53 protein-coding genes, 1 tRNA gene and 4 pseudogenes are annotated in these 55,337 nt (G+C 60.1%); 34 read left to right on the top strand and 24 right to left on the bottom strand.

Features of this window, described 5'->3' with window-relative positions:
* Nucleotides 1-46: 46 nt before the first annotated feature.
* The 3 genes from E5X34_RS27805 to E5X34_RS27795 form a co-directional block, all read right to left on the bottom strand.
* On the bottom strand, nt 47-787 hold the full coding sequence (locus E5X34_RS27805) for a metallophosphoesterase family protein (protein ID WP_292571533.1): 741 nt from the start codon (nt 785-787) through the stop codon (nt 47-49).
* Between the two features lie 381 nt (nt 788-1,168).
* Entirely contained in the window at nt 1,169-1,585 is a 417-nt protein-coding gene (locus E5X34_RS27800; RefSeq protein WP_292571531.1) for a hypothetical protein, read from the bottom strand.
* A gap of 22 nt (nt 1,586-1,607) precedes the next feature.
* Nucleotides 1,608-2,315: a helix-turn-helix domain-containing protein gene (locus tag E5X34_RS27795; protein ID WP_292571529.1), complete on the bottom strand. Its 708-nt coding sequence runs from the start codon at nt 2,313-2,315 to the stop codon at nt 1,608-1,610.
* 305 nt (nt 2,316-2,620) lie between these two features.
* Between E5X34_RS27795 and E5X34_RS27790 the strand changes: the two genes are divergently transcribed.
* A tRNA-Ser gene (locus E5X34_RS27790) sits at nt 2,621-2,710 on the top strand.
* 554 nt (nt 2,711-3,264) lie between these two features.
* On the opposite strand, the pseudogene E5X34_RS27785 reads toward E5X34_RS27790, so the two are convergent.
* Nucleotides 3,265-4,360 (bottom strand): annotated as a pseudogene (locus E5X34_RS27785) (IS5 family transposase).
* Nucleotides 4,361-4,462: 102 nt separating this feature from the next.
* Between E5X34_RS27785 and E5X34_RS27780 the strand changes: the two are divergent.
* From E5X34_RS27780 to E5X34_RS27765, 4 genes are all read left to right on the top strand, one after another.
* Nucleotides 4,463-5,068 (top strand): SIS domain-containing protein, encoded by a 606-nt coding sequence (locus E5X34_RS27780; RefSeq protein WP_292571527.1) that lies wholly within the window; start codon nt 4,463-4,465, stop codon nt 5,066-5,068.
* Nucleotides 5,065-5,985 (top strand): ROK family protein, encoded by a 921-nt coding sequence (locus E5X34_RS27775; protein WP_292571525.1) that lies wholly within the window; start codon nt 5,065-5,067, stop codon nt 5,983-5,985. Before E5X34_RS27780 ends, E5X34_RS27775 begins: the two co-directional genes overlap by 4 nt.
* Before the next feature lie 460 nt (nt 5,986-6,445).
* Nucleotides 6,446-6,874: a hypothetical protein gene (locus E5X34_RS27770; protein ID WP_292571523.1), complete on the top strand. Its 429-nt coding sequence runs from the start codon at nt 6,446-6,448 to the stop codon at nt 6,872-6,874.
* Nucleotides 6,875-6,887: 13 nt separating this feature from the next.
* The gene (locus E5X34_RS27765; protein ID WP_292571520.1) at nt 6,888-7,844 is read left to right on the top strand and encodes a tetratricopeptide repeat protein; all 957 of its coding nucleotides are present in this window, start codon (nt 6,888-6,890) and stop codon (nt 7,842-7,844) included.
* 1,059 nt (nt 7,845-8,903) lie between these two features.
* Here E5X34_RS27765 and E5X34_RS27760 read toward each other — a convergent pair.
* Together E5X34_RS27760 and E5X34_RS27755 are read right to left on the bottom strand one after the other, a co-directional pair.
* Nucleotides 8,904-9,314: an MAPEG family protein gene (locus E5X34_RS27760; RefSeq protein ID WP_292571518.1), complete on the bottom strand. Its 411-nt coding sequence runs from the start codon at nt 9,312-9,314 to the stop codon at nt 8,904-8,906.
* Between the two features lie 341 nt (nt 9,315-9,655).
* The gene (locus tag E5X34_RS27755) at nt 9,656-10,357 is read right to left on the bottom strand and encodes a TetR/AcrR family transcriptional regulator (protein WP_292571516.1); all 702 of its coding nucleotides are present in this window, start codon (nt 10,355-10,357) and stop codon (nt 9,656-9,658) included.
* 323 nt (nt 10,358-10,680) lie between these two features.
* On the opposite strand from E5X34_RS27755, the gene E5X34_RS27750 reads away from it, so the two are divergent.
* From E5X34_RS27750 to E5X34_RS27725, 6 genes are all read left to right on the top strand, one after another.
* Complete coding sequence (locus E5X34_RS27750; RefSeq protein ID WP_292571514.1) at nt 10,681-11,346, top strand: carboxymuconolactone decarboxylase family protein; 666 nt, start codon at nt 10,681-10,683, stop codon at nt 11,344-11,346.
* A gap of 38 nt (nt 11,347-11,384) precedes the next feature.
* Nucleotides 11,385-11,828 (top strand): DUF3224 domain-containing protein, encoded by a 444-nt coding sequence (locus tag E5X34_RS27745; protein WP_292571511.1) that lies wholly within the window; start codon nt 11,385-11,387, stop codon nt 11,826-11,828.
* A 183-nt stretch (nt 11,829-12,011) separates the two neighbouring features.
* Entirely contained in the window at nt 12,012-12,752 is a 741-nt protein-coding gene (locus E5X34_RS27740; RefSeq protein ID WP_292571509.1) for a DUF4336 domain-containing protein, read from the top strand.
* Between the two features lie 177 nt (nt 12,753-12,929).
* Nucleotides 12,930-13,901 (top strand): NAD(P)-dependent oxidoreductase, encoded by a 972-nt coding sequence (locus E5X34_RS27735; protein ID WP_366664916.1) that lies wholly within the window; start codon nt 12,930-12,932, stop codon nt 13,899-13,901.
* Nucleotides 13,902-14,000: 99 nt separating this feature from the next.
* Nucleotides 14,001-14,537, top strand: a complete 537-nt coding sequence (locus E5X34_RS27730; protein ID WP_292571505.1) for a hypothetical protein — start codon at nt 14,001-14,003, stop codon at nt 14,535-14,537.
* 364 nt (nt 14,538-14,901) lie between these two features.
* A complete protein-coding gene (locus E5X34_RS27725; protein ID WP_292571538.1) occupies nt 14,902-15,174 on the top strand; it encodes a hypothetical protein in 273 nt (90 codons plus the stop codon).
* On the opposite strand, the gene E5X34_RS27720 is transcribed toward E5X34_RS27725, so the two are convergent.
* A complete protein-coding gene (locus tag E5X34_RS27720) occupies nt 15,061-15,423 on the bottom strand; it encodes a LysR family transcriptional regulator (protein WP_292571503.1) in 363 nt (120 codons plus the stop codon). The genes E5X34_RS27725 and E5X34_RS27720 overlap by 114 nt on opposite strands.
* 523 nt (nt 15,424-15,946) lie before the next feature.
* Here E5X34_RS27720 and E5X34_RS27715 point away from each other — a divergent pair.
* A pseudogene (locus tag E5X34_RS27715) lies at nt 15,947-16,292 on the top strand (MucR family transcriptional regulator); the annotation flags it as partial.
* A gap of 240 nt (nt 16,293-16,532) precedes the next feature.
* Here the strand turns inward: E5X34_RS27715 and E5X34_RS27710 are convergent.
* From E5X34_RS27710 to E5X34_RS27690, 5 genes and pseudogenes are all read right to left on the bottom strand, one after another.
* The gene (locus tag E5X34_RS27710) at nt 16,533-17,459 is read right to left on the bottom strand and encodes an alanine--tRNA ligase-related protein (RefSeq protein ID WP_292571501.1); all 927 of its coding nucleotides are present in this window, start codon (nt 17,457-17,459) and stop codon (nt 16,533-16,535) included.
* Nucleotides 17,460-17,968: 509 nt separating this feature from the next.
* Nucleotides 17,969-18,385, bottom strand: a complete 417-nt coding sequence (locus tag E5X34_RS27705) for a carboxymuconolactone decarboxylase family protein (protein ID WP_292571499.1) — start codon at nt 18,383-18,385, stop codon at nt 17,969-17,971.
* 67 nt (nt 18,386-18,452) lie between these two features.
* Complete coding sequence (locus tag E5X34_RS27700; RefSeq protein ID WP_292571495.1) at nt 18,453-19,019, bottom strand: carboxymuconolactone decarboxylase family protein; 567 nt, start codon at nt 19,017-19,019, stop codon at nt 18,453-18,455.
* Nucleotides 19,020-19,075: 56 nt separating this feature from the next.
* Nucleotides 19,076-20,605, bottom strand: a pseudogene (locus tag E5X34_RS27695) (MDR family MFS transporter); the annotation flags it as partial.
* Nucleotides 20,606-20,790: 185 nt separating this feature from the next.
* Entirely contained in the window at nt 20,791-21,933 is a 1,143-nt protein-coding gene (locus E5X34_RS27690) for an HlyD family secretion protein (RefSeq protein WP_292571491.1), read from the bottom strand.
* A 120-nt stretch (nt 21,934-22,053) separates the two neighbouring features.
* On the opposite strand from E5X34_RS27690, the gene E5X34_RS27685 reads away from it, so the two are divergent.
* Nucleotides 22,054-22,965: a LysR family transcriptional regulator gene (locus E5X34_RS27685; RefSeq protein WP_292571488.1), complete on the top strand. Its 912-nt coding sequence runs from the start codon at nt 22,054-22,056 to the stop codon at nt 22,963-22,965.
* 23 nt (nt 22,966-22,988) lie between these two features.
* Here E5X34_RS27685 and E5X34_RS27680 read toward each other — a convergent pair whose 3' ends face one another.
* Nucleotides 22,989-23,753 carry a sulfite exporter TauE/SafE family protein gene (locus E5X34_RS27680; protein ID WP_292571485.1) on the bottom strand — a complete coding sequence of 255 codons (765 nt, stop codon included), beginning with the start codon at nt 23,751-23,753 and terminating at the stop codon, nt 22,989-22,991.
* Nucleotides 23,754-23,833: 80 nt separating this feature from the next.
* Here E5X34_RS27680 and E5X34_RS27675 point away from each other — a divergent pair.
* From E5X34_RS27675 to E5X34_RS27655, 5 genes and pseudogenes are all read left to right on the top strand, one after another.
* Nucleotides 23,834-24,742, top strand: a pseudogene (locus tag E5X34_RS27675) (LysR family transcriptional regulator).
* Nucleotides 24,743-24,921: 179 nt separating this feature from the next.
* Nucleotides 24,922-25,161, top strand: coding sequence for a DUF680 domain-containing protein (locus E5X34_RS27670; protein WP_292571482.1), 240 nt, complete (start codon nt 24,922-24,924; stop codon nt 25,159-25,161).
* Between the two features lie 88 nt (nt 25,162-25,249).
* Complete coding sequence (locus E5X34_RS32940; protein WP_366664914.1) at nt 25,250-25,591, top strand: DUF1127 domain-containing protein; 342 nt, start codon at nt 25,250-25,252, stop codon at nt 25,589-25,591.
* Nucleotides 25,592-25,773: 182 nt separating this feature from the next.
* On the top strand, nt 25,774-26,067 hold the full coding sequence (locus tag E5X34_RS27660) for a muconolactone Delta-isomerase family protein (protein WP_292571480.1): 294 nt from the start codon (nt 25,774-25,776) through the stop codon (nt 26,065-26,067).
* Between the two features lie 275 nt (nt 26,068-26,342).
* On the top strand, nt 26,343-27,248 hold the full coding sequence (locus E5X34_RS27655) for a LysR family transcriptional regulator (protein ID WP_292571477.1): 906 nt from the start codon (nt 26,343-26,345) through the stop codon (nt 27,246-27,248).
* Here E5X34_RS27655 and E5X34_RS27650 read toward each other — a convergent pair.
* The 5 genes from E5X34_RS27650 to E5X34_RS27630 all read right to left on the bottom strand — a co-directional run bounded on the left by E5X34_RS27650 (nt 27,232) and on the right by E5X34_RS27630 (nt 32,830).
* Complete coding sequence (locus E5X34_RS27650) at nt 27,232-27,936, bottom strand: peroxiredoxin-like family protein (RefSeq protein ID WP_292571474.1); 705 nt, start codon at nt 27,934-27,936, stop codon at nt 27,232-27,234. The two genes, E5X34_RS27655 and E5X34_RS27650, sit on opposite strands and share 17 nt — an antisense overlap.
* Before the next feature lie 141 nt (nt 27,937-28,077).
* On the bottom strand, nt 28,078-29,424 hold the full coding sequence (locus E5X34_RS27645) for an NAD(P)/FAD-dependent oxidoreductase (RefSeq protein WP_292571471.1): 1,347 nt from the start codon (nt 29,422-29,424) through the stop codon (nt 28,078-28,080).
* 19 nt (nt 29,425-29,443) lie between these two features.
* A complete protein-coding gene (locus tag E5X34_RS27640) occupies nt 29,444-30,838 on the bottom strand; it encodes an NAD(P)/FAD-dependent oxidoreductase (RefSeq protein WP_292571468.1) in 1,395 nt (464 codons plus the stop codon).
* 35 nt (nt 30,839-30,873) lie between these two features.
* Entirely contained in the window at nt 30,874-32,025 is a 1,152-nt protein-coding gene (locus E5X34_RS27635; RefSeq protein ID WP_292571465.1) for a patatin-like phospholipase family protein, read from the bottom strand.
* A gap of 22 nt (nt 32,026-32,047) precedes the next feature.
* Nucleotides 32,048-32,830 (bottom strand): 3-hydroxybutyrate dehydrogenase, encoded by a 783-nt coding sequence (locus tag E5X34_RS27630; protein ID WP_292571461.1) that lies wholly within the window; start codon nt 32,828-32,830, stop codon nt 32,048-32,050.
* 255 nt (nt 32,831-33,085) lie between these two features.
* Here E5X34_RS27630 and E5X34_RS27625 point away from each other — a divergent pair, with 255 nt between their 5' ends.
* The gene (locus tag E5X34_RS27625) at nt 33,086-33,997 is read left to right on the top strand and encodes a LysR family transcriptional regulator (protein WP_292571458.1); all 912 of its coding nucleotides are present in this window, start codon (nt 33,086-33,088) and stop codon (nt 33,995-33,997) included.
* 57 nt (nt 33,998-34,054) lie between these two features.
* Here the strand turns inward: E5X34_RS27625 and E5X34_RS27620 are convergent, their stop codons facing one another.
* From E5X34_RS27620 to E5X34_RS27595, 6 genes are all read right to left on the bottom strand, one after another.
* Entirely contained in the window at nt 34,055-34,519 is a 465-nt protein-coding gene (locus E5X34_RS27620) for a DUF302 domain-containing protein (RefSeq protein ID WP_292571455.1), read from the bottom strand.
* A 42-nt stretch (nt 34,520-34,561) separates the two neighbouring features.
* Nucleotides 34,562-35,764 carry an MFS transporter gene (locus tag E5X34_RS27615; protein WP_292571452.1) on the bottom strand — a complete coding sequence of 401 codons (1,203 nt, stop codon included), beginning with the start codon at nt 35,762-35,764 and terminating at the stop codon, nt 34,562-34,564.
* An 89-nt stretch (nt 35,765-35,853) separates the two neighbouring features.
* Nucleotides 35,854-36,336 carry a cupin gene (locus E5X34_RS27610; protein ID WP_292571449.1) on the bottom strand — a complete coding sequence of 161 codons (483 nt, stop codon included), beginning with the start codon at nt 36,334-36,336 and terminating at the stop codon, nt 35,854-35,856.
* 192 nt (nt 36,337-36,528) lie between these two features.
* Nucleotides 36,529-37,443 carry a LysR family transcriptional regulator gene (locus E5X34_RS27605; RefSeq protein WP_292571446.1) on the bottom strand — a complete coding sequence of 305 codons (915 nt, stop codon included), beginning with the start codon at nt 37,441-37,443 and terminating at the stop codon, nt 36,529-36,531.
* A 171-nt stretch (nt 37,444-37,614) separates the two neighbouring features.
* Nucleotides 37,615-37,890: a hypothetical protein gene (locus tag E5X34_RS27600; protein ID WP_292571442.1), complete on the bottom strand. Its 276-nt coding sequence runs from the start codon at nt 37,888-37,890 to the stop codon at nt 37,615-37,617.
* A 187-nt stretch (nt 37,891-38,077) separates the two neighbouring features.
* Entirely contained in the window at nt 38,078-38,356 is a 279-nt protein-coding gene (locus E5X34_RS27595; RefSeq protein WP_292571439.1) for a hypothetical protein, read from the bottom strand.
* Between the two features lie 201 nt (nt 38,357-38,557).
* Here E5X34_RS27595 and E5X34_RS27590 point away from each other — a divergent pair, with 201 nt between their 5' ends.
* From E5X34_RS27590 to E5X34_RS27520, 15 genes are all read left to right on the top strand, one after another.
* Nucleotides 38,558-39,415 (top strand): hypothetical protein, encoded by an 858-nt coding sequence (locus tag E5X34_RS27590; protein WP_292571436.1) that lies wholly within the window; start codon nt 38,558-38,560, stop codon nt 39,413-39,415.
* Between the two features lie 232 nt (nt 39,416-39,647).
* Entirely contained in the window at nt 39,648-39,917 is a 270-nt protein-coding gene (locus tag E5X34_RS27585) for a DUF2282 domain-containing protein (RefSeq protein ID WP_095819763.1), read from the top strand.
* A 43-nt stretch (nt 39,918-39,960) separates the two neighbouring features.
* Nucleotides 39,961-40,995: a DUF692 domain-containing protein gene (locus tag E5X34_RS27580; RefSeq protein WP_292571434.1), complete on the top strand. Its 1,035-nt coding sequence runs from the start codon at nt 39,961-39,963 to the stop codon at nt 40,993-40,995.
* Nucleotides 40,982-41,767, top strand: a complete 786-nt coding sequence (locus tag E5X34_RS27575; protein ID WP_292571431.1) for a DNA-binding domain-containing protein — start codon at nt 40,982-40,984, stop codon at nt 41,765-41,767. The genes E5X34_RS27580 and E5X34_RS27575 overlap by 14 nt, the downstream gene beginning before the upstream one ends.
* Before the next feature lie 11 nt (nt 41,768-41,778).
* Nucleotides 41,779-42,255 carry a DoxX family protein gene (locus tag E5X34_RS27570; RefSeq protein ID WP_292571428.1) on the top strand — a complete coding sequence of 159 codons (477 nt, stop codon included), beginning with the start codon at nt 41,779-41,781 and terminating at the stop codon, nt 42,253-42,255.
* Nucleotides 42,256-42,281: 26 nt separating this feature from the next.
* A complete protein-coding gene (locus E5X34_RS27565; protein ID WP_292571425.1) occupies nt 42,282-42,989 on the top strand; it encodes an NAD(P)H-dependent oxidoreductase in 708 nt (235 codons plus the stop codon).
* A 646-nt stretch (nt 42,990-43,635) separates the two neighbouring features.
* Nucleotides 43,636-44,580, top strand: a complete 945-nt coding sequence (locus E5X34_RS27560; protein WP_292571422.1) for a MurR/RpiR family transcriptional regulator — start codon at nt 43,636-43,638, stop codon at nt 44,578-44,580.
* Nucleotides 44,581-44,913: 333 nt separating this feature from the next.
* Nucleotides 44,914-46,140: an extracellular solute-binding protein gene (locus tag E5X34_RS27555; RefSeq protein ID WP_292571419.1), complete on the top strand. Its 1,227-nt coding sequence runs from the start codon at nt 44,914-44,916 to the stop codon at nt 46,138-46,140.
* A gap of 111 nt (nt 46,141-46,251) precedes the next feature.
* Nucleotides 46,252-48,147 carry an ABC transporter permease subunit gene (locus tag E5X34_RS27550; protein WP_292571416.1) on the top strand — a complete coding sequence of 632 codons (1,896 nt, stop codon included), beginning with the start codon at nt 46,252-46,254 and terminating at the stop codon, nt 48,145-48,147.
* Between the two features lie 14 nt (nt 48,148-48,161).
* Nucleotides 48,162-49,211, top strand: a complete 1,050-nt coding sequence (locus E5X34_RS27545) for an ABC transporter ATP-binding protein (RefSeq protein WP_292571413.1) — start codon at nt 48,162-48,164, stop codon at nt 49,209-49,211.
* The gene (locus E5X34_RS27540; protein WP_292571410.1) at nt 49,201-50,358 is read left to right on the top strand and encodes an amidohydrolase/deacetylase family metallohydrolase; all 1,158 of its coding nucleotides are present in this window, start codon (nt 49,201-49,203) and stop codon (nt 50,356-50,358) included. Before E5X34_RS27545 ends, E5X34_RS27540 begins: the two co-directional genes overlap by 11 nt.
* A gap of 12 nt (nt 50,359-50,370) precedes the next feature.
* Nucleotides 50,371-51,843 (top strand): aldehyde dehydrogenase family protein, encoded by a 1,473-nt coding sequence (locus E5X34_RS27535; RefSeq protein ID WP_292571407.1) that lies wholly within the window; start codon nt 50,371-50,373, stop codon nt 51,841-51,843.
* Entirely contained in the window at nt 51,840-52,397 is a 558-nt protein-coding gene (locus E5X34_RS27530; protein ID WP_292571404.1) for a hypothetical protein, read from the top strand. Before E5X34_RS27535 ends, E5X34_RS27530 begins: the two co-directional genes overlap by 4 nt.
* A complete protein-coding gene (locus tag E5X34_RS27525) occupies nt 52,394-54,022 on the top strand; it encodes a GMC family oxidoreductase (protein ID WP_292571400.1) in 1,629 nt (542 codons plus the stop codon). The genes E5X34_RS27530 and E5X34_RS27525 overlap by 4 nt, the downstream gene beginning before the upstream one ends.
* Nucleotides 54,023-54,156: 134 nt before the next feature.
* Nucleotides 54,157-55,236, top strand: a complete 1,080-nt coding sequence (locus E5X34_RS27520; protein WP_292571397.1) for a DSD1 family PLP-dependent enzyme — start codon at nt 54,157-54,159, stop codon at nt 55,234-55,236.
* The last annotated feature ends 101 nt before the right edge of the window (nt 55,237-55,337 follow it).

Below are 55,337 nucleotides of genomic sequence, written 5' to 3'. Positions count from 1 at the left end.
CAAGGAGATAGAGCGGTTCGCCGTTTCCGTGAAACGGTGAAACGCTCTAGCGGCCGATCTTCAAGCGCATGCCGAGCCACCCGGGCAAGCCTGACGCCTGAATCTTGCGAGCGGTTTCTTCATGATCGTAAGGAACGCGCACCATCGTCACCTCGCGCCGTTCCGTGTCGAGAAGCGCGAAGCAGGCGGCCGGGTTGCCATCACGCGGCTGGCCGACCGCCCCGACGACGACAAGATGCCGCCTAAGCTCGGACAAGGGCGCCCCCACATTGTCCAGCGGCCGAAAATGAACCGGCCGGCTGCCGGGCAAAGCGTAGTAGATGGCTGGAATGTGGGTATGGCCACAGAAGATGAAGCGGGCATCGCTTGACGACAGGCAGCGTTCTGCCGCGTCGATGTCGCGTATGTACAACCATTTTTCCGGCCGTTCCGCGCTGGCGTGAACATAGAGCCGGTCGCCGGATCGTGAAGAGAGCGGCAGCTGCGCAAGAAAATCGAGCTGTGCCCGGGCGAGCCGTTCGCGGGTCCACTCGATGGCGATGCGCGCGTTCTCCGTCATGTCGGTCCGGCCCAACGCCGCCGCTTCATCGTGGTTGCCCTTGATGCAGAACGCGCCGCCCTCCACCAGACCGGCGGCCTTCTCGACCACATAGACAGGATCGGGCCCGTAGCCGACCAGATCGCCAAGCAGAACCAGCTGGTCCGGCGCCTGCTTCCGAACGACCTCGAGGACTGCGTCGAACGCCTCACGGTTGGCATGGATGTCAGACAGGATCGCGACGCGCATTCAACCTTGTCCCGGGAAGCGCGCAACATAGCAAGGCGACGGCTGCAAGGAATTTGATCCGGCTCAATAACCGTGCGTGGTCTTACGGCGGAGCTCCCCCCGCCAACGCGACCACCTTGTCGACGTCCACGACATTGCCTGCAGATCGGCTGTGCCACCTCTCACACACGCTGAAACGAAGCTGCACGCTCAGGCGCGAACGGCACCCGCGGGTCAGCCCGCGCACGTCACGCGAACGCGCGGCATGCCGTCGCTAAGGCGGCCTTCGGGGCCATCCACGGCCAAAAGCCTTTGCAACGCCATTATGGCTGTCGGTAGCTAATCAAGTTGTTCGGTTTGGTAGCACATCATTTGTCCGCTTCTGTTTTGCGTCGAAGCGGTTCACGCAGCTTGCCCGGTGGGGCAGGTTTGCTGGATTGTGGCGCCTTGTGAGCTTATGTCGCAATGCGTCTGGGCCCGTGGAAGATTGCGAGCGTACCATCCGGGTATTGCCTGACCTTGACCGTGGCTTTGACGAAGTGGTCGGATCGGACTTTGCGGCAGCTGCAATCTGAGCCGCGCGAAGGCGACGGTATTGTCGCGGGCAACGACGCGCTCTTCCTGGATGCACAGGATCTCGGCCAGAACCGCCGGATCGGCAGCGACGAAGGCGCTGTCCTGGACCGCGGCCGGCCTAGCGAAGCGGGCGTTGTGAGCCGGCAGATAGGTCTGTGCGATGAAGCGGTTGGCGGCCTCGATATCGACAATGCCGGCCAGCGCCAGCTCCTTTGGCAGCCGATCCTGCAAGGTGGAGAACATCCGCTCCGAGCGGCCCCTAGCTTCAGGCGAATAAGCCGGGATATGCTCGATTCCCAGTTGCCGCAGCGCCCGCCCGACCTGCGTCAGCCTTGTCGACCGCCTCGCCGGCCTTGAGCGTCACGAAGTAATGGCTGCCGCGATCGGTGTAGAGGCTCGATGGCAGGCCTCGGACGGTAAAGGTCTCCATAAGCCCCTGAAAGCTCGACGCCGTGCCTTCCTCGGCAACCAGGAAGGCCGAATAGAGCTTGCTCGTGGCATCGTCCATCGTCACGATCAGGTCCAACTCCGGCTGACCCGCCAGCCAGGCATGCCGGCTGCCGTCCTGGTGCAGCATCATCCCTTCGCATGGCTTCCTTTCCCGCTTGCGCCGATGCGCCCCGCGTCGCTTGGCCCGCTTGACCAGCCCGGCCGCATGAAGCTGCGTCTTGATAAAGGTATAACCCCAGCTGAAGTCGTGATCGCGTATCAGGTGCTCGTGAAAATGCTTCACGTTCCAACCGAGGTAACGGTTCCGGTAAAGCTCCAGCATCTCCTCGATCGCCTCCGCAGGCACCCGGCGCGTCGAAAGCTTGCCCAAACGCCGGTCCCTTAAGCCTTCCTCCCCAGCCTCTTCATAGCGGTCCCGGTACCGGCGGAACTGACGTTCCGACATCCCTAGCAGCTCACCCGCCTCCATCATCGAAAGATCGCCGCCATCCCAGCGGCTCAAAACGTCCCGAAACTTCTGCATTCTCCGGTCCTGTAGCCATGCTGTCCGTCCCATCCCCAGCCTCCATTCGCTGGCGATAAAACCGGACAACTCGTGTGCTACCTAACCCGGACAACTCATGTGCTTACGACAGCAACGCCATTATGGCTTGGCATTCGCTTTCGGATCGACTAGATGAGCCCCGCGCCTGTTTGCCTAGACGGCTAGCGGGTGCGGGGAAGGGTTGCCCGCCGGTTGAAGGCACACCACATATCCGTCAAGGACTTCCCATGGGAGCATCTCCCCAACCCGCGCGGCAAAACCGGCCGGCGCGAGATGTCAAGGACGGAGAGGTGGCCGAGTGGTTGAAGGCGCACGCCTGGAAAGTGTGTTTACGGGAAACCGTAACGCGGGTTCGAATCCCGCTCTCTCCGCCAGCTATCTTCCATAAAAACCGTTTGTTTTCAGAAACTTCGTTCCGGGCCTTGATCGCCAGAAACTGAAGGATGATAGCGCTCCCCGATCCCGAGGTCATATCGCGGATCGCCAAACGATCCTGTCGGTACGCCCAGACTGTAATCCACCCGCAAAGTCGCGGCATAACTAAGGTCACCGATTCTCGCAACGTGCAGCGATTCTCTCCGTTTGGCGAAGACACCCTTCGGCTGTCGCGGCCCCCAGTTTCTATTCACTTCGAGTTCGTTTGCAGCGCGGGTTGTGCCCTGCTGGCCGAAGGAAGCGATGGGCGCTGGCGAGGAGCCTTGGCCATAGTGCAGCGCAAGAGAACGTTGCAGAGGCGAGGGGCACAAATTTCGAAAGCTTCAAGAACCTGGGGAGACTAGATAACCTCTAACAGGCTGCGGAAAAACCGAAGCCGTGGGGCCGTTTTGCGTTTGGTTGATGTGAGATCGGCTTATGCGAGGGTCATTTTAGCGGCTCTTTCGGCCGGTTTTGCCGCGATCGGCCGGTTTGAGGTGGATTGCGGGCGCATTTAGGCCGTGGCCATCAGCTTTGGCAGCCGGACCAGGTTGTAGGCGGCGACGGTCAGGGCGAACGCCAATCCACCTTCTCGGTCCCTCGATGGCGTGTTTTGCGAAGGCTTGCGATGGTCTTGATCCAGCCGAAGACCTCTTCGATCCGCTTACGAATGCGCAGGCTGACGGCATAGCCGGGATGCCTCGTCGTGCGCGCATCGAGAGCGCTTCGACGCAGGATGCCGTTCTTGTCGACATGCTCATGCTTGGCGATGTGCGGGGTGACCTTGCGCTTGCGCAGGCGGCGACAAACTCGCGCGCGTCGTAGGCCTTGTCCGCGCCGAGCGTGATCCGCCGCTTGGCGCCCAATCGATCCACCAACGCCAGTGCCGCTTCCCGCTCGGCTGTCCCGGTCGCCGGCGTCAGCGTCGCGCCGATCACCAAACCGTTGCGGTTCTCCATCAGGACATGACCCATGAAAGCGATGCGCGAGGGTTGGCCGGTGGCCTTGCGGTACAGCTTGGCATCGGGATCGGTCGTGGAAGCATGTGTCTTGTTGGAACGCTTCTCGCCGTGAAAGTCGCGCTCCCCATTGCGACCCGGGCTAGGTGGTTCGCCACTACCGTCCTTGGGACGGAAGCTCTTGATCGAAGCCCACGCCTCGATCAGTGTCCCATCCACTGAGAAGTGCTCATCCGACAGCAGATTACGCCTGCGCGCCTGCGCCACCACCGCGGCCAGGAACTTGCTTGCCACATCGCCCGATAGAAGCCTCTCCCGGTTCTTGGTGAAAACCGTGGCGTCCCAGATCTCGGCATCCATCGACAGGCCGACGAACCAGCGCAACAGCAGGTTATAGCCTAACTGCTCCATCAACTGCCGTTCCGACCGGATCGAGTAAAATGCCTGCAGCAGCAAAGCCCGAAGCAGCTTCTCCGGCGCGATCGAGGGACGACCAACCTTCGAATAAAGTCCCTCAAAATCCGACGACAACACTTCAAGCGCCTCGTCGGCTATTGCCCGGATGGCTCGAAGCGGATGATCCGATGGAACCCGAGCCTCGCAGCTCACATAGGAAAAAAGCCCTTCCGTCCCATCATCTCCACCGCGCATCTCATCCTCCAATCTCTCCGGCGGAATCGAATCACGGACTGGCCCCAGACGAAAGAGTTTTTCCGCAGCCTGCTAAAGCTCCATAGTGGCAAGGAGGCGACCGTGAGCAGCAAAAGCTACCTCAACACACTGGCCGCGATACACAGGGTTTGCGCCCATGTGCAAGGTCGCGCGGATGAGGCGGCAGTCAACGAAATCCAGGTTCTGGCGGGCGATTTGCAGGGTGCGATCGAGGCGCCGCCACGGATCGTGTCCCTGGTCTCGGAGCGCGCACTGGCTGCTCCAAATCCGCGGTTCGCCTTGATCGGCTCAGGGCCTGACGCCGCGACCGCGCTTACTGGCGCACTGATTCTCAAGGAAGCCTCCAAGGTCGCCGCCGAAGGGTATATCGGCGGCGCCTTCCGACACGGGCCGCTGGAACTGGCGGGCCCCGGGCTCACCGCATTCCTCTTCGGATCGGGCACGGAAGAGGACCTGACCCTTCGTCAACTCGCGCAGGATCTATCCAGGACCGGCAGCACGGTCGTCGCGATCGCACCGCGCCGCTACGACGGAGCGGAACAGATCGCCGTGCCGCCACATCCGGTCTGCAGCCGTATGGCGCATGCCATGATCGCCGTGCAGCATCTCAGCGTCAGTCTGGCCCGGCAAGCCGGCTTCGTGCCGGGGGAATTCCGTTACGGCCAGAAGATCACGGCGCTGCTGTGAGAGACGTTTTCGTAGGTGTCGACCTTGGCGGAACAGGGAGTCGGTTCGTCGCCAGGGGGCCACAGGGCGTCATTAGGACGAGCGTTCTGAAGACCGCAGAACTCGGTGCGGGAAGCCGCGAGACGAGGCTGGAGCGATTGGTCGGCACGATCCATCGTCTCGTGCCTCTTGGGGACACCTTGGCCGGTATTGGAATCGGCGCGACCGGACCCGTCGACCGCGGCGCCGGAGTGATCCATAACTTCGACACCCTGCCCAAATTCTCGGAGATCAGGCTGGTCGCTGAAGTGGAGACCCGACTCAAAGTCCCGGTAATCATCGAAAATGATGCTGTGGTTGCCGCCATTGGGGAGCATCGGCTCGGGGCTGGCGAAGGCGCTTCGCGCATGCTCATGGTGACGCTGGGCACCGGCATCGGCGCGGCGTTTCTCGTCAACGGCGAACCATTCCGTGGGCCGAACGGAATGCATCCCGAAACAGGACATATCCCCATCGTGAGCGGCATCGGCCGATGCTATTGCGGCGCCGAAGGTTGCTGGGAGCAGGTAGCATCCCGCTCGGCACTCCAGGCCATGCTCCGACAGCATCTACCATCCGACGTGCCGGCCAAAGAAGTGATCCCTCTTGCAGCCGCATCGGTGGGCCGGAATCCCTTCATACGGGAAGCATTCGATACTTACGGAAGCCTCGTGGGGCGAGGTCTGTCGATTCTCCACACGCATTATTTGCCGAGCGTCACCGTGCTTGGCGGCAGCGCTGCCGCTTATCTTCACCTCTTCGAGGAGAAGCTGCACAGGGCCATTGAGAGAACTCCAGCGTTCGCTGTGGCGTCGGCAATACATGTTGCACGCCTTGGCGATGAAGCCGGCGCAATAGGCGCCGCTTTAGTGGCACAAGACCAATTCGCAAAGCGCTAAACTATCACGTCGCTGGATCAAGATCCCTGGGCAGTTGGAGGGGTCTTCTGGCGTCACACGGTTTTGGGGCTGCTTTTCATATCAGAGCGCTAAACGTCGGTCGAAACGCAAGCATGGCAGCAGCACCGAACCGGAACCTCTCAGAAGTCAACGTCGGCCAGAGTGACGCCACACCGAAGGCGCAATGTCCGCAAGGGAGCCGTTTCCGGATAGTCGGCTTTCGGTCAGGATATGTAGCAAGCCGACGTTCAGCTACCGACCCCGTCATCGCCGTCCAACAATTGGGCCAAAATCATATAGATTTCAGCGGCAGAGCGACTTTCGAACCCTGATCACGCTTGCTTGCGGATCAATTGGCCACACTGCGATGTGGTCGCCTAACACAAAATTGATCTCCATCTTGGATTGACTTCAAGTAGGCGCAGCAAATTCCTTCTAACCACGAGAGATGGAGGAAGGAATGGCTGATGAGGTCAATCCAAATAACCCTGCTCCTGGGGCTGTAGCCGAAGTTGCGATGACCGATGGTACAGCGGAGGGGCCCATTACTATCGATCAGTTTTGGGATCGAAACCCGTTAATTATTCCCTGGATGGAACCATATCTCCCGATAAACCGTATGTGGAAAGCTGCCATGTTTATAGCATGTAACTGCTTTTTGTCCGTAATTATAATTTGCATATTCTCAAATATATTGCTATTATCAGAAAAACTTCTTTTTGCTCCGGCTATTATTTTGATCGGCTTCGATTCCTATCTTTTAGCCACGTTTAATACCCGAATGGCCCGTGCACAGAGGAAATTCATCAGAGCCAAGCTGAATGAGAGACCCTTTGCCGAAAGGGTTCGGATCGGAGTGCAGGGAATCAAAGAATGGTTGAATCCTTAGATCGGAGGCTACCATGCGAAGGTTATCAAAGTTGCTTTGTTTCGTTTCTGGCGTTCTAGCGGCCGGGGTCGTCCATGCCGGGCAGGCGGAAGAGGCCTATAAAAGAGGGGACTACGCAACGGCCGTGGAGTTGTGGAGCGTCATGGCTAACACCGGTGATGCCGAGGCAGAGGACAACCTTGGGACCGCCTACGCCGAAGGCCACGGTGTCACACAGGATTACGGTCAAGCTGCCGCTTGGTACCGCAAAGCGGCGGACCAAGGTGATGCCCAGGCAGAGCACAATCTCGGCTCTATTTATGACCGTGGGTTAGGCGTGAAGCAGGACTTTGCCGAAGCTGCAATTTGGTTTCGCAAAGCCGCCGATCAAGGACTAGCGGTCGCTCAAACCAATCTCGGGTTGCTGTACAGAGATGGAAGAGGCGTCCCGCAGGACTACATACAATCTGCCGCATGGCTCCGTAAGGCCGCAGATCAAGGAACGGCCATTGCCCAATATTTTCTAGGTTTGGCTTATGCCAAGGGGCAAGGTGTCACCCAGGACTATCTTGAGGCAATCGCATGGTATCGCAAAGCCGCAGAGCAAGGGAATGTCTTCGCCGAGCATGATCTTGGTGTGGCCTATGCGGAGGGGCTTGGCGTTACGCTCGACTACGCCCAAGCCGTCTCTTGGTTCCAGAAGGCGGCGGACCAGGGGAATGCAGGTGCTGAGTACGACCTTGGGGTTTCGTATTACAAGGGGCTAGGGGTTCCTTTAGACTATGTGCAGGCCGTAGCCTGGCTGCGGAAGTCTGCCGATCAAGGGTACGCTAAAGCGGAGAATAGCCTGGGAGTAGCATACCTCGATGGCCATGGCGTGAAGCAGGATACTGCCCAAGGTTTCACCCTGATCCGCAAGGCTGCCGATCAAGGGGACCCTACTGCCAAGGCGAATCTAATCAAGTTGGAGCCACCGCCAAAAAAGGCTTAACACCCATCATTTCTTTGATGGGTTGAGGGAGGGTTTGATGCTGAGGCGTACAGCGGCTGTCGCTTTCGCGGCGGCTATCGGGGGCTGGGCCCTCATCTATTCCCTCGGTCAGGTGGTAACCATCAATCGGGTCTGCTCGCAGGGCAGGCTCGTAGTCATCCGTGAAATGTTCGCAGACCGAAGCACGCCACGTGAAACGCTCAGCATTTGCGATACCGAATCCCCGCAAACGGCCCGCGCTAGCCTGCCATACGAACTTTCGAAAAGCTTCCCCGGTTGCTTGGTGTGGCGTGGAACGGAAAGCGGCGGACACGCTATGATTCGAAAGAGCAATGCCGTTTGCGCGGTCCCGGGTAGCACAGACTTCATATGCGACGACGCTAAGGCACGCCACTTCACAGAAAGCTATTCAATCGCAGACTCGGTTTACGCAGTGAAACCATGTTCGAACGACACCCTGCGAAAATTTGGCCTTGGTTCCTGAGCCGCGACAAACGTGTTTGGGGAACAGCTAGGGCACGTCCGCTCTTTGCACGCCATCACGATCCACTTAACGACCTATATGGGGCGCAAACCGGTCATTCGCGGCTGTGTAACAAACTGCGTAACAAGTGACAAAAAAAAATTCAACGAATTCAATGGTTTATGGCCCAATTCGAAAGACGCTCGGTCCGCCAAACCATTCACTGCGGCAATCTAATCCCGCTACCAGGCTGATTCCTACGCGCCCGGGGATATTAGTCTGCACGATTCTCTCCTCTGACCAACACCACCGACTAGCATCGTCTCCTTAGCCGCCATCACTAATGGCTGGATGAGGGGCCGAGAACCTACAGTCCGCCGCCTTTGGGTTAACGGTTGGGGGAAAGTGCTTCACCGTCCGCTTGACCAAGGTTCGAGCGGCAAGGCAGCGTTTGATGCTTGGCTCCCGGATTCCGAACTTCAAGGTTCCTGTCCTGCCAGAGCTCCGCCAGCCGCAGCACCTGGGCGCTAATGTGCGTTAGCGTTTGACATTGCGGGTAGGAACATTTGTGTCTGCCGCAGTCCATGACAAACCAGCTAAATAGCGGGTCCTACAAAAAGCGCTAGCCATATGAGCTTGGCAAGTGCACCGAACATCAGAACTGACGCGGCGATCGCCTGGATGCCGAAGCCCAGATACCTCTTCTGCGGACTGAGTGAATATCCCACGAAATAAGCGACACGCCCCGCGATCCAGACGGCGCCGATCGCCACTGCCAAGGCGGCACTGCAGTAGAGGGCGAATAGCCAAAGTGATGGCAAGAAAATCGGCATCCATTCGACCGTATTGAGGTGCGCCCTGATCTTGCGTTCGGTTGCCGGGTCGCCTGCCATCGTTGGAGCTCCCAACCCTGACCTGATCCTCGCGCGTGAAACGACGCCAGCCATCATGAAGCACATCATGGCTGACAACAGTGTCACGATCCCAACGCCGGCATAGATGTTCATCGTTCCTCGATATGCTCAAACGCCCGGAGCGACCTGGGCCCGAACGAGCTGGCTGTTGTGTCGGGTAGCACGATAACAGACCTACGGTCTATTAAAAAGACCATCAGTCTCGAATGCCCTTCGGCAGCTTGAACCTGCGCCTGTCGATGCTCCTAAGGCCTGAGCGACTATTGGACCGTGCTACTCCCAATTCGCATGTGGCCGCACGCGACTGTCAGATCAAGCAGGCTTCGGTAGTTGAAAATTCTTCGCGTGAAGGACCAGTGCTGTTCGTAGTGCTGCGGACCCCCAGCCAGCAAACAGCACACGACAGCGGCGCAGCCAATCCTCCTGGGCCACGCCTACTTCAACGGATTGAGCGCCCTCACAAGTTTTTTTGCGAAGTCGGGCTGTCCAATCGAAAACGTATCGTCAGGCAAGCCCAGCATGCGACCTATCGTTAGGGCGTGAAACCTGAGCCGCTTCTCAAGCACGGCGGCAGCCGCATCTCTGCGGCGCCTCGTTTGAGCCGCCATGGCTTCATCCAGGATGTATTTGGTAGCTGCCCCCATTTGCAGGATGAGGTCGCCTACGCCTTCGGCATCGAAGGTATCGAAGGTGCCTTCGTTCACTCCCTCGGCGATTATCACGGCCAGCACCGGACGCATGCGATCGGCCCAAGCATCGATAATGCCTTGATATAGCATTTTGCTCTCGGGGCGAAGCAAGGCGCCGAAAACGGAACGCGTGACGTCTACGTTGCTAAGGCGGATCTCAGCGCCCTTATCGAGAATTTTCTGAAGTCGCGATTTTTGGTCGATACCCGCCTCGTTGAGAATGGGCTCGAGCGCCTGGTAAGTCTGCTCCGTCACTGTTTCAAAAAGAGCTAGCAGCAACGCTTCCTTGGACTGGAAGTGATGATAGAACATGCCTTTTGACAGACCGGCCAGTTCAATCACCTCATTGAGGCTGGTGTTGTCATAGCCACGCTCAAGGAAAATTTTGAACGCAGCGTCGAGAATCTCGGCTCGACGCAGTTCCGGGTGTCTGATTACCCGGGGCATTGACACCTCCGGCAGTGGCAATTTGTGACCATGACCTGCTCCCCTTTCCGCCAATGTAAGCCGACCGACCGAAACGCAATCGCTATCTTTCGGTGCATTTGGATTTGGACAGATATGCGGTTGATCCGTAATGAGCAATGTCGCCGTAAAAGTTTGTCCCAACCGATTCCGACGGGCCTCGCCTGCTTGGCCAAAAACTCGAACGCGCCAACACCTGGGGCTTGCGGTTCGTCGCTGCTACCGCCGATTCCAAAAATTGCGGAACGAAAAGACCGTCAGTCTGTTTATCAAACTCATGGTCTGAACGACACTCGGAGCTTGATATGGCACTTCCATCAGAAGATAGAGTTACACGCTTGGATCCGGTTTTCGGCGCCATGGGCATCGAGGCAGGCCGCGCAATATGGTCCGACTCTAAGCTGAATCCGCGAGAGAAGGCGACTTTGCTGATCGCCGCCGACGTGCGCGTCCCCGAACTCGGGTTGCCATTTGAACTTCATATCTCAATGGCGCTCAAGGGCGCCGATATGTCAGTAGAACATCTCAGGGAGGTTCTTCGGCAGATCGCGCCATATGCGGGGCTTAATATCACTTCGATGGCATTCGAACGAATGATCGAAGTCGCTCAGAAGGCTGGCTACGATACTGACAGTAGTGCCCGAAGGCGACCAGGTCCAATCGGCGAAGTTCCCTACAGCGAACCAGAACTGGCCCGTCTGCGCTCAGCAAATGCTCGCCTCGCAAATTCGCTCTCGCGCATATCGGCCGAGCTGTGGCATCGCGAAAACCTGAGCCATCGCGAGAGAGCCTTGGCGATGCTCGCCATCGACATTGTCGGCGGGACCCTGGGCTCACCATTTGACCGGCACGTCGCGATCGCGAGAAGAGTGGGGTTGGCCAAGGAGGAATTGAGCGAGATGATCGAAATCCTCTCAGAATTCTCCTTCCCACGCGCATGGCAAGCAGCTGAAGCCCTTCAGCGCATTTAAGCCAACCCAATCCAACTCCGGTTTATAAGGATTCCCCAATGTCACAGCCTAAGAGCGCCGACCATAAGACCATTCAGAGTGTTGTCGAGGTGGTCAAATATAATCGCAACGTGATCGATCAAAAGGCTGACAGCGAGCTGTCGGTTGTGGAGACGTTGCTTGAGGAACGCTTCACGGGTGGGCTCGAGGCGATCGGGACTGCTAAACACGTGCGATTGGAGCGAATGGACGGCTCCGGCACCTTGATCTGCTACGAACGGATCGATGGAACCTTGGACGGTCGCAAGGGGTCCTTCCTGCTTGATGCCTCGGGCTTCATGGATGCACGGGCCTATATACACGGCCGATGGGAGATCATTCCTGACACTGGAACGGGAGTGCTTGAGCGCGTGCGAGGATATGCGAGCTTTATGGCAAAACGAGATGAACAAGCAAAGAGCGGCTGGACGGCCCAGACCACGCTTGCATACTGGTTTGAATAGATGCGCCGCGGTGACGGCGCTCTTCGGCATATCGTGAACCGACATCATTGATCCATCGAGAACCGTTTCAGGCGCCGCGCCGGGGCTAAGCGACAGGCTCATCCTGGAACTCCTGTTGCAGGCCGCTGGTCTTTTATGTGGATCATTGGACTGAAATTAAATGCGCTCTCCTGGGAGGTGGCAATGAGACCCGGATACCGCCTCTATGAGCCGCTGTTCGTTCTGAAGCCGATCGCGCCGGATGTCTGGGTGGCGGATGGCGGTGAGATTCGCATGCATCTGGGCATTCTACGCCTGCCGTTTCCGACTAGGATGATCGTCGTGAGGCTCCCAGATGGAGGGCTCTGGGTCCATTCACCAATCGCCGCGGCGCCGCGATTGATTGCCCAGGTCAGGGAACTTGGCGCCGTCACGCATCTGGTGGCGCCAAACAACCTCCATTACACGTGGATTTCAGCTTGGTCGCATGAGTTCGGCCAGGCTCGCGTATGGGCCGCTCCAGGAATGAGTGCAAATTCATCGACAAGGCTGCCCAAGCATGAGCTTTTGTCAGACACAGAACCACCGCCGGAGTGGCAAGGATCATTCAAACAGCAGCGAATTTCGGGTGGTCCCCTCACGGAGGTGGACTTCTTTCACAGGAAAAGCCGCACTTTGATACTCACCGATGCGATAGAGAATCTCGATCTGAAACGGTTTAGGTCAGTCATCTATCGCTTCGTGACATGGGCGGCGGGCTCGAATGAGCCTGATGGCATGTTACCCTGGGAGCTACGCAAACACTTCCAGACAAACCGATGCTACAACCGGGCGGCTATCGACCGAATGATCCAGTGGCAGCCCGAACGTATCCTGCTCGCTCACGGCCGTTGTTACTATCAGGACGGAGCCGAGGAGCTAAAGCGAGCTTTTCGCTGGCTTTAATCGGCTCAGACACCGCCCGGCTGATCGGCTGTTGTCATTCCAGTCCGAGTGCCCCCCGCTCTGCACCTTGGCGCCTGTAGCTCGACCAGAAAACCAGCCTCTAGACGTTGAACAAGACCAACGGTCTCCTATATAGACCATCGGTTTGAAATTCGTATGCCGTGAAGCATATGAGGGATGGCTCGCGGGCGGAATGGCCGCGGCTTTGCCCTAAGCTCAGGAGGCAGTATGCGAATCGCAGTCACTGGAGCGACGGGAGTGATCGGCCGACGCACGGTTCCCCTTCTGCTCGCGACAGGACACCAAGTCACTGCTGTAGTTAGATCGCATTCTAGGCGACGACAGCTATTGCCTGCCGAAGTCCAGGCAATCAATGCGAGCCTGTTCGACATCGACCAGCTCACGACCACTTTCGGAGGACATGACGTCGTCATTAATCTCGCCACGCACATTCCATCTTCCATGTTTTCAATGATGTTTCGCTCTGGATGGAAACAGAATGACCGCATTCGAAGTGTCGGCTCTCGCACTGTCGCGGATGCCGCTGCCGCTGCCGGTGTCAACGTGCTGATCCAGGAATCGGTCGCACTTGCATATCCATCATCAGGTGCCAGTTGGATAGACGAATCGGTTCCGTTACAGCCACCAGCTAATGCCAGAAGTGTGCTCGATGCCGAGGCGTCCGTCGCGAACTTCGCAGCCGGAGCCGGTCGAGGCGTTGCTTTGCGTTTTGCTGCGTTCTACGGCCCGGATGCCGACCAGACGAAGATGATGGCACGTTCAGTCCGCGCGGGATGGGCGCCGCTGCCTGGTGCTCGCGACAGCTATATCTCGTCGATTTCACATGATGATGCCGCCCGTGCAGTCGTTGCCTCCCTGGAAGCACCGTCGGGCGCATACAATGTGTCAGATGACCACCCCGTCACGCGGGACGAGTTTTTCGCGGTAGTCGCGAAAACATTGCGGGTGAAGCCCCCGCGCATGCTTCCTGCATGGACAGCTCGATTGATGGGTATTGTTGGCGAAGCCCTGATCCGATCAACAAGAGTCAGCAATGGCAAGCTCAAGGCTGCCACTGGTTGGATACCGGCTACCCCCAGCGTAGCCGAAGGACTCCCTGCTGCGGTCGAGGCTGCCCTGAAAGGCTAGGAGAACGAGCGCGCTGCCGTGGTCTCCGCGCAGTAGGGACCTTCAGCTAGGCACCTCAAGCGGGAATATACCAGACCGCCTTTAGATCGGAGTTCGGCGATGAACGAGACCGCAGCAGAAGTAATCATCCTGACCGTCAACGCCCTAAGCGCCGGTGCGCTGGTTTTCATCGCTCGCGTCGTTCGGCCGCTGATGAACCAGATGAGCGCCCCCGAGTTCAAAATCTGGCTTACGCGCCTGATCCGAAGCGCGATTACGGAGCCGCTCTTGGTGACTGTTGGCACCCTGCCGATTGTTGGAGCGGTGCTGTACTTCTATCTCTTTGGCATCAACCACGGCTGGTTCGCCGCAGGACTAATCGCATGGCTTGTCGGTTCGGCGGCCTCCAAAATAATCAATCAGCCGATTTACAACTGGGTAGGCGACCCGAGGAACACGGATCCTGGAGAACTTCTGAAGCGACGAGCGTGTCTGGGCATAGGCAACAACTTGCGTGCGCTGATCAATATGATTTCCGTGTTGCTGATGGTCGCCCAGTTTGGCCCGGTCGAGACAGCCATCGCGACACTCGCAAGCGCCATTTTCTCGGTCCCTTTGATTTGGTTTGCCGGCCGCTACATTGCTCATGGGGGCTGACAATGTCCCACTTCCAGCGGTTGGCCGAGCCTCCGTTATAGGGTGAATTTTTCGGGATTGGCACGCTTCACTGATTATGAGTGCGCACAGTTGATTGCAACGCCTCTTCTCCAGACAGTGATCAGGTCGCGATCCAGCACATCACCGATGTGGCGGGGTCGGTGCGGCACAGATCCCGGCGCTCTGTAGCGCGGGCCCGCCAATGAATGAGCGCAGCCGTGCGATCGACTGCGCGAGGAGAGTCTGCTGGTGACGGCGGCAAACAGTTGATAGTTGTAGAGACTGAAATGGCGAACGCGGATGATCGAGCGCTGGCATTCGACAACGGCTTCGGCCTAGCGTGGCCCATCAAGGATGGTGGCTTTTGATCGCGCAGGCTCCACAATTTGAAGTAGCAGCAGTCGCAATTGCGCAATTCGCAGGGCAGTTCGATGTAAATTATGAACTTATCTTCTCGGCGGCGCTATTTATCTCGGTAGTCCCGATGGTCATTCTGAGCCTGCTCCAACGCTTCTACACGGCGTCAGTTGGGCTTCCGGCAGCAAAGAGCGAAGGAATCCCGGCATTCATTCCACCAGGGCCTGCGACCGTTGATCTCGGTCGCGAGGCGACACGCAAAAATGTGCCACCAGTGTGAGTCACTTCGTTCAGTGACGAAATGGGCCGAGACCGGCTGTTCACAATAGGCCTGAAGCTCAGCGAGCGCATCGGCAATTCCGTCGAAGCTTGTCTCCAGGGGAGCGGCAAGCGCAGCACCGGCGTCGCTTGGCGTGATGGACCGGCTTGTGCGGTTCAACAGTCGCACGCCCAGTTGTGCTTCAAGCTTGCGAAGCCGATGGCTGAGAGCCGAGGTGGTGAGGCCAAGTTCGATTGCCGCCTGGCTCATATTTCGCCGCCGAACGATCATCCTGAATACGTTGAGATCCGCCAAAACGTTGCGATCAAAGACGCTTAGTCCGCCAGGGCATTGCTAAATGATGAGGTGGTCGGCGTCCTGTTTGGAGCTGCAAAAGTGGTCATCGGCTGAATGATCGGGCTGAATGTCTGAAATGGGGCCGAAAACAGTTGGTCCGCTTCGGGTGGACGGCTGGGGAGAGCGACGCCGCATGTGGTGATCGGGTCGGCACGAGCCATTTGTTACTCGGACTGCAGCACTGGGCCGGGTTGATCCTGCCCGATGATCGCGATGCGCCTTAGCTCACCTCGAGCAAGCTCGTAGGGAGAGGCCGTGGTGCACGAGTTTCGCATCCAGCGGCCCAGCGGCAAGGTCTTTCGTTGGGTCAGGAACATCGACTTCCCGTCCGAATCGGGTCCCGAATGTCTCGGCGACTGAGACCAACATGCGACTAGCTAGTGGGATGCTTGGACTAGTCGTTGGATCGCTGTCAGGACTTGGTAAGCCGAATAGCGTTGAGCCACCAAAACAGGTTCCCGCCGCTATCCAGAAAGGTCCGTAACACCGGACTACATCATCTGCCTGGAAGACGGGAAGAAATTCAAATCGCTGAAACGTCATCTCGGGCTACACTACGGGCTCACGCCAAACGAACACCGCGAAAAGTGGAGATGAAGCCAGATTAACCAATGGTTGCGCCGAACTACACGGCGCAGAGATCCACCCTCGCGAAGGCGGCGGGGCTCGGACGCAAAACACAACTTGCGCCTACCCTTAAGGCGCCTGCCAAACGAAGCCCAGGGCTTCATGAAGGCGGCTGTCGATGGGTTAAAATTCGAGCACGCCGTGAGGTCAGTTAACCAAGCGAGACTGCGGGCCAAACGACACTAATTGCGAGCGATCTTCGGCGACCTTTACACTCTACGCTGAGCGTCGCCGATACCAGAAAAGTGCGTCCTCGATAGTGGGGCTCGCGATGTGGCGGTCTACCGCTACCATCGTTCCCCACATTCGTTTTTGACGCCATTGGGAGTCGGCCCCTCGGCAAGGTGGCCTTTGGGGTCAAAAGGTAGATCATCGCGCAGCCTCTTTTCAATTTTTCACCCGCGATCCAATTGGCGCATTTCTGCGACATCGATACCGTGCGTGTCGAACCACCATTCCGGACTCTTGTCGGCATACCGGTCGCGAAGCCGCACGTATTTGGCGCGCAGCCGCTTCTGGCGTTCGACCTCTTCCTCAAAGAAAGGGTGATCCAGGATGCCGCCCATTACGCAAATGCGGCGAAGCAGCTTTCGCAGAACGTATCCCTGCTCCTTGTTGCCAGGTCGATATCCGCTTTCAATCACTTTCATAGCTGTATCGCGCAACGTGGTGAGTGCGTTGTCTGCCGGGATGCCGTTGACGATCACGTCGAGGCGCTCAAGGCCGAAGCCGGCGTCGATGCAGGTCCCGAGCGGATTAACGATGTTTCCGATCTCGACCGCACCCTTGTGGAACTCCGTGCAGTATCCACTGATACTGCCATCGCTCCACGTGCATTCCGAATCCGGGATAATCGGCACGCGCCCGCGATAGAGCGGGCTCCATTCGGTTAGTCGGTCCGGATGAATGGTCACGTGATCTGGAACCAGCCCGAGCGTTTCCAGAAACTCGAGCCAGAAATCTATTGCTTCGCCGACGGTCATCTCCCTGAAGGAGAAAAGGCCGAGCATGGTGAAATGGAGAAAGTGGGTTCCGTCTCCGATCTCGTCGAGGTCGCCCATGCGCAAGCAAGCCTGGCTGTTGGCGACGGTTCCAATATAGGAGGGATCCGAGAAGAACGATTTGTACTGCTGCATTCCAGCGCTGCAGAAAAGCGTGGTTTCGTCGTGCGGCTGTACGGATTCAAAACGTGTGAAATTGATGCCCTTTGAAAGGCAGAAGTCTTGATATCGCCGGATCAGGCGTCCCGCGGTGACATAGGCAACCTCCTTAGCTGTTCGTGCGCCTTCTCGAAAAATAGCAACGCCTATCTCGATAGGCAAGCCGAGGACAGCGTCCCCTTGCCTAATCCTCGGATAAGCTGGGCGGCCGTTCTGACATCGCCCTGATCTTCAAATCAATCCTGCTGCAACGGGCTGCCAGATCCGCCAAGGTCAACCTTTGGGCTGAAGCCCCGATATGGCCGCAACGGTGCGATCGCCACCGCTTCGTGCATCCCTGCCGCAAATAGAGGCAGCCGCTGAAGGCTGCGGTCACGTCTACGCTCGAGGGGGCTTCCGTGAGAAGACATGCGCCGCAGATGACACCGCAATGCCAGATCTGACGGACCAAGCCGTCCATGTATAGCCGGCGCACTGCTTCCGCCTCCGCCTCAGCCCGCTTCGCGTGTATTCGCTCTCGTGGAAAGCCTCGGTTCGGCGGCGGGTCAGGATTATGAATTGCATTCTTATCTCCCTCCTTTCTTCTTCGCTATTTGCTGGCACAGCAGGTTGGAGAAACAACAGCGCCGCTCTCGCAGCGCTGGTGCCGATTACCTCCATGGAGCGAACGCTTAAGGGCGAAGCGCTTGCGGTTCATCCGCATCATCGACGGCGCCATTGAGTATGTCCTTCACGTGGACCAGCGCATTTCGAACCGCGGCCCCTCCGGCGTAGAAAGTAAGTTGCAGGATCGCTTCGACGATCTCCTCGCGCGTTGCGCCCGCCCTGAGCGCGGCTTGAGTATGCGCCCGCAATTGCGTGACGGTGTGCCCCAGTGTGACGCACGAAGCGATCACCACGAGTTCACGGGTGACGTAATCGAGACCGGGGCGGGTGGTGATGCCGCCAATGGCCCATTCTATAGACATGTCCGTGAAGTCCGGACAAAGGTCTTCCATGTCGCGCACAAGAGCCTCGCGGGCTCCGGCTCCGAACAGCCGCTCGAAATAAGCCAGCCCGCGCTGGCGTAGTTCGGGGTTGGAAATCATGGCTGGTCTCCTTTTTCATTCGAAGAGAAAGTTGGGCAATGATCGCTCATTCGGTCCATGCCGATCTTCATGTACGACTTGACGCGGGCTGTTTTCGCCGTCGCTGCGCGTATCTCACATCGACAGGGACGATCGTGGCGCTGCATGTGCAACCCGTTGAGCGGCCGTCGGAACACGCCTCCCCGGCTGCATGGAGAACCGATCGGAAGCCGATGGAGAGACGATCCCAGAGATTGGTCGTGCCGACGAGCAAGGTCAGCTTGGCGAGTTCGTCGCGATCGAATTGTTCCCGAGCTTGCTGGTGGATGGCATCGGTCACGTGCGTCGTGGACAGCACGGTCAGAGCCTCCGTCCAGGCGAGCGCGGCGCGTTCGCGCGCGCTGAATGGCATTGCCGGATCACGCCAGGCGTGGAGCACGCGAAGCCGCTCTTCCGTTTGGCCATGAAAGCGGGCGTTGCGTATGTGCGAATGGATGCGCCAGGCACAGCCGTTGATCTGGGAGGCACGCATCTTCACCAGCACGATCAGGCTCTGTTCGAAGCCGCAATTCTTGACCGCCTCTTCCAGGGCCCGGACCGCATTCACAGCATCGAAAGCGCTCTCCGCCGTCTGGAAGTCAAATCCTTGTTGCATGATTCTCATCCTCCTCCGGTCGCCGGGTCGTCGGCACTCAACCCGTTTTCGACATCTCAGTGACCGCCGCCAGCCTCGATCTTGCCCGGTTTCCGAAGCATCAGGCTGGCGCCGAGTGCTGCCACCAGGGCTGCCCCAAGCAGGTAGAACGTGTCGCTGAACGCCATGATATAGGCCTGCTTCTGCACAACTCTTGCGATGGCGACGATGGCCTGGTGGGTCGCGGCGGCGCGATCGCTGATGCCATGGACTAGGAAATATCCAGTCAAACGGTCGATGCGCGCGCGGGTGCTTTGCTCGAACAGCGACACCGACTGAACCAGCACGTTCGAGTGGAATTGCTCGCGTTTCGTCAGAAACGTCTGGAGCATGGCTATGCCGGCGGCGCCGCCGAGATTTCGGATCATGTTGAAGAGCGCTGAGGCGGAGCCTGCATTCTCCTGCTCGATCCCGGCGGTAGCGATAGCAGAAAGCGGCACCATGACGAGGGCCTGACCAAAGGCCCTCACGATGTTCGGCCAGAAAAGCTGGTCGGACGCGTAGGTCGCCGTCATCTCGATGTTCATGAAGTTGCTCGCCGCAAACAGCGCAAAGCCGATGGCGACGATCATGCGCAGGTCAAAACGCTGCATCAGCCGGGGCACCAGAGGGATCAGCACCAATTGGGGTAAACCCGTCCAGGCCAGCACCATGCCGATCTGCTCGGCATTATAGCCCTGGATACGGGCAAGGTAGACGGGGAGGATGAACACCGCGCCGTAAAGCGCTATTCCCAGCAGGAAGCTGGCCAGAACGGCGAAACCGAAATTCCAACGCGCGAGCAGCTTGAGGTTGAGCAAGGGCCTTTTGCTTCTCAGCTCGATCCACAGAAAGAGCGAAAGACTGACGGCGGCGATCAGCGACAGCCGCACGATGAAAGGTGAGCCGAACCAGTCGTCCTTGTTTCCTTCCTCAAGCACGGTCTGCAACGCCCCGAGCCCAATCGCCATTGTGGTGATCCCCGCCCAGTCACCCTGACGCAGCAGCGAGAGTTGCATTGGCGTCCTTTCGAGGGCCCCCCACAGCATGGCGACCATAAGCGCGCCGGGAACGAGATTGACGTAGAAGATGTACTGCCAACCCCAGTTCTCGGTGAGATAGCCCCCGATCGTCGGTCCGATCGCCGGAGCAAAGGTCGCCGACAACGCAAACAGCGCGAACCCGATTGGCTGCTTCGCCTTGGGCAGGAGAGTTATGGTGATGGTGAAAGCAACCGGGATCAGGACGCCCCCGCAAAAGCCCTGAAAGGCTCGCAGGACGATCATTTCCTGCAGGTTTTGCGCGAAGGCACAGGCGACGGAAAAAGCAAGAAACAAGATCGCGTTGGCCAGCAGGTAGATACGGATCGAGCAGACTCGTGACAGCCATCCGGTGAGCGGAATGACGACAATTTCCGCGACGAGATAGGCGGTCGATATCCAGCCTCCATCGTCGATACCGGCGCCTATGGCGCCTTGAATGTCGGCGAGCGAAGCATTGACAATCTGGATATTGAGTACCGCCATGAAGGCTCCAAGCGTCGAGCCGATGACCGCGACCCAAGATTTAAGAGATGCCGACTGGCCCTCAAGCTGGACTCGACTCGGGGTCTTTTCGCGTGCGGAGTGGGTGGTTAGAGTTGCAGGCACGGTCGGACTCCTTGATGCTGGGGAACCAACAGGCGAATATGTTGGACGGCGGCCGGCGAGCGGACGGGAGGGGGATCCGCTTAGCAATGCCGATCATCGGCTGACTATGATCGGCGGCCGCCGTCCAATTCGCGCTGTGCGGCGCGAAAGGCAGATTTCGTGTCGATAGTCGGTTCGACCGACATGCCGGCCCGTAGGAATCCGGCGAGCCCGCCGCCCTCGATCGCGATCTTCACCGGAATACGTTGGACTATCTTGGTGAAGTTGCCGGTGGCGTTATCGGGGGGCAGCAGGGCGAATTCCAGCCCGCTTGCCGGCGACAGGCTGTCGACTTTCCCCCTGAGCGCCACACCGGGGAAGCCGTCGACTGCGAGTTCGACCGGCTGTCCGCTGCGCACATGGGCGAGTTGTGTCTCTTTGAAATTCGCCACGACATAGACCGCATCCAGTGGAACCACAGCCATGAGTTGGGTTCCGGCCTGCACGTACTGGCCCACGCGAAGCGAGCGAGCCCCGACTGTGCCGTCGACCGGCGCGGTGATCACGGTGTAGGAGAGGTTGAGCTGCGCCTGGCGCAGCGCTGCGCGGCTGCGGTCCGCTTGTGCGTGGGCCTTACCACGTTCGCTCGCGAGCACGTCGATCGTCTTGCCTGCCGCAGCCAGCGCGGCGCGGTCGCGCTGCAACTGGGCTTCGTTCTCGCCCAGTGCAGCCACAGCCTCCTGTGCCCTCTGGCTGGTGCCATACCCGCTGCTCAGCAAGGTCTTGTACCGATCGTTCTCCTGTCGCGCGAAAGTGAGCTTCGCTTGCGTCGCGGCGACATTCGCCCTTTGCTGTTCTATCACCGAATTCTGCAGGGCGATTTGAGCGTCCAGATTGCGCAGCGCTGCCTCCGCTGCTTCGACGTTGGCTTGCGCCTGGTCTAGCAAGGCCCTGGCATCGCGATCGTCGATGCGGGCGAGGACCTGCCCTGCCCTGACGCGCGTGTTGTCCTCCACGAGCACCTCGGCGATATAGCCAGAGGTCTTCGGCGCCACAATCGTATAGTCGGCCTTGAGATAAGCATCGTCGGTCGATTCGAGGTACTGGCCAACCGTCCAGTAGTCATAGCCATAGGATACCGCGGCGGTGAGGCCAGCCACCAGGCCCATCCCTATTGTAATTCGCTTGATGATCTGCAGCCGTGATCGCGGCACTTCCCCTGCCTCGATCGGATGCTCCAGGATGGCTGGATTGACGGTGACGTTCATCGCGATCTCCTTTTGGCGGGAGCATGGCCGGTTCACCAGAGGAGTATGCGCTAACACGATAGATGTGATAATCGGCGGCCGAATGGAAGGATCATCCATTGACAAGGGACAATCGGTGCGATGGACAGACTCACAAGCTTGATTGTGTTTGGCCGTGTTGTGGAATGCGGCGGATTTTCCGCGGCGGCCCGACGCCTCAACATGTCGACGACGATGGTCAGCAACCACGTCCAGGCGCTGGAAGACAGGCTAGACGTTCGACTTCTCAATCGCACGACCCGCAAGGTAAGTCTGACCGAGATCGGCCAAGCTTACTACCAGCGTTCCTCGCAGATCCTCGCCGACCTCGACGAGGCGGACCGCATCGCCAGGGCGCTCCAGGCAACGCCACAAGGCAAGCTTCGCCTTCACTCGAGCATGAGCGTGGTCCGTTTCCTGGCCCCGGTTATTTCAGAGTTCGTGGATCTTTATCCGACCGTTTCGGTCGATCTGACCGTCAGCGAAAGGATGGTCGACATGGTGGAGGAAGGGTTCGACCTAGCCATGCGTTCGTTGCCACTTCCTGATTCAAGCCTGATCGTGCGGCGACTGACATCGTGGCGCAACATCGTCTGCGGCTCGCCTGCCTATTTCGAACGTCATGGGACGCCGCTTCGTCCCTGTGACCTTGTGCGTTACAACTGCATGCGCCATGCCTCGTACCCTTTCGGTGACGAGTGGCGTTTCGAAGGTCCGGACGGCGAGCCTGCGTCTGTCCGGATCAGTGGCAACCTGATCACCAACAGCCAGGAAACGCTCAGGCGTCTCGCCATCGACGGTCGCGGTCTGTTCATACCGCCACCTTTTATCGTGGCCGACGACCTTGGTTCAGGGCGCCTCATCCGAGTGCTGGAGAACTATTCAGGGGTCGAGTTCGCGATCAACGCGATCTATCCGCATCGTCACCATGTGTCGGCCAAGGTCAGAAGCTTCATCGACCTCCTGGCCGAGCGCTTTGCGGATCACCGCAGATGGATGGAGATGAAGTACTGAGGCGTGTGCGATTGACAGGAATTTCATAGGAAGGGTCTCGCCAGCATTTCCGTGCCGAGGAGAAAGAGAAGGATCAGGAACCAGCGCCGGAAGATTTGGGCGCTGATGCGTTTTCTGATCATCTGACCGACCCACATGCCGGCTAGCGCCGGAATGATGGCAAGCCCAGATGCAACAAATTCGTCGATCCGGAGGGCACCCCGCCATGCAAGGCCGGCCGCTAGGGCAATAGTGGAAATGGTGAAGGAAAGGCCAAGCGCCTGCACGAGATCGTCCTTATCGAGATCGAGCGCGTGAAGGTAGGGCACCGCGGGGATGACCAGGACACCGGTGCCTCCGGTAACCACGCCGGTCGCGACGCCGATGACAGGCGAAAGCCAGGGTTCCAGCCTCGCCGGCACGCGAAGCTGACGAGAGACGAGGGTGTAACCGGTGTAGAGCACAAGGGCTGCCCCCAGCGCGCTCGTCGTGACGGCGGCGCTGCCGCCGGCTAGCAATGATGATCCAGCAATCGTTCCTGCGACCACCGCCAGCATCATCGGCCAGAGCCTGCGTGAAAGGACACCGATGCTTCGGCCCGCCAGAAGCTGCCAGACATTGGTCACGAACGAAGGAGCGATCAGCAGGTTGGCCGCACTCAGCGGCGACGTTAGCGAACCGAGCACCGCCATGGAAACCGTAGGTAGTCCCATGCCGGTGACACCCTTTACGATGCCGGCGAGGAAGAAGGTCGCGGTTGCCGCGACAATGAGCAACGTGGAGTGGTCCATGGCGTTGGCGTAAAGCATTTGGCGACAGACACAATGCGGATGATCCGCTGTCAGGCTTCGGCTGGTCCGAAGGCTGGCTATCGGATACCTTCCCACCCGTGCGTTTCGATCTGACAGACCTTCGCCTGTTCCTGGCCGTCGTGGACGCGGCCAACATTACTCAAGGCGCAGCGGACGTCGGGCTCTCGCTGTCCGCGGCCAGCGAGCGTCTGCGTGACATGGAAGCCGGCGGCGGGGTCAAGCTGCTTGAGCGCGGACGCCGCGGCGTGTTGCTGACGCCAGCCGGTGAAGTGCTGGCACATCACGCCCGCCTTATTCAGCGTCAGATGGCGCAGATGCGCGGCGAACTCGGCAAGCACGCTAGCGCCTTGCGTTCGACCATCCGGCTTTGCGTGAACACCGCCACCTTCACCGAATTTCTGCCGGAACGGCTGGCATCATGGATGGCCGCGCACCCATCAATCGATATCGAACTTAAGGAACGACAGAGCTTCGAGATCGTGAGGCCGTCGCGGCTGGGCTGGTCGAGATCGGCATCCTTTCGTCCGCGGTCGACACCGCCAACCTGCAACTGCGTCCCTTCGCCATTGACCGCCTGGTAGTAGTGCTCTGGCGCGATCACACTTTGGCAGCGCAGACGCGCGTCGCCTTCGCCGATATCGTCGATCAGCACTTTGTTGGCTTGGCGGGTGGTGCGCTGCAGGATCACATCCATGCCCAAGCGGCAAGGATAGGCGTTAGGCTGAAGACGCGGGTGCGCATGCGCACCTTCGAAGGCATCTGCCAGATGGCGGCGGCTGGCGTTGGTCTCGGCATCGTGCCCGAAACAGCAGCGCCGCTGCGCTAAGCCGGCAGGCATCGCGTTCGTTCCCCTTTCCGACGAATGGGCTAGACGGCGTCTGTCAGTCTGTGTGCGCAATGAAGAGGAATTGACGGCGCCTGCGCGGGATCTCCTAGAGCATCTGACAAAGCCGGTCGGCACCAAGAGACGTCGCCTCGGGCAATAGCATCCTGGACCGATTTTGAATCAGCGCGACTGTCCGTAAGCACATTATCCGCTCACGGCGGATGATGTTTCCCAATCTTGGACGGTTATCACGAGCCATCCGAAGATCCATTCTTCCTGGCGAACGGGCGAGAACCTGTTCGTGAGGCAAGACCAGAAACTCAATGTTAGGAGCCTTCCATGAAAAAGATCGCTGTTTACACCGCCGCGCTTTTAGCCGTCAGCAGCAGCGCATTCGCCGAAAACCCGAATGTCGGCCGTTCTGATATCAACGCGATCGCCGAGCGGCAGGTCGATAACGCCCATACCTCCTCGATACGTCACAGCGTGGGCTACGAACTGCTCAATTCAGGCGATAGCCCAGCCACCGGCCAGGACCAAGCGGCCGAGCGGCGTCGGGATCTTTTCGGCAACCACTGACCGCCAGTGTTGGGTTTCGAAACTTCAAAGCGGCGGGATCGTCCGTCGTTTTTGACATCATTGGCTCGTGGCGGAAAGGAGAAATGTCATGGATGCAAGCGCCAACGTAGTCGCCTTCAGGCCCGCACGAACGAGCAACCCACTGCGGCGAACCGAAACGAAGGCAGGAGAAGCTCGGCCAATCCGGGATGTCGTGCCGAGTGCAAACACTTCCCCGCGATGTAAAGTCCAATCTCTGCGAATGTGGCTAACGCGCCTTGCGGCAATCGTCAGCTGGCTCAAGGAGATACTGGAAAGACGGCGCAGCCATCGCGCGCTGATGGAACTTACGGACACCCAGCTTCAAGATATCGGCCTTTCGCGCGTAGCCATTGTCGACCGCCCTGGAGGACAAGTTCACCTGCGCCTCGTCCCGGCCGATGACAGATAGAAGCGCCAGCATGGCGGCTCTCGTTCAACCGTCGGCAGATCCAAAGGTAGGCGCACCGTCAACTGTCTTTTGCACGGATCGTGAGACGTATTCCGCAGGTGAAGAGAAAGATGGCAATGCTGAAACATTCGAGCCCTTGCAACGAATCAAGAAGGGCTCCACCCCAACAGGAGACGACATTCATGCAATACATGGTCTTGACACGCCGGCGAACAGAACACTTCGGCGACGCGCATTACACGCCAGAGAGACTGGAAGCCGAAGCTGAAGGCGTTCGGCAGCTGTACATAGCAGGCGCCGTGCGACAAATCTGGAATCGCGCCGATATGGGAGGTGCCTGCCTTCTCATGGAGGCAGAGACCATGGAAGACGTTCGCTCGGTGCTCAATGCCCTTCCGTTGTTCCAAAGCGGGATGCAGGAAACAGTATCCATCGTGCCTCTACGACCGTATAGAGGTTTTGGGCCGCGCCAATAAATGACATCGCAAGGCACGGGTAGACCGTGATATGGCGCGCGCTATCGGATCGCAACGGCTCCACTCGAATCGGGACTCTGCTGCCACCTTTCGTACGCAATGGACTGGCGGGACAGACGGCCGACTTGGGGCCGCAAGCAGACCGACAGTTTTCAGGGCCGACATGGTGAAAGCGGACGTCAAGCTGGCTGCACTTTGCCGAAAGCGCTGTATTGCGCTAGCTTACGAACAGGCGCCATCGCTGATAAACCATTTCGCTGAGGGGGCGAAGTTCCATGGAGATGCAGCAGGTCCGCTATTTTTTGGCCCTGTCTAACACGTTGAATTTCACCAGGGCGGCCGAGGAGTGCAACGTCACTCAGCCGGCCCTTACGCGCGCGATCAAGACGCTTGAAGAGGAGTTAGGGGGAGAGCTTCTTCGGCGCGAGCGTCAGCATTCGCATCTTACGGAACTCGGGCGCCGCATGCTGCCGTTGCTGCAACAGTGCTATGATGCGGCCACTTCCGCCAAGTCACTGGCCAAGGCTGTGCAAAGCAGTGACGTGGCACCCCTCAACGTCACGATATCCAACAGCATCAACATAGCGTTGCTGGTTTCGCCCTTCACGGAGCTTTTCCGAGCCTACCCGGGTGCGCATCTCAAGATTCACCGTGGCTCGCCGGCTGCAGTGATTGAGGCGCTGAAGGGCGGTGAAGTGGAGCTTGCGATTGCCGGTCCGCTCGGACAGGCCTGGGATCGCCTGGATACATGGCCGCTGTTTCAGGAAGGCATCGAGCTCGCCGTCAATTCGGATCATCCGCTCGCCCGGCGAAACGAGGCAGATGTCGCGCTAGCGCAGCTTGCTGCCGAACCTGTGCTCAGTCGGATCGATTGGGAGACGAGCGAGGAACTCGCGCGCTGCCTTTCCGCCAAGGGGTATACCCCCCGGACCGCGCATGAAGTCGAGACGGACCAGGATCTGCTCGCACTGCTCGAGGCCAATGCCGGAGTGGGCTTTGTCACGCTTACGGCACCGCGATCCCCGACCACCCGCCGGCTCAAACTTCGCGATCTGGACGTCTCGCGGATCGTTTCGGTTTATGCGGTTGCCGGCAGGCATCGCTCGCCTGTCGCGACAACCCTGCTCAACCTTTTGAGGGCCGCCGACTGGTCGTCCTTCGGCGTCAGCGAGCCCGCCTGAGCGCCGCGATCAGGTCGTCAATATCCATGCGACGGCGGTAGTCCGGATCGACAAAGCGATCCCTGATGATCCCGTCCGTTCCGACGATGAAGGTGGCTGGGATGGGCATAAACCAGCTGCTGTTGCCCTGATAGTTGGGGATGTCGAGCCCCAGGCCCATGAGCCTTTCCATTTCGGCGCCAACCCAGATCGCGAGGTTGAGCGACAGCGCGTATCCATTGTCCATGTCGATCAGGAATGGGAACTGTGCGCCGACCAGAGCCTTCATGGCCTTTGCGAATTTGCGACGCTCCGGCATGATCGCAACCACCTGCCCTCCCAGCTCCGCGATCTCGCGGTGCACCTCGACAATCCCGATGGCATTCAAGCGGCAATAAGGACACCAGTGACCGCGCTGGAAGGTGATGACGGCTGGCCCGTTGGCCAGGGTTTCGGCGAGGCTGACGAGCCTGCCCTGATCATCAGGCAACAGGAAACCAGGCATGGCTTCGCCGGGAGCCGGCGCCATCGTGCCGGCGCCCTGCTTCTCAAGGCGGGCCACCAGTCGCTCGACCGCGTCGGCGAATTCCGAGTTTAGGCGGCGAACCGCCGCGGCAACTACTGCCAGCCGTTCATTGAGGGGCGCATCAAGTTCGATGGCTGCCTGGACGGACTGCTCGAATGTCATTGCCTGGTCGTCGGCGGCCATGTCTGCACTTTCACACGTCCCGCATAGCCTACCACCGCAACCCCTCGGCAATCGCCATGTTTTTCTTGCATGGTTTTGATGCCCTGCGTGCATCGACACATGCCAAGCCTCCGCTCTACTTCGCTGGCCCGGGCCGACGCGTTACACCATGTTCCTGATATCCGCTGCAAAAGTCGGGAAAGCGCAGACCATTTCGGACAGCTCTCGCGCCGCGATGCCATGCTTCATCGCGAGCGCAAAGATGTGGATCAGTTCTTCGCCGGCATGGCCGACTAGGTGGGCTCCGAGGATCCTGCCTGTCGTTTCCTCGACTATGATCTTCGACCATGCGACCGGCTCCGCGAAAGTCTTGGCGGAAAGCCAGCCATGCATATCGTTCAGGTGGACGTTGACGACGAAGCCGCGCTCTCTCGCCTGGGCCTCGGTCAAACCGACGGTGGCCACGGCCGGAATGCTGTAGAGAGACGTGGGTATGTGACTGTAGTCGGGCCGATGCTTCGCGCCGTCGACGATGTTGCGGCCGACGATCCCGCCTTCATAGGTCGCCACCGGCGAAAGCTGCGGAGAGTTCCACACGGCATCGCCGCAGACATAGACGTCTGGATTGGAACGCGAGCGTAGATGCTCGTCGATCTCGATGCGGCCTTCGCGATGCACGATGACACCCGCCCCAAGATCGAGCCCCCCGACATTGGCCACGCGCCCCGCGCAATTGACGGCCCGATCCGCGTTGACCGAGCATTCGGCGCCATCTTTCGCGAAGCTCACCCGCAGCCGCCCGTCGGTCTTTTCGATCTTCTTGACCCAGGCCTTGGTATGGATCCTAAGGCCAAGCCGCTCGCTCTCGGCACGGATTTGGGCAACGGCATCCTCGTCCAAGCCTCCGAGGAGCTGCGGCAGCGCCTCGAGGATGGTGACCTCGACGCCGGCGCGCGCATAGACGTGACCCAGCTCGAAGGCAATAACGCCGCCGCCAATGAACACAACGGCGCGAGGCAACGCAGGATCGCTCAGCACATCGTCGGATGTGGTCAGAAATTCTGCCCCCGGGATCGACAGCGGGCGCGGCTTCGAGCCGGTGGCGATGACGATGTTTCTGGCCTCGATCTCTCGGATGCCGACGCGGACGGCATTGCTAGAAATGAATGCGGCCTCTCCTTGGATGACATCGACACCCCGCTTGGCCATCAATCCGGATAGGCGGGATGGAATTTCCCTGATGATATTTTTCTCCCGCTCGATCAAGGCTCGCCAATCGAGCCTCGGCGGTTCGATTTCGATTGCATGATTGCCGGCTCTTCCGATCTCGTCGAGCGCGTGGGCCGCCGCAACCAGCACCTTCTTCGGCGTGCATCCGCGATTGGGACAGGTGCCGCCGAGATCGCGAGCCTCTACCATGGCGACGGAGAGTCCGGCGGCGCGCGTCGCTACCGTGACGCCCATGCCGGCATTGCCGCCGCCCAGGATCACGACATCATACTTTTCCATCGCACCGCCTCCGCCAGCCTCAGTGAAGCTTGATCCGCGGTCTGGCGCGCCTGACGATCATCTCGCCGATCGAAGCAAGCGTTGTCTTGGCGAGGCCGTGAACCGCCTTGAGATGCATCTTGTGCAGCGAGCGATAGACGAGCCTCGCAACAAGACCTTCGATCTTCAGTCCGCCGATCAAGCTGCCGAACGCACCGTAGTCGGCGAGTGAAACCAGCGAGCCGTAGTCGCGGTAGCGATACGCTGGCGCGGCTTGCCCTGCGAGACGCGCCGCGATCACCTTGGCCATGTGGTCTGCCTGCTGATGGGCCGTCTGGGCTCGCGGCGGCAGGGCGTTCTCTTCGCCCGGCAGCAGGCAGTTCGCGCAGTCGCCGATCGCGAACACATTCTCGTCTCCGGCCGTGCGCAAGGTTTCGTCGACGATCAGGCGGTTGATGCGGTCGGTTTCGAGACCATCGAGACTTCTCAGGAATTCCGGCGCCTTGATGCCGGCTGCCCAGACGACCAATTCGGCCGGCACGAAAAGCTTGTCGCCCAGCCGGATGCCGTCTTCGGTCACTTCGGTGACCCTGATCCCGCATCGTATCTGGACGCCCAACTTGATCAGCAAGCGTGCCGTTGCGCTTGCCATCTGCTCCGGCAGCGCTGGCAGGATCCGGGGTCCTGCTTCGACGATGGTGATGCGGATCAGCCTTTCGAAATCGATGTTGTCGAGATTATGCGAGGCAATCTCGCGCATCGACTTGTGCAGTTCCGCCGCCAGTTCGACACCAGTTGCGCCGGCGCCCACGATGACGCAATGGAGTTGGCCCGGCGACAGCTGCTCATATTGCGCGTTGGCGCGCAGGCATGCGTCGATCATCCGCTTGTTGAACCGGGCGGCCTGCTCGGCGGTGTCAAGCGAGATGGCGTGGCGCGCGGCGCCTGGTGTGCCGAAATCATTGCTGACGCTGCCTACGGCCATGACCAGCGTGTCGTAACCCAGGACACGTGGCGGGATGATCTGGCGGCCATCATCGTCGAAACTGGGGGCGACGAAGACCTGGCGCTTGGCACGATCGATGCCGACGACCTCGCCAATGCGGTATCGGTAGCGATGGCGGCTGGCATGGGCGATGTATTCAACCGCGTCGTGCGACGCACTCAAGGCTCCGGATGCCACCTCATGCAAAAGCGGTTTCCAGATATGGGTGCGGTTTCGGTCGACAAGCGTAACGGAAAGCCGCCGGTTGCCGAACTTGCGGCCGAGGCGTGTCGCCAGTTCCAAGCCGCCCGCGCCGCCGCCCACAATGACCACGCGATGCAGCGACTTGTCAGCGTGCGAGGGAGTCTCCGGGATCGTGCGGAAGAGCGCAGCATTGTTGGCGAGCACGGCTTCCGGAATCAACCGCATGCCGGGGGTGATGATCTGCATCGGTGGTCTCCGTGTCTTCCTCGGCGCGTCGCATTTCACTCTTGGGATTCGTGGATCACGATGCCCTGAAGCATGTCGATCTCGCATTCCCAGGGCTTGTCGGTGAGGACGCGCTGCCCATGCTCGTATCCGGCCTGCCAGCGGGTGCGAATGCCCGAGCGGGTGAAGTCGATGTCCTTGGTGTGGTCCTCGCCGTCCAGTCGCGGCGAAAGCAGGCGGACGAGGTGCATGACCGAAGGGCAGCCATAGGAGGCGAATTCCTTGAACATCGGATCCTCGCGACGCTCCTCGGGAACCAGCTTTCCCATTTCGCGCACCACATGCCGCAACCGATGCAGTTGCTCCTGCCGTGCAACGTGGCTCCGGCCGCGGCTGGCGTATTGAAGATCCTTTTGCCGGCCCATGACCTGCCAGATCGATTTCGGCTCGGTTGCGCGGGGCTGCCACATGTTGACCGCGAAGATCAGCGCGTCTCGCCTGGGTCGCGCATCGAGCACCACCTCGATCGGCGTGTTTGAATAGATGCCGCCGTCCCAATAGGGCTCGCCGTCGATGCAGACCGCCGGAAACGCCGGTGGCAAGGCGCCGGACGCCATGATGTGCGCCGCCGACAGGATCATCTCGCGCGTATCGAAGTATTTGAGTTCGCTGGTATTGACGTTGACCGCCCCGACCGTCAGCCGCGTGTGGCGACCGTTGAGGTAGTCGAAGTCGACCAGGTTGTTCAGGGTCCTTTTGAGCGGATCCGTCGTGTAGTAGGAGGCATTCTCGACACCGACCTCGCGGTTCACTCCAAACATGGCGCTTGGGTTCGGTTCGAAGAATCCCGGGATGCCGCGCATCACCGTGCCCATATTGGCAAAGATGTTGCTCGGGACCATCATCCGGAAAAATTCGTCGAATGGACTGCTGCGGCTGACGCTGTCCCAGAATTCCTGAAGCCTGGGCAGGCGATCGCCGGGCTTGTTCCCGGCAATCAGCGCGGCGTTGATGGCGCCGATGGACGTGCCTATGACCCAGTCCGGTTCGATGCCGCCCTCGACCAGCGCCTGATAGACTCCGGCCTGATAGGCGCCGAGCGCGCCGCCGCCCTGAAGGACAAGGACGGTCTGACGTTTGACATCGCCCTGATGTCCAGTCGCCGGTTCTGCCTGCGTGGCGGATAGGTTTTGCGTGATCTTGTTCATGGCCTTCGCTCCTCGTGCAGGTCTAGTGAGCGGTCCAACCGCCTTCGATCGGCATCACGGCGCCGGTGATCGAGGCCGCCTCGTCCGACGCCAGGAACAGACACAGCGCGGCAACCTGCTCGACGGTGACGAACTGCTTGGTGGGCTGTGCGGCCAATAGGACATCGTTGATCACCTGCTGCTCGGTGATCCCGCGGGCCTTCGCCGTGTCGGGTATCTGCTTCTCGACAAGCGGGGTGAGCACGTATCCGGGGCAAACGGCGTTGACCGTGATGCCTTGTTCGGCAACCTCCAGCGCGACGGTCTTGGTCAGGCCGGCGACGCCGTGCTTGGCCGCGACATAGGCTGACTTGTAGGGAGAAGCGACGAGCGCGTGCGCGGAGGCCACGTTGATGATGCGACCCCATTTGCGCGCCTTCATCGCCTGCAGCGCGCGCCGGATCGTATAGAACGAAGACATGAGATCGATCGCCACGACCGCTTCCCATTTCTCGATCGGGAAGTCGTCGATCGGCGCGACATGCTGGATGCCGGCATTGTTGACCAATATGTCAATGGCGCCGAACTCGGCGATGGCCTTGTCCATCATTGAGGTGATCGCGTCGCCCTTGCTCATGTCGGCATTGTCGTATCGGACGGCGACCCGATGATCGGCGGCGAGCTTTGCCCGAAGGCGTTCGATCTCGGCGGCGTCGCCAAAGCCGTTCAGAACGATGTTGCAGCCTTTCGCCGCGAAGGCTTCGGCAATACCTTGCCCGATGCCGCTGGTCGAACCGGTGATGAGCGCTGTCTTGCCTTTGAACATCGTCTTGTCCTTCTGATTGCGCCGCTACCGAGCGATGGCGCGCGGGCTGCTCTGGATCTGACGATGAGTATGGTGAACCGCCGCAAGCTGCGGAAATGCCGTTGAGACATGGATTCGATAGCTGACGGTCAGATCGTTGGCTTCAAGCCCTGGATGTCGATCGACCCGGTCGGGTTGTTTGACGTAAGGGCAGCTAGTAAGATTGCGTGGCAACGCGGGCGATGCCGTATGCGCGTCCAGTGAGGGGAGCGTGCAGTGGAGATCAGCCAGGTCCGATACTTCTTGGCCGTCGCCAAGGAGTTGAATTTCACCAGAGCGGCCGAGCAGTGCAACGTCACGCAGCCGGCGCTGTCGCGCGCCATCAAGCTTTTGGAGGATGAATTCGGCGGGCCGCTTTTCCACCGCGAGCGCCGTTTCACTCACCTTACCGAGCTCGGCCGCATGGTGGAGACCTATCTCGAAGGCGTCTTCGAGAACTCGCGCCAGGCAAAGCAGATTGCCGAGCAATATGTGACGCTGAAGAAGATGCCGCTCAAGGTCGGCATCATGAGCACGATCGCTCCGGACGAGATCATCGAACTCATCGCGGCTGTGCGCGCGCACCACCCTGGCGTCGAGTTGCATCTTTGCGATGCGGACGCGGTGAGCCTCAGGCGAAGGCTGCTCGAGGGCGAGCTGGAGGCTGCCATCTATGCCTTGCCTTCAGATGTTGCCGACGAAGAAGTGCATTCCCTGCCGCTGTTCCAGGAGCAGATGGTGATGGCTGTGCATGTTGCCCATCGCCTTGCCAACCAACGCGTTGTGCGGGTGAAGGATATGAGCAACGAAAGCTACATCCACCGCAACAATTGCGAGTTCGCGGGTTACGCGGATGCCATCCTTGCCGAGCAAGGCGTCACGGTCAGCCCGGTTTACTGGAGCGATCGCGACGACTGGACATTGGCGATGATCGCTGCCGGGCTCGGTTTCGGGTTCATGCCCGAACATACCGCGAAGCATCCCGGCGTGGTGCCTCTGCCGATCACCGAGCCGGAGTTCTGGCGCGAGGTCAATCTCGTCACGGTGCGCGGCCGCAGGCATTCGCCCGCGGTCGGCGCATTGGTGCGGGAAGCCACGCAGAAGAAATGGTTCGGCGAGCGGGTTAAGGCGTTGTCCGCCGCCGAATGAGTTCGCAGGCCGCATGCGTCGCCGTTCGAGCGAGGCATCTGCGGCTAGAAGCCTCCCTCAGTTCTTCTTGACGGTTGAGGTGACCGACTGGATGACTTCGGTCGCCATCTTGAACTGCGCGGGGCGATCCGTGATGCCGTGCCGCTTGGCGATCCAGTCGAAATCGCTGTAAGCGGCGTAAACCGAACCGTCGGCGGTCTGGTAGACCAGCACGCGGACGGGCCAGTCGAGCCCGGCCTCGGGGTTGGATGTGATGAAGGTCGTGCCGAGCGCTGGATTGCCGAACATGACGAGCCGCGAAGGCCTTACGTCGTTGCCCGCATTCTTGCCAAGCTGAGCCTGGTCGATGACGCCGAAGAACTTGATGCCTTTCTTGAGCACATCCTTCTTGATGCGGGCGACGGTTTCGGCGACGGAATAGTCGCTCTTCACGGTGACGACGCCGTCCGAAGCGGCGGCCGGCAGGGCAACGGCCATCAGCATGGCGGCGCCTGCAAGCAGAGTCTTGAGTTGCTTGGTCATGTCGGTCTCCTTGGTTGGATAACTAGGTTTCGATTTCAGGTCTCAGCCCTTGGGCGTTCGCAGCACGCGCGCGATCGCGATCGCACCGGCGAGAACCGCGGCCAGCACGGCGACGCATGCAGTCCAGCCGACACGGTCGTAGATCTGTCCGATGAGGAAGCTGCCGGCGAGCCCGCCGCCGTAGTATGACGCCAAGTAGATGCCGCTCGCGGCGGCGCGATCGCGCGACGCGGTCCGGCTGACATGTCCCGTGGCTATCGCCTGAGCCAGGAAGGTGCCGACGGCAATGAGCGCCATCCCTACCAGGACGATCGGAAGGCTGGGTGCGAGCAGCAGAAGCAAACCGATGATTGCCAGCGCAAGCGTCGCTCCGATCCCTCCCCTGGGGCCAAGGCTCGCTGCGACTCGGCCGGCGAGCGGAGTCGTCAGCATCGATGGCAGGAAGACGAAATAGACAGCGCCCAGGGCCATCGGCGTGAGCGAAAGCGGCACCGCGACGAGCTGGAAATTCACGTAGGTGAACGTGCCGATAAAGACGAACAGGATCAGGAAGCCGATCGCGAAACAAGCGCGCAGCTCCACATTCCGCAACGGGGCCTTCCAGGCGGCGCGGGCAGGCTCGCCGTCCAGGTCGGCGCGCATCATTGCCGAGGTCTTCTGCAACGTGAACCAGACAAGAGCGGCGCCGAGCAGATTAAGCGCGGCGAAGGTCAGGAAGTTGGTGGAGATGCCGAACGTGTCGGCCACCGCCGCCGACATCAACCGGCCGAAAAAGTTGCTGGCCACGTTGCCTGTCACATAGGCTGCAAGCGCGCTCGTCGTCTGCCGCGCTGAAAAATGCTCGGCCAGATAGGCCATCGTCAGCGTGAAGGCTGTCGACATGCAGAGGCCCTGCGCCACGCGCAGCAAGGCGAAAACAACGATATTGTCCGTCTGCGACAGCAGCGTCGTCGGGATCGCCAGGATGGCCAGGCTGATCCAGATGCCGTTGCGGCGATCAATGCCGCGCCCAAAAAGCGCGACGGCGATCCCGGCCACCGCCATGCCGAACGTGCTGGCATTCACGGCGAAGCCCATGGTGGCGCGGCTGACGCCGAATTTCACCACCAGCGAAGGCAGGATGGCCTGGGTGGCGAACAGGTCAACGAGCGTCAGGAACGCGATCAGCGCGATCAGGCCGAAGCGCCAGCTGTCTGCCGCAAAAGTGCGAACCTTTGTCGGTTCCGTCCGTTCACTCGTCGTCATGACAGGCTCCGTCGCCATGTCCTCGGGCAATCGCCCGAGGATGGACCTTTGGCTTCCGATGTCGGGATCACTTCACCGCTGCGGGCGGCTCACATCATGTGATCGTCGTGCATCGCAGGCGGCAGCACGTCGGCCGAATAGAGCACGGCCGGAACCTTGCCGTTGTTCTTCCACCAGTGGGCGAGCTGGCCGAACTCGGCCGTCACGTCGCCGGCCGGATGTTCGATGCCGACCTTGCAGGTGCTGGCGTATTCAGTGATGGAGCCTTCGACGACGATAATGTTGGCGGGGCGGACATTGTGCTCATGCCACGGCACGACGCCGCCGGGCTGAACGACGAGCTTGCGAAGGCGCAGCATGTTGCCTTTCCAAGCCTCACCCTTGCTGCTCAAATCGATTGCGGAAAGCACCGTGTCGGTGACGCCGACCGGCTTGCTGGGATGTTCCTGGATGTCGGTGGTGGCGGCCTGCCCGGCAGGGCACTCGCCTGCAAAAGCCGGAGCCGCCGAAAATGCAGCGGTCGCGGCCAGCATGCCCAGAGCGAACGCAAGATTGAGTTTCTTGGTAGCCATCTCGTATTTCTCCTTTGTCGGTGCCCAATCGCGGGAGGCGGGGCATGACGAGGAGAGTGACCGGAGCCTCGTCGAAAGAGAAATGCTGACTGGCTCTTAAATCGATACCTGAAAACTATCGTGGATCATCATACCGGCGCGAGAGTGCGTGCCACAACATAAGGCGTGGCCTCGGCTCTTTTCTTCGGTTTGCTATGCAGCCGTTTTCCTTACAGACAGATCGATCCCGCTTTCCGGCCAGCTATGCGCCTTGACGCTGTTGACGAAAGTTGATGTGGCCGGCGAGAACCGGCGCCCGGCCACAACGACAAGCGATACCTCCCGCCAAACTTCCGGATCGATAACGGGCCTGACCTGCAAGCCGGGGATGACGGCGCTGAATTCGGGGATGAAGCAGATGCCCAGCCCACCGGAGACCATGTTCTGAATCCAGTCTTCGCGTTCGCTGGCGTAGGAGATCCTGAGCTTCACACCGCGTTCATTGCAAAGGCCCGCAAGATAGTCTCGATATTCGCAGTTCAGGCGTCTGAGATAGTTCTCGCCGTCGAGCTCCGAGATGGCGACATTGTCGTTACGAGCCAGCCGATGGCCATTGGGGAATGCCAGGACGAACCGCTCGCGATAGAGCGGCGTGACATCGAACCTCTCGGGAAAACTGTTGCTGGACGCCATGATGGCGACATCGATCTCGCCCGCTTCCAGCAGCTGCGACAGGGATGCCGGCACGCCCTCGACAAGCTGCAGTTGGATGCCTTGCTGGCGCCTGTTGAAATCCGCCAACAGGCCGGTAAATCGGCGCGGACCGATCGTGCACATCACACCAACCTTGAGATTCGCGTTCTCCAGGCACAGAAACCGCGACGCCTCCTGGCGAACGCCGGTCACCTCGTCGAGGATCTGCTGAAATCTGGGGCGGAGCAAAGCGCCCAGATCCGTGAGGTGCGTCAGGTTCCGCTCGCGGCGAAACAACAGGCCGCCGACCTCGTCCTCGAGCTGCTGGATGGCGCGCGACAGCGCCGGCTGAGTGACGTTGCATCTCTCGCCGGCGCGCGTGAAATTCCGGGTCTCGCAGACGGCCAGGAAGTAGCGGATGTGATGGATGTCCATGCGTATCGTCCCTCAGCTGCATAGATGCATTTGCATGCTCGAAGACTGCCGCAATGGGCCGGATCATGCCAATGCGCGGGGGCTATAAAGTCGATAGCGTTTCGTCATACGACGATGGCGGGCCAAGGCCCGCCATCCAACTGTCCGGTTATAGCTTGACGCAGCAGGATATCAGCTATGATGACCCAGGGCAAAGAGCTGGGCGCAGAACTGCGCGTGCGGCTTGCTCATGGCGGCGTCATTGCATTCCTTCATCATGGCGTCCTGCGTGTTCTTCGGTGTCGCTTTCCACGCGGTCTCGAAGTCGGCGCTCGACTTCATCGTCTTCATGCCGGCATCGGTGAAGAAGGGCTGCATGTTGGAGGGTTCGTCGAGGGCGCCGGCGACGGCCACGCCACCAAGAACGGAACGGGCAAAAGCGCCGAGGCAGATAGCTTTAAGGTTCATGTTCAAGTCCTTCTCTGGTTAGGTAGTCGTCCACTCGACAACCGTTAGATTGGCTTGACAGCAATTCAGAATTACTGACTTCCTCCTTGCTGGTATGAACCTTGCCGCAATCACCTGCCAACTCACCAATGTCATCTGCGTATGAAGACTATGCCGGTTCTGCATCCACAGATGCTATCCGGCACAGTCACTGGTTGGTTCCGCCCAAAGCGAGGACATTCGCGCAGAATTGTGCATGGGGCCTGCGCATCGCCGGGTCGCTGCATGCCTTCGTCATCTTTGCCCGGTCATGATTCGACAGGGCGAGCCAGGCTTTCTTGAATCCAGCCATCGGTTTCATCGTCTTCATCGTGGCGTCCGTGTAGAACGTCGGCAGTGCAGCGAGGTCGGTGAACGGGTTGGCGGACGCCGGGTTCGCGCCAAAGGCGACGGCAAACACAGCCACGCAGGCAAGTTGTATTCTCACCGTTGATCTCCTTCGCACTCCAGGCGCGGCTTGGGTGAACGGCGCCAGCCTGATCGGGAAAGAGTGCGGCGTGTGAGGACGGGCAGCCAATGCAATCTGCCTATGGACTTCATGCCACCTTAGCATTTCGGCTGAACAAGAAGATGCGGCAGTCTCTTTCCAATCGCCCTCGCCGGCGACCTTGGGGATGGAGACCAGATCATGCTTGCTCAGTCCGTAGTGAGAACAGTTGCAGCAGCCGCGCCAGCGGCGCATCTCGGTGTCGAAGACCAGACGATCGACATCGTGCTGGCAAACGACGCGCATGCTGCTTTCGTCTGGGGTGTGCTCGACCGGCTGCTGGACCAGCCGAACTGCAACGTGAGCGGCGTTACTGCGTCGGGCTTCGCGGCGATGCAAGCGGCGGTCTTTGCCTATGGGCTGAGCGTCGGCGGCAGGCGCGGCGCGCGCACGGCACTTGCCAACTTCTGGCGGCGCGTCAGCCATGCCTCGATGTTCGCCATCGATAGAACGAGCCTGCTGCGATCGATGCTGGAACAGTCGATCGACCTCGAGCAGATCAGTAACGAAGACTGCCCGGTGAAACTGAGCGTCCTGGCCGTCAATGCCCGCACCGATGCTGTGAAGATATTTTCCGGTGAGCAGCTGTCGATTGACGCGATCGTGGCAGCAGCGACAGTCCCGTTCCTCTCCCAGCCGATCGAGATCGACGGCGATACTTATTGGGGGGACGGGGACATCTCGCAATTGCCGTCTGCTCGATCACCGAAAACGAGCCACCGCCTGATCATCGCAGGCAGGCCTTCGCTGTTCACGACGCTATGTCCGGATCGCAGCTTTTCCTCCACCCATTGCGCGACCAAATGCGCGCCGGTTCACACCATCTTCGACAGTCAATACCGAGCAGGGGCTGAACTCTTCGTCAGACCCTGGATCGACTGGGGCGAACTGACAGACATGCGTGACAGAGGTCGACAATGTGCCGAAGGCTGGCTTGCGACTGATCTTTTCAGCACCGACGAACGCCGGGCCATCGGCTGTCGAACCCAATACATCTAGGCGTCTCCCTCCCGCCTAGCCGCGCCTGCATCGCATACTCCCGAACGCAGGTGCCAAGCCCTCCGGTGCCCCCGCCGGAGGGCTTTTTCGCGCCGAGCTCCTGAACATAGTGGCCGCGTATCAATTCCATGCCGAGACAGCATTTCAGCTCGGCGCCACGATCGGAGAGACTGATCTGCAGACGGGCCTAAGGCCGGTCTTTCCCTCGAAACGCCAACCAGGAGACAAGCCTGTGATCAACACCAAGACCCTTATCGGATCGGCCCTCGCGGCTGCCACCACGCTCGCCGCGACGGCGGCATACAGCGGCCCGGCCGCCAAGCCCGGCTTCGCCTTCGAGAAATGCTACGGCGTGGTCAAGGCCGGCCAGAACGACTGCCAGACCGCGACGCATTCCTGCGCCGGCACCGCGACCGCCGACAACCAGCCGGATTCCTGGCTCTACGTGCCCGCCGGCAGCTGCGCCAAGATCGCGGGCGGCAGCGACAAGCCGAAAGCCTAGCAACTTCCACCTCGAGCCAACCAGACCAGAATGGAGGAGACCGATGTCCAGCATGTTTTCACCTCTTGCAATCCCCGCTTCGGCGGGCATTGGTCTTCGCTCGCCTCACATCTCCGAGATGCTGACGCGGCGCCCTTCAGCTGGCTGGCTCGAGGTCCACGCCGAGAACTACATGGGTGACGGCGCTGGCGTCGAAGCGCTGGAAAGGCTGCGCCAGATCTACCCGCTGTCCGTGCACGGCGTCGGCTTGTCGCTGGGCAGCGCGCAAGGTCTGGATCGCGATCATCTGGAGCGACTGCGCAAGGTCTGCGACCGCTTCGAGCCCGATCTGGTTTCCGAGCATCTCGCCTGGAGTGTCGCCGACGGCGCCTATCTCAACGATCTCTTGCCGCTGCGCTACGACGAAGAAGCGCTGGCGATCGTCGCGCGCAACGTCGAGACCGTCCAGGAAACGTTGAATCGGCAGGTGCTGATCGAGAATCTGTCTGCTTACGTCGCCTTTGCGGACTCCTCGATGAGCGAGGCCGAGTTTCTGGCCGAGCTCGTGATTCGGACCGGCTGCGGTTTGTTGCTCGACGTAAACAACGTTCAGGTCTCGGCACACAATCTGCAATATGACGCCAAGGCCTTCATCGATGCGCTGCCGGCAGAGGCGATCGGCGAGATCCACCTTGCCGGCCATGCGACCAACCACGTCGGCGCCGACACCGTGCTCATCGACGACCATGGCTCGCGCGTGCCTCCCGTCGTCTGGGCGCTCTATCAGCATGCCATAGACCGGCTTGGCCCGCGGCCAACCTTGATCGAGTGGGACACCGACGTTCCCATCCTCGACGTGCTGCTGGGCGAAGCGATGTGGGCGGACATGCTGACCGCGTCGATCATGTTCAACCGCAAGCAAGCTGCTCGGCGCGAGCAAACGACCAAGACGCGAGCGACGCCGATCCACCTTTCTGTCCAGAGCGAAACGACGACCAGCATGCCCGTCCTGGCGGCGTTCGCCGCTGCCAGATGCGCCAGGCCGTGCATGTCCGTGGCGCTTGTCTCAATCGAGGAGGAATACCATGCTGCCGCTTGAACACTTGCAGACCACCATGGCGCGGTCGGTGCTGGCCATGGAGCCGGTGGTCGCCGCAAATATGCTGACCGCCGGCAAGGCAGATCCGTTGGCGCGCCTGCGGATTTACCAGAACAACACGCGCAGTTCCCTCACCGCGGCGCTGATGGCGGTGTTTCCCGTGACCGTCCGCCTCGTCGACGAACGCTTCTTCCGCTTTGCGGCGAGCGAATTCATTCGGCGGCATCCGCCAGTGGAGTCGCGACTGGCACGTTATGGCGCCGGCTTTCCACGCTTCTTGAAAACGATCGACACGCTGTCCGACATGCCGATCGTCGCGGAAACGGCGCGTCTCGAATGGGCCATAGCGGAGGCGCTCGACACGGCGTCGCTGCCGCCTCGCAACCTGGCAGAATATGACCACACCGATCTTGGGCTGTCGCCGGATATCCAGCTCCAGCCCTCGCTGCGGTTGATTGTCTCGCATTGGTCGATCCTGTCGGTATGGATGGCGCATCAACAGGAGACGACGGTCGATGAAAACATCACCTGGACAAGGCGACCCGAACGCGTAGCGTTGTGGCGAGCGGGGAATTATGTGCGGCTTTTTCTGCTCGACCGCGCGAGCTTCGCCTTCTGGCATTCGCTGAAGCACGGTTTCGGCCTCGAGCATGCCACTGGCCGCGCCTTGGCGCTCGATCCAGCCTTCGACCTGGTTTCGGCCCTTGTGCGTCTGTTCCGCGACAGGCTCGTCACCGACGCGCGGGTCGCCTCGAATTCCCCCTCAAACTGACGGAGACGGTCATGACCGCAATATCGGAGCAATCCTCGTCCAACCTGGCCGGCCTTGTCGGCCTCTACAGGCGCATCATCAAGCTGCCCGAACACATTCCATTCTCGCTGGTCCAACTCGCCGCGCGCGTGGCGGTGGCACATGTCTTCTGGCAATCGGCCCAGAGCAAGCTGGCGTCCTGGCCAGTGACGCTGCAGCTCTTCGCCAACGAATACAATCTGCCGTTCATCGACCCTTCGATCGCGGCGCCGCTTGCGACGACCGCGGAACTGACCGGCTCGGTGCTGGTCTTCTTCGGGCTGTTCTCGCGCCTCGCCGCGCTGATGCTGCTCGGCGTCGTCTCCGTCATTCAGATCTTCGTCTATCCGGAAAACTGGGCGGAGCACCTGCTGTGGGCCTCGTTGCTGCTTCTCATTCTGACGCGCGGCGCCGGCGTCTTCTCGCTCGACCAGGTCGCCGAGCGAACCCTTTCGGCACCCAGAAAATAGACATTCCGGCCAGGTGGAAACGCACGGTGCGCATCTTCATCGTTCACGCTCACCCTGAGCCCAACAGCTTCAACGGCGCCCTGACCCGCGCGGCCGAGCAAGCGCTGATTGCGGCCGGGCACGAGGTCGTCATCTCCGACCTTTATGCGATGGGCTTCAATCCGGTGTCGGATCGCCGCAACTTCACGACTGTGCGCGATGCTAACTACTATCGCCAGCAGGCCGAAGAGGCGAATGCTGCCGTTTACGACGGATTTGCCCCCGACATTCAGGCGGAGATGGACAAGCTTTTCTGGTGCGACGCCTTGATCCTGCAATTCCCGCTCTGGTGGTTCGGGCTGCCGGCGATTCTCAAGGGCTGGGTTGACCGCGTGTTCGCATCGGGGGGCCGCATCTATGGCGGCGGCAAATGGTATGATCGCGGCGTCTTCGCCGGAAAGCGCGCGATGTGTTCCGTCACAATCGGCGGGCCGCCGCCGATCTATTCAGACAGGGGACTGAACGGCCCGATAGATTCGATCCTATTTCCGATCAACCACGGGATGCTTTATTTTGTCGGCTTCACCGTGATCGAGCCTTTCCTCGTGCATGCACCAGCGCGCATCGGCGATGGTGAACGCCAGATTTTCCTCGAGCGTTACCGTGAACGGCTCCTGGGTCTCCCGCATGCCCCGACTATCGCTTATCCAAAGCTCACGGACTTCGACGATAACCATGTCTTGAAAACTGCATGAAGGAGCCCGGTTTGCGGTGGCCGGCACTGTCGGACTGCCGGCCGCGCCTGCTTACCTTGGTCCCCCGGTAGCCCACCATAAGCCAACAAAATCAAAGCCGATACGATTGCCGCACCAAGGAGAAGGCTGCCGCCGTCGGGCGATTTCAGGCCACACAAATCACGCCATTTGGTACCCAAGCAGATAGCGCCGGATGATCCGATCGATGGTGGCGGCCACGCTCGTCAGGATGCATTCCCCTCAGGACCTTCAGGGGACACCGCCCGACCGGGTGACCTGTTCCAGACATCGTTCTTCAGTCCTATCGGTAAAGCTCGATGTGCGGGCCCGAATAGCACCTCGTGTCTAACCCTTGGGTCGCAGACGATCGAAATCCCAGAAGGCGCTTCCTGGACAAACAGACCTTCCCCGGGGGACTCGCGAACGGCATTCAGAACCAAACACTTCAGGATGCCAGTTCCAACGACCAGCGTACTTACAACTTGAGAAACGGATAGAGATGACGCAGTTGACAGCTCGGCAATCGTCATAGAGGCGAGCCAGGCTGACGGCCACCTCGATATGGAGGGTTACGCATCGCCCTCACGGAAGTGGTTGACACCATGACGCTTAGACTCAAAACCTCAGTCCAAACGGAGTTTCTTCGATGGCTCGTGATAAGTCACAAGAAAATCATGCATCGCCACCCAATGATCGGGCGATCATCCGGGGCACGAAGCGCAATGCACAAGACGTCATTGGGCTTATTGTCGACCAGCAGTCACAGTTCTCCAAAACAAACCGCCGGATCGCGCACGCGATTTTGAGCGAGCCGCATAGCTTTGTCGAAAAGCCCATCGAGGAACTTACCACTTGGCTCGACGTATCGGCGCCAACCATCACACGGTTTTCGCGCATGTTGGGATGTGACGGTCTCAAGGATCTCAAGCTCAAGATCATGGGGTCGGTGCGCATCGGCATCCGTTATCTCGAACCGCAGACGCCGCCCGGGTCCATCGCCGAAGTCGCGGAGCGCGTCAGCAAACGAGCACAGAAAACCATCGCGGACATGCATCATAACGTCGATCTCGAGCGCGCCCAGGCGGTCGTCGAAAAAATCAGCGTCTGCCACACGCTCTACGCATTCGGGAGTGGCGGTGTCTCCTCATGGCTTATCGAGGAGATCCAGAACCGCTTTTTCCGGTTGGGTATACGTGTCGTTCCCTGTCAGGATCACCAGATGCAGTTCATGCTGGCAACAGCCGTGGACCGTACGGACGTTGTTATCTGCTGTTCGCTCACGGGGGCCAATGTCGAGCTTGAGAAGGCAGTAGCCGTCGCGCGCGAGTACGGAGCGACAACGATCGCCCTGACCCCGAGCGGGACGCCTCTCGCTGCCGCCGTTGATGAGCTTTTGCCGATCAACTCTCCCCCTGATGAGGACATTTTGAGCCCGGCATCAATCCGCTACGCCTACATGATCGCGATCGATATCATTTCTTACGGCGTAGCTATCGCGCGCAAGGACGCGGGTCGGGAAAAACTGCGCCGGCTCAAGCAGCAACTGGCAGTCGCTCGCGATGCAGCCCAGACCCAGCCATTGTGTGACTAACTCCAAAAAAATGACTAATTTTTGTTTTTTTGATCAAAAAATAGCCGACAAAATGATCATCTGGTTAGAAATGCTGGAAAATGATCCGGAAATGAAAATTTTTGTTGGACAGCTAAAAACTTTTCGGCATAGTTCCCCTGCGGCAAGAGCTTAACCGACCTTACAAGTCGCCTCCCAGGTTGGAGGGATCAAAGTTATCTGCCCGGCATAGCCGGTTGGTCGAAATCAAAAAGCTATAACGATTGGGGAACTGGCATGATTTCTTCGCTGGAACGACATCTGCTGTCCAGAAGACAGATATTGCAAGGCGCTGCGGGATTATCCGCCGCGGCCATGATGAAGTCTCGCGCCTTCGCGGCACCAGCCACGCCGATCAGCTTCGTCGGCTGGCAATACCAACCGCAGATCGTTGACGACAACGTCAAGACGTTCATGAAACTCTACGACGAGAACGTGAACTACGAACTGGTATCGGGTGACTATCACCCCCTGGCGGAAACGAAGCTCACCGGCGGCCAGCATATCGACATGCTGTATTCGGAGGAGAATTACATCGCCCGCTGGCACGCCGCCAATTGGATCCGCGACATCGAGAGCCTGCCCGGCGTCGCCGACATCAAAGCCGGCATCTTCCCAGTCAGCATAGAGTCGCTTTCCCTGCCGAACGGTGGCCCCCTGTGCGGGCTGCCCTATTACGCCGGCTACAACACCTTCCTTTACAATGAGGAGCATCTCAAGAAGGCAGGGGTTCAGGTCCCGGAAACCTGGGATGCCGTCCTTGATGTCTGCCGCAAGCTCAAGAAGGATGGCATATCCGACGCGCCATTTCATGCGATGTGGCAGCAGCAATGGCCGAACATGTCTTGGTATATGTTCGCCGCATGGTACTCCGAGGGTGCCAAGGTCTTCGGCGCCGAAGGCAACTTCGTCGACCAACCGGCCTTGCGCAAGATCCTCGAAATCAACCAGACCTTCTACAAGGAAAAGCTAGTCGTCGAGGACATCATGACCTTGCCCGGCGAAGGTGTGCCCAGCTACGCCTCCGGCCGACACACGTTCATGGTCGTCCATGACTACAACCACAAGGTCGCCAACGATCCCGCCGTTTCCAAGATCGCAGGCAAGGTGCGCAACGCGATCATGCCGGGCGCGACCCGCTCCACCATGGCCTGGACGGCGGCCTATCTTATGGGTGCGCAGCCCGTCGATGAGGAGCGCGTGTGGAACCTGCTCCAGTTCTTCGGCGGCAAAGCCAAGGATGGCCAGTATCATGTGATCAAGCGCTGGGCGCTCGAGTTCGGCCTCGGCTCGGGCTACAAGGAGGTCATGCAGGATCCCGAGATCGTCGCCAGTTTCTCGAAATGGCGCGACCTCGATATTTCGGCCAAACAGCTCGGCACGGCGACGTCACGCGCGATCGGCAAGGCCATCTGGTTCCCGGAATGGGATATGTTCATGATGCAGCAGGTCCAGGAATACATCCGTTCGGGCAGCTCGACCGACCAGCTGGTGGCATCACTTGCGGCCAAGGCTTCCGAGCTGAAGGCCCAGTACCAGTAGGCATTCGGGGCAGCGGGTCATCGGGACCGGCTGCCCCGTCCGTATCAACCTCCAAAACATCGCCGGACGCCGCATTGCCGGCACTCAGGCCCAGATGATGTGCGAGGACGTATGACAACGACGCTGGTGCCGTCGCAAAGAATAGAGCCACTGACGCATCAGCGCCGCCGTAGGATCAACCTTCCGGCCTTTGCTTATGTTTCCGTCGTGCCGACATTGATCCTGATGGTCCTGATCGTCGGCCTGCCACTCCTCTACAGTCTCTATTTGTCCTTCAACATCACCAATCCGATCACCAAGCGGTGGATTTTCGTTGGCTTCGCCAATTATACGAAGGTCTTCCAGAACCAGGATTTCTGGTATGCACTCGGGCGCACGCTCTATTTCTCCGCGATTGCGGTCGCCGGAACGACCGTCCTCGGAACGCTGATCGCACTCGTTTTGAACCAGCGATTTGTCGGCCGCGGCTTCCTGCGCAGTGTGGTCCTCGTTCCCTGGGCCATGGCGCCGGTGTCGATTGGGGTTCTGTGGTCCTTCATCTATGCCGGCAATTTCGGCCTGCTTAACGGCTTTCTCAACGACGTGGGCCTTGGTTCATGGGGACGGGCATGGTTCGGAGAGGGCTTCCGCGCCCTCAACCTCGTGGCATTGACCCAAGTCTGGAACCAGACGCCGCTGACGACGCTGATGCTCCTTTCCAGCCTGCAATCCATGCCGGGCAACCTGCATCGCGCAGCCATTCTCGACGGCGCGGGACCGGTCAAACGCTTCTTCTCGATCACGCTGCCCTGGCTCAAGCCGACGCTGCTTTTCTCCACCATCATCTCCACCATCAATGCGTTTCTGGCCTTCGACATCATCTGGATCATGACGCGAGGCGGTCCGGGCTCGGCGACCACCACATTGTCCTGGCTCGGCTATATGCAATCGTTCCAGTTCCTGAAGTTCGGCGAAGGAGCCGCCCTTCTTTACGTGCTGACGTTTCTCAGCCTTGCATTCGCGATCGCCTATTTCGTCTTCCTCAGCCCCAAGAAAGCCAGAACGACGGTGCCGGCGGTGGCTGCTCCAGGACTGCAGACGGCCAGCCGTCCGCGGCCCCCCATGGTCGTCTTGCCGGAGTGGAAGCCGAAAAGGCTGATGGGCCCGATTGCCACGCGCAACACAGGCAAATTTCTGTTCGCGCTCGCCGTTGCCGCCATTTTTGTCTGGTCTTTCCTGCCCGTCGCCGCACTGATCCTGATCAGCCTGTCGCCAGCCACCGACCTGATCCGAACGCCCCCCTCCGTCGTACCCTCGACGCTCACCTTCGAGAACTATCGGTCCGTGCTCATGGCCCAGGGCACAACCAGCGTGCAGGCCGCGCGCGTGCCATTGTCCCTGCTCAATAGTTTCGGCATCGGCATCGTCGTCTCCGTCGTCAATGTCGCACTCGGCACCTTGGCTGGCTACGGTTTTGCCCGCTACGCCGGACATCGCTTCTTTGCCGTAAGCCTCTGGGCGCTTCTTCTGACGCGTATGGTTCCTGCGCTGACGTTGGTTCTCCCGTTCTTCGTTATTTTCCGGACGCTCGGGCTCATCGACACCCATCTCGGTCTGGTGATCGCATATTCGACGATCCTGATGCCGCTTGCCGCCTGGATGATGAAGACCAGTTTCGAGACCGTGCCTCTCAGCCTGGAGCGCGCGGCACAGATCGATGGCTGCAGCCGCTGGACGATGTTCCGCAAGGTCCTGGTGCCTGTGGTGCGGCCGGCTATCGTCGCGGCGCTGATCTTCTGCTTCCTGGTGTCCTGGAACGAGTTTCTCTTTGCCATGATCCTGACCTCGACCCCCAAGACGCAGACAATTCCTGTGGTCATCGCAGGCTTTCTCAACCAGGCACGGTTCTATGAGTATGGGCCGCTTTTTGCGGCCAGCGTGCTTGCCATTCTGCCGCCCGTGGCGGTCGCCTTCTTCTTCCAACGTTACCTGGTCCAGGGTGCGCTTTCCGGCGCGGTCAAGGGCTGAAAGGAGCTTTGAGCATGGCATCGATCGAAATTGCCGGCCTCAACAAGCGGTTCGGGACCATGGCTGTTTTGAAAGGGCTCGATCTTTCGATCAGCGACGGCGAGTTCATCTCCTTCCTCGGACCGTCGGGATGCGGGAAATCGACGTTACTGTTTTGCATCGCCGGCCTGGAGGATATCGACGAGGGATCCATCCGCTTCGACGACAAGGAGATTTCGGATCTGGGACCGCGCGAACGCAACATCGCCCTGGTCTTCCAGGATTACGCGCTCTATCCGCATATGACGGTGCGCGAGAATATCGCCTTTCCGTTGCGCCAGCAGAAACTGGACCAGGCGACCGTGGACAAGCAGGTTGCCTGGGCCGCCGATGTTCTCGGCATCGAAAACCTTCTCGACCGACCGCCGGCGGCGCTTTCCGGTGGCCAGCGCCAGCGTGTCGCCGTTGGCCGCGCGATCGTCAGAAATCCCTCGGTACTTCTGATGGACGAGCCCCTTTCCAATCTCGATGCCTCGCTGCGCGTGCGCATGCGCACCGAGATCCGGCGCCTCCAAAAGGCGCTCGGCATTACCGTTATCTTCGTTACGCACGATCAGGAGGAGGCCATGGTGCTGTCCGACCGGATCGCCGTGATGAAGGACGGCGTCGTGCAGCAGTTCGCGCCGCCGATGGAGGTTTATTCCGAGCCAGCCAACCAATTCGTCGCCGGGTTCATCGGCAGCCCGCAAATGAACTTCTTGCCCGCCAAGCTGTGTGGCGGCAGTTCCGATCAGATCCTCGGCGTGCGTCCACACGACCTGAAGCCGGCGGCTCGCGGCAATGGCGGCCTGACGCTGTCTGGAGAGCTTTTGCTCATCGAGCCGGCCGGGCCTTTCCAGTTCCTCGACGTTTCAATCGCCGGGCACGTCGTGCGGGCAACCTGTAGTGACGCGTCCGGCCTATCTGCCGGCCAAAGCCTCATCCTTAGCGCGCGAGCGGACGCAGTTCGTTATTTCGCAGCGGACGGTGGCACCCGTATCAACCAGCAATTCTTGGAAACCGAAAGCCGAATTCATGCCATATGAGCTCGTTTTAAAAAATGGCCGTGTGATCGATCCTTCCCAGGGCATCGACCGCATCACCGACGTCGCCTTCGCCGGCGGAAAGGTCGCCGCGCTTGGGGACGGCCTTTCCGGCATGCAAGAACGAAACGTCTCCGGCTTGATCGTGACGCCCGGCCTGATCGATCTGCATACGCATGTCTACTGGGGCGGGACGTCGCTCGGCGTGGATCCCGACGCGTTTGCCCGAAAGAGCGCGGTTTCGACCTGCGTCGATACAGGAAGTGCGGGACCGGGAAATTTTCCGGGATTTCGCAAGCATGTGATCGAGCGCAGCACCGCCCGCATCCTCGTCTATCTGCATATCTCTTTCGCCGGCATCTATGGGTTCGCAAAGAATTTCATGATCGGCGAAAGCCATGACATGCGGCTTCTTGCCGGCCGTGAAGCGGTCGAGATCATCAACGCCAACCGCGACGTTATCATCGGCGTAAAAGTGCGCATCGGGCGCCATGCTTCCGGCCCTGCCGGCATCCAGCCTCTCGATGTCGCCCTGCAGGTCGCCGATGAGACCGGCCTGCCGCTGATGGCCCATATCGATGAGCCGCCGCCATCTTACGAGGCCGTTGTTTCGCGGCTGCGCGCCGGCGACGTGCTGACCCATTGTTTCCGACCCTTTCCCAATGCACCCGTCGACGGCAAGGGCAAGATCAAGCCGGAAATCCTCGAGGCAAGGCAACGTGGCGTTCTTTTCGATATCGGCCACGGGATGGGCTCCTTCTCCTGGAAGTCCGCACGCGCGATGATGGCGCAAGGTTTCCAGCCGGACACCATTTCCTCCGATGTCCATGCGCTCTGCATCGAAGGCCCGGCCTACGACCAGGTCACGACGCTTTCGAAATTCCTGGCGCTCGGCATGTCGATCAACGACATCATCGCCGCCTCGACTGTCAATGCGGCAAAGGCATTGCTGCGCCCCGAGCTTGGGACATTCAAGATCGGCTCGGCCGGGGATGCGAGCATCCTCGAATTGCGCAGCGGCGCGTTTTCCCTTGAAGACACCCGTGGCGAGATCGTCGTCGCGCCTGAACGTATCTTCGCCGCCGGTCTGGTCATTGCCGGTCAGGATATCGGTACCGACGATCAAGCGCTCGCGGCAGCGGCTGAATAGGGAGATCTGAAAATGGACAGTGGCTACACAATGAAGGACACGCCGGCCAATTTCATAGGCGGCGAATGGCAGGCGGAGCCGGAGACCATGGCGGCGGTCAATCCGGCAACCGGAGAGACCATTGCCCAGCTCCCGCGATCGAGCCGAGAAACGGCACAACGGGCTGTCGCCGCGGCAAAGACCGCAGCGCCGTCATGGGCCGACACGCCGGTTTTCAAGCGCGCCGCGATCTGCATTGCCATCGCCTCGGCAATCGACGCCGCTCAGGAAAAGATCGCGCGCATCCTCTCGGCCGAGCAAGGCAAGGTTCTCGCCGAGGCCATGGGTGAGGTCGGCAAGGCCGCCGATGGCTTCCGGCTGGCATCCGAGCTCGTCAAGCAAATGGGCGGCCAGACCTTGCCCGCCGAGGATCCGACGAAGCTCGTTATGACCATCCGCCAGCCGCGTGGCGTTTATGGCGTCATCACCCCGTGGAATTTTCCGGTCAACATCCCCGTGGAATATCTGGCTCCGGGCATTGCAAGCGGCAACACCATTGTCTGGGTCCCCGCTCCTTCCACCTCGCTGGTCGCCTGTGCCTTGATGGAGGCGATCGACAGCGCCGGTCTTCCCGCCGGCGTCATCAACCTGGTCATCGGCGAGGGCGCTACCGTGGGCGACGCCGTCGTGGTTCATCCCGATGTGGCGGCCATCGGCTTCACCGGGAGCGCGGCCACCGGCAGGAAAATCGCCGAGCGCGGCGCGGGCAAGCCGCTGCTCCTGGAATTGGGCGGCAATGGCCCCGTGATCGTTTTCGAGGATGCCGATCTTGATGCGGCCGCCGCTGCCGCGGCCGGCGGCGCATTCTTCAATGCCGGTCAGGTCTGCGCCGCGACGGGGCGTGTTCTCGCGCATCGGTCGATTGCCGAAAGCCTGTGCGAGAAACTTGTCGCCCATGCCCATAAACATGTGCTCGGCGATCCCTTCCATCAGGGGACCACCATGGGGCCGCTGAACAACGCCAAGGTCGCAGCCAAGGTCAAGGAGCATGTCGATGACGCGGTCGCTCAAGGCGCCAGGGTGCTTCATGGCGGCAAGCCGCGTCCCGACCTCGGCAGCGGACTGTTTTTCGAACCGACGATCATCGCCGGTGTCACGCGCGAGATGAAGATCAACCGCGAGGAAACCTTCGGACCTGTCGTGCCCGTTCTCGCCTTCAAGGACGAAGCCGAGGCGCTCGATCTGGCCCTCGACAGCGACTATGGCCTGTCGGTCGGCGTCTTCACGGCGGATGTGGCGCGAGGGGTTGCGATTGCCAAGGCGATCCCCGCCGGGATCGTCAACGTCAACGCCGGCAGCACCTGGTGGGAAATCCACCTGCCCTTCGGAGGCGGGACCGGCACCAGGAGCGGTATCGGCCGGCTCGGCGGCGTGCACACTATGGAAGCCATGACTGAACTGAAGATGATCACGGTCACGATCGACCGAAAGGCAGGTGCGGCGTGAACCCCCAACCGCTTGCCTTTGCCGGCGAACGCAATTCGCCGCTTTCTCCGCTCGAGAGAACACGATTGATCCGCGCTCTTGTCGATGAACTGATCCCCGGCGACGAGGGATGGCCCTCGGCATCCGAGGCGGGTGTGCACGGCATCGTCGCGATGCGCCTCTTCGGGGATTGGAGCGATGAGCGGATTACGGCGCTGGCCAATCTGCTCGGCTGGGAAGAGGACGGCCTTTCGAGCGCCGATGGCGAAACCCGCATCGCCGCCGTCAAGGCCTTCGAAGAAGCTGACACGGAGCTTTTCGACAAGATCTATACGGCGGTGACACTCGCGTATTACGAGACGCCCTTCGTCATTGAAGCCATTCGAAACACGGGGCGTCCGTACTCATACCGGCCGCATGTGACCGGCTATGACATGGCGCCCTTCGATTTCAACCGGGATCGGCCTGCCCATCGGCGCGGCCATTACCTAGAAACTGAAAACGTCAGGCCCGTCGATACGTCGTCGCTCGGGCTGGATACGGTAAAGACAGATCGCTGGGGAGTGAAAAGATGAGGACAGAGCGCATCTGTGATGTGTTGATCGTGGGTGCCGGTGCAACAGGATCCCTGGCGGCGCTGACATTGGCGGAAGCCGGTCTCGATGTCGTCTGCCTGGAACAGGGTTCCTGGGTGGAAGCGCAAGATCATCCGCATCTCCATGCCGACTGGTCTTGGCAACGCCGGACCAACTGGAGCCCGGACGTCAACAAGCGCAGCCATCCGGACGATTTCCCCGTCAATTCAGATTCCTCCCAAATCCTGATGTGGAACGCCGTCGGCGGGTCGACCAACGTCTATGGCGCAATCTGGCCACGCTACCGTCCTTCCGATTTCCGCAAGGGCACGGAGCATGGTCTTCAGCCGGACTGGCCGCTCACCTATGAGGAAATCGCGCCCTTTTACGAGCAGGCCGACAAGCTTGTCGGTGTGTCGGGACTTGCTGGCGATCCGGCCATGCCCCCGCGAGACCGCTGCCCGACCCCGCCAATGCCTGTGTCCAAGGTAGCGAAGCGCCTTGCTGCCGGTTTCGATGCGCTTGACTGGCACTGGTGGCCCGTCGAGGCCGCGGCGATCTCGGAGAACTATGACGGCCGACCGGCCTGTAATAATTGCGGCACTTGCAACGGCTGTCCGCGCGGATCGATGAGCAAATATTCGCTGTCCATCTGGCCGAAGGCATTGAATGCCGGCTGCGAACTGCGCATCAACGCCCGCGTGCTCAGGATCGAGAAAGGCCTAGACGGTCGCGCCAGCGGCGCTCTCTATGTCGACCGCAACACCGGGAAGCAGCATTTCCAGAAAGCGAAACTGGTTATCGTGGCCGCGAACGGCATCGGCACGCCACGGCTCCTTCTTGCGTCAGACAATCTTGCAAACGCCAACGATCAGGTCGGACGCCATCTCCTGCACCACACGCTGGTTGCCTGTGAAATGTGGGTCGACGAGCCGGTCGATGGTCATATCGGCTACGTCGCATCGCTACTGTCGCGGCAGTTCGCCGAAACGGACGTGTCGCGCGGTTTCGTCAACGGTTTCAATTTCAACTGCATCACCTCAACGCCCTCGGCGGGAGAGCTTGCGGCCGGCTGGTTCACGCCGGCGCGCGCGCCATGGGGCCGCGACCATCACTCATGGTTCGAGCGCCACTTCGGCCATTCCATCGGCGTTTTCGCCATTGGCGACGATCTGCCGAATCCGGAAAATCGCGTGACGCTGGATCCTGTGCTGAAGGATTCCGACGGCGTGCCAGCGGCAAAGACCCACTATGCGCCAGGTGAAAACGACAAGCGCATGATGAACTACATGCTGGATCGCCTCGAGGAGCTTGCAAAGGCGTGCGGCGCTTTCGAATATCGGCTGCACGACTATCGCGACAAGGATGGCGTTTATCGCACACCCGCCTGGCATATGATCGGCACCTGCCGCATGGGCAGCGACCCGGCGACATCCGTCGTCAACCGGTGGAATCAGACCTGGGAGGTTCCCAATCTGTTCATCGTAGACGGAAGCGTGCTGGCGACCGGCGGTGTCGTCAATCCCACGGCGACCATCTCGGCGCTCGCTTTGCGGGCCGCGGCCTATATCCGCGACAATTTCGAAACCCTGTCGCAGCACACGCGGTCGTCGATAGCCGCATGACGCCGACAACGCGGACCCTCCGTCAATCGTCTCGCATATCAAGCAAAGACGATCAGCTGCCCGCGTGATCATGATTGGCATCATCGCGATCAGAGAAAGACAAAATGCTTCAACGCCCCCCTGCCGAGCCCGGAATGAGCGAAGCCGATATCGATACGCCTGCCCTCATCATCGATCTCGATGCAATGGAAGGCAATCTCGATCGCATGGCCGCATTCTGCCGCAACGCAGGGGTGCGGTTGCGCGCTCACGCGAAAACCCACAAGTCCCCCGTGATTGCCCACTGGCAGATAGCCAGAGGGGCCATCGGCCAGTGCGCGCAAAAACCAGCGGAAGCCGAAGTTCTTGCCTGGGGCGGGGTCAGCGACATCCTTGTTTCCAACGAGGTCGTTTCCTCCCGCAAGCTGGCGCGTCTTGCCGCGTTGAACAGGATGTCGAAGATTTCGCTTTGTGCCGATAGCGCGATCGTGGTCGACCAGATCGAAGCAGTTGCGGAATCCTTTGCCACGCGGTTGACCGTGCTGGTCGAGATCGACGTCAGCGGCGGCCGCTGCGGTGTGGAGCCCGGCGAACCGGCCACGGCGCTGGCGGTACGCATAGCGAGAAGCCGCCATCTGGTGTTCGGCGGCCTGCAATCCTACCAAGGGCGCGCCCAGCACCTGCGCACCGAACAGGAGCGACGCGACGCAATCGGCCTGGCTGTGGCGCGAACGGCGGATACTGTCGCCGCGATCAGGCGGCAAAAGCTGGAATGCGCTATCGTGGGCGGCGCAGGCACGGGTACCTTTGCCCACGAGGCAGCCAGCGGCGTCTACAACGAGTTGCAGGCTGGGTCCTATGTGTTCATGGATGCCGACTATGCGCGAAATCGCCCCGCTCCCGATTTCGAACAATCGCTGTTCGTGTTGAGCACCGTCATGAGTGCTGCCCGTCCCGGCATCGCGGTTCTGGATTGCGGCCACAAGGGAATCGCCATCGACAGCGGGCTTCCTCTCGTTCACGCCAGAAAGGATATCGACTATGCCGGCGCATCGGATGAGCACGGTTCGCTCATCCTGCGTTCGGATCCCGGAAACCTTGCCATCGGAGAAACGCTACGCCTCGTTCCCGGCCATTGCGATCCAACGGTCGACCGCCATGACTGGTATGTCGGTATGCGCGGCAAACGGGTCGAATGCGTCTTTCCTGTAGCGGCACGCGGAATGATGCAATGACGCTCGCGGTCCTTCCAGAGGCCGAACCCCGTCCCGGCAACTGAGGCGGTAGTGTGCTGAGAGTTCTGCAAATTCGCTGAGAGAGGGCGGTCATGGCAGGC

This window comes from Mesorhizobium sp. (genome assembly GCF_004963255.1).
Taxonomy (GTDB): domain Bacteria; phylum Pseudomonadota; class Alphaproteobacteria; order Rhizobiales; family Rhizobiaceae; genus Mesorhizobium.
Note: the sequence above shows the minus strand (reverse complement) of the source record. Positions and strands in the feature narration are given on the sequence as shown.

What these genes read in the sequence shown, in the direction of transcription:
- E5X34_RS27805 (WP_292571533.1), bottom strand. Translation starts at nt 787, where the DNA reads ATGCGCGTCGCGATCCTGTCTGACATCCATGCCAACCGTGAGGCGTTC.
- E5X34_RS27800 (WP_292571531.1), bottom strand. Translation starts at nt 1,585, where the DNA reads ATGTTCTCCACCTTGCAGGATCGGCTGCCAAAGGAGCTGGCGCTGGCC.
- E5X34_RS27795 (WP_292571529.1), bottom strand. Translation starts at nt 2,315, where the DNA reads ATGCAGAAGTTTCGGGACGTTTTGAGCCGCTGGGATGGCGGCGATCTT.
- E5X34_RS27770 (WP_292571523.1), top strand. Translation starts at nt 6,446, where the DNA reads ATGGCTGATGAGGTCAATCCAAATAACCCTGCTCCTGGGGCTGTAGCC.
- E5X34_RS27765 (WP_292571520.1), top strand. Translation starts at nt 6,888, where the DNA reads ATGCGAAGGTTATCAAAGTTGCTTTGTTTCGTTTCTGGCGTTCTAGCG.
- E5X34_RS27760 (WP_292571518.1), bottom strand. Translation starts at nt 9,314, where the DNA reads ATGAACATCTATGCCGGCGTTGGGATCGTGACACTGTTGTCAGCCATG.
- E5X34_RS27755 (WP_292571516.1), bottom strand. Translation starts at nt 10,357, where the DNA reads ATGCCCCGGGTAATCAGACACCCGGAACTGCGTCGAGCCGAGATTCTC.
- E5X34_RS27750 (WP_292571514.1), top strand. Translation starts at nt 10,681, where the DNA reads ATGGCACTTCCATCAGAAGATAGAGTTACACGCTTGGATCCGGTTTTC.
- E5X34_RS27745 (WP_292571511.1), top strand. Translation starts at nt 11,385, where the DNA reads ATGTCACAGCCTAAGAGCGCCGACCATAAGACCATTCAGAGTGTTGTC.
- E5X34_RS27740 (WP_292571509.1), top strand. Translation starts at nt 12,012, where the DNA reads ATGAGACCCGGATACCGCCTCTATGAGCCGCTGTTCGTTCTGAAGCCG.
- E5X34_RS27735 (WP_366664916.1), top strand. Translation starts at nt 12,930, where the DNA reads ATGGCTCGCGGGCGGAATGGCCGCGGCTTTGCCCTAAGCTCAGGAGGC.
- E5X34_RS27730 (WP_292571505.1), top strand. Translation starts at nt 14,001, where the DNA reads ATGAACGAGACCGCAGCAGAAGTAATCATCCTGACCGTCAACGCCCTA.
- E5X34_RS27720 (WP_292571503.1), bottom strand. Translation starts at nt 15,423, where the DNA reads ATGAGCCAGGCGGCAATCGAACTTGGCCTCACCACCTCGGCTCTCAGC.
- E5X34_RS27705 (WP_292571499.1), bottom strand. Translation starts at nt 18,385, where the DNA reads ATGATTTCCAACCCCGAACTACGCCAGCGCGGGCTGGCTTATTTCGAG.
- E5X34_RS27700 (WP_292571495.1), bottom strand. Translation starts at nt 19,019, where the DNA reads ATGCAACAAGGATTTGACTTCCAGACGGCGGAGAGCGCTTTCGATGCT.
- E5X34_RS27690 (WP_292571491.1), bottom strand. Translation starts at nt 21,933, where the DNA reads ATGAACGTCACCGTCAATCCAGCCATCCTGGAGCATCCGATCGAGGCA.
- E5X34_RS27685 (WP_292571488.1), top strand. Translation starts at nt 22,054, where the DNA reads ATGGACAGACTCACAAGCTTGATTGTGTTTGGCCGTGTTGTGGAATGC.
- E5X34_RS27680 (WP_292571485.1), bottom strand. Translation starts at nt 23,753, where the DNA reads ATGCTTTACGCCAACGCCATGGACCACTCCACGTTGCTCATTGTCGCG.
- E5X34_RS27670 (WP_292571482.1), top strand. Translation starts at nt 24,922, where the DNA reads ATGAAAAAGATCGCTGTTTACACCGCCGCGCTTTTAGCCGTCAGCAGC.
- E5X34_RS32940 (WP_366664914.1), top strand. Translation starts at nt 25,250, where the DNA reads ATGGATGCAAGCGCCAACGTAGTCGCCTTCAGGCCCGCACGAACGAGC.
- E5X34_RS27660 (WP_292571480.1), top strand. Translation starts at nt 25,774, where the DNA reads ATGCAATACATGGTCTTGACACGCCGGCGAACAGAACACTTCGGCGAC.
- E5X34_RS27655 (WP_292571477.1), top strand. Translation starts at nt 26,343, where the DNA reads ATGGAGATGCAGCAGGTCCGCTATTTTTTGGCCCTGTCTAACACGTTG.
- E5X34_RS27650 (WP_292571474.1), bottom strand. Translation starts at nt 27,936, where the DNA reads ATGGCCGCCGACGACCAGGCAATGACATTCGAGCAGTCCGTCCAGGCA.
- E5X34_RS27645 (WP_292571471.1), bottom strand. Translation starts at nt 29,424, where the DNA reads ATGGAAAAGTATGATGTCGTGATCCTGGGCGGCGGCAATGCCGGCATG.
- E5X34_RS27640 (WP_292571468.1), bottom strand. Translation starts at nt 30,838, where the DNA reads ATGCAGATCATCACCCCCGGCATGCGGTTGATTCCGGAAGCCGTGCTC.
- E5X34_RS27635 (WP_292571465.1), bottom strand. Translation starts at nt 32,025, where the DNA reads ATGAACAAGATCACGCAAAACCTATCCGCCACGCAGGCAGAACCGGCG.
- E5X34_RS27630 (WP_292571461.1), bottom strand. Translation starts at nt 32,830, where the DNA reads ATGTTCAAAGGCAAGACAGCGCTCATCACCGGTTCGACCAGCGGCATC.
- E5X34_RS27620 (WP_292571455.1), bottom strand. Translation starts at nt 34,519, where the DNA reads ATGACCAAGCAACTCAAGACTCTGCTTGCAGGCGCCGCCATGCTGATG.
- E5X34_RS27615 (WP_292571452.1), bottom strand. Translation starts at nt 35,764, where the DNA reads ATGACGACGAGTGAACGGACGGAACCGACAAAGGTTCGCACTTTTGCG.
- E5X34_RS27610 (WP_292571449.1), bottom strand. Translation starts at nt 36,336, where the DNA reads ATGGCTACCAAGAAACTCAATCTTGCGTTCGCTCTGGGCATGCTGGCC.
- E5X34_RS27605 (WP_292571446.1), bottom strand. Translation starts at nt 37,443, where the DNA reads ATGGACATCCATCACATCCGCTACTTCCTGGCCGTCTGCGAGACCCGG.
- E5X34_RS27600 (WP_292571442.1), bottom strand. Translation starts at nt 37,890, where the DNA reads ATGAACCTTAAAGCTATCTGCCTCGGCGCTTTTGCCCGTTCCGTTCTT.
- E5X34_RS27590 (WP_292571436.1), top strand. Translation starts at nt 38,558, where the DNA reads ATGCTTGCTCAGTCCGTAGTGAGAACAGTTGCAGCAGCCGCGCCAGCG.
- E5X34_RS27580 (WP_292571434.1), top strand. Translation starts at nt 39,961, where the DNA reads ATGTCCAGCATGTTTTCACCTCTTGCAATCCCCGCTTCGGCGGGCATT.
- E5X34_RS27575 (WP_292571431.1), top strand. Translation starts at nt 40,982, where the DNA reads ATGCTGCCGCTTGAACACTTGCAGACCACCATGGCGCGGTCGGTGCTG.
- E5X34_RS27570 (WP_292571428.1), top strand. Translation starts at nt 41,779, where the DNA reads ATGACCGCAATATCGGAGCAATCCTCGTCCAACCTGGCCGGCCTTGTC.
- E5X34_RS27560 (WP_292571422.1), top strand. Translation starts at nt 43,636, where the DNA reads ATGGCTCGTGATAAGTCACAAGAAAATCATGCATCGCCACCCAATGAT.
- E5X34_RS27555 (WP_292571419.1), top strand. Translation starts at nt 44,914, where the DNA reads ATGATGAAGTCTCGCGCCTTCGCGGCACCAGCCACGCCGATCAGCTTC.
- E5X34_RS27550 (WP_292571416.1), top strand. Translation starts at nt 46,252, where the DNA reads ATGACAACGACGCTGGTGCCGTCGCAAAGAATAGAGCCACTGACGCAT.
- E5X34_RS27545 (WP_292571413.1), top strand. Translation starts at nt 48,162, where the DNA reads ATGGCATCGATCGAAATTGCCGGCCTCAACAAGCGGTTCGGGACCATG.
- E5X34_RS27540 (WP_292571410.1), top strand. Translation starts at nt 49,201, where the DNA reads ATGCCATATGAGCTCGTTTTAAAAAATGGCCGTGTGATCGATCCTTCC.
- E5X34_RS27535 (WP_292571407.1), top strand. Translation starts at nt 50,371, where the DNA reads ATGGACAGTGGCTACACAATGAAGGACACGCCGGCCAATTTCATAGGC.
- E5X34_RS27525 (WP_292571400.1), top strand. Translation starts at nt 52,394, where the DNA reads ATGAGGACAGAGCGCATCTGTGATGTGTTGATCGTGGGTGCCGGTGCA.
- E5X34_RS27520 (WP_292571397.1), top strand. Translation starts at nt 54,157, where the DNA reads ATGAGCGAAGCCGATATCGATACGCCTGCCCTCATCATCGATCTCGAT.